Genomic DNA, 56,932 nt, shown 5'->3' on the forward strand with positions numbered 1-56,932 from the left:
GCGCGTCCAGCCGGTTGCCGTCGCCGTCGAGGGCCAGCGCCGGGAAGTCGTGCTCCCGCATCCAGAAGTCCCGCTGGAAGCGGTCCCGCAGATCACCGGCCGCCTGCTCCAGCAGCGCCGCGTACGTCTCGTCGGCCCACACCGTGCGCGCGAGGACCGCCGTGCGGCGCAGGGCGTCGTACGCGTAGCCCTGGGCGCCCGCCGCCATCACCGGGCCGCCGGGCCGGGTGCCGTCGGCGGAACAGATGGCGCCGGGGGAGTCCTTCCAGTTCTGGTTGGCGAGGCCGCCCCGGTCCGCCCGGTACACCAGATAGCCGCGCGAGGTCAGCCCGCCGTGGTCCAGCATCCAGCCGACCGCCGCGCGGGCGTGCGGCTCCAGACGCCGGGCCAGGGCGGTGTCCCCGGTCCGCTCCACATACGCGCCGAGGACGACCAGGAAGAGAGGCGTGGCGTCGACCGAGCCGTAGTAGCGGGCGTACGGGACCTGCCCGAAGTGGGCCAGCTCGCCGTGCCGCACCTCGTGCACGATCTTGCCGGGCTGCGCCACGGACTCGGCGTCGGTCGTCGTCGCCTGGGTCGCGGCCAGGACGGACAGCACGGCGGCCGCCGGACGCGGGTGATACGGCAGCGCGAACAGCGAGGTCAGCAGGGCGTCCCGGCCCAGCAGCGTCAGGAACCAGGGGGCACCGGCCGCCGGCACCCGCAGCTCCTCCCCGTCGAGGCCGGTCGCCGGGACCTGGAGCGCGGCCAGGTCCCCGAGGCCCCGCGCACAGGCGGCGGCCAGCTCGGGCCAGCCGGTCGGGAAGGCCACGCCCTCCACGAACTCGTTCTCCCGCTCCAGGAGTTGACCGGCGAGCGCGGCGGGGGAGCGGGGCACGCGCAGCGTCCGCCGGTCGCCGTGCGGACGGGCGATCACCCGCAGGGTCAGCTCGCTCGTGCCGTGCGGCTCCAGATCCAGCGCCCACACCAGGCGGCGGGCGCCGGTCCCGGTCTCCTCGACGGCGTCCGGGTCCGGGTCGGCCGACACGGTCGTCGACGACTTCCAGGCGCCGCGCCGGTAGCCGAACTCCACACCGTGGTCGAGGACTCGGCGGGACCGGGTGAGGCCGGACTTCACATACGTGCGGTGGTCGGAGCGCAGCTCGAACTGGTCGGCGAAGTCGGCGTCCGCGGTGACCGCCAGATGGATCGTCGTCGGCACGGGACGGTTGCTGGTCACGCGCAGGCACTCCACGAACGAGCCGTCCCCGACGGCCTGTTCACGGAAGACCGTGTACGCGGGCGGCTCGGACCGCCCGCCGCGCGGGACCAGGACACAGCGCGCGGTGTCCCCCTCCGCGACCGGGCTCAGCGCCTCGGGCACGGCCCCGTCCACGGTCAGCTGCCAGCGGCTGAGGTGCCGGGCGTCGCGGACGAACAAGCCGTCCGGGGACCCGGTGCTCCGTACCCCGCTGATGTCCCCGCCGTCGCCCACGGCGGCGAACGTCCCCCCGTACACGAGCAGATGATGCCGGTCCGTCATCCCCGGTCCCCTCCCTTGACTCCCTTGAACTCCTCGATGTCCCCGGCCTCCCCGACGGCGGCGTCCCCGGCGGGCGGCGTGTCGTCGTGCAGCAGGTCGAGGGTGAGCGCGGCCGTCCAGCCGAAGCCGGTGGCCCCGCAGGCCGCGCCGGTGTACGGATCGACGTACTCGGCGAAGTCGGAGGCGACGGCCAGCTCCAGCAGCGCGGCGCGCAGTGCGCCGGCCCGCTGATGCTCGCCGTGCACGCGCAGGCCGCGCTCCAGCAGCCAGCCGGTGTTGAACCAGGCCGGGCCGCGCCAGTAGCGGTGCGGGTCGAAGGCCTCGCCGAGGAGGTCGTAGGACGGGGCGAGGCGGGTGGTGCCGCCGAGACCGAAGTGCGGGCCGTGGGCCGTGCGCACCAGACGGTCGGCGATGTCCCGGGGCAGCGTGGGCAGCAGCAGCGGGATCAGCCCGGACACACAGCGCTCGGGGATCAGACCGCCGCCGCGCACATCACGGCAGAGGAAGATCCCGCGGGCCGGGTCCCAGGTCCGCTCGATCAGGGCCGCCGTCAGCCGCTCGGCGCGCGCATGCCGGGCCGAACCCGTCGCGCCCAGCTCCCGTGCGATCCGGGCGAGGGCCTGCTCCGAGGCGATCAGCAGGGCGTTGAACGCCGGGTCCTCTACGGCGAACTCCCCGCCCCCGTCGGCGTATCCGCCGTCCCGGTAGTCGGCGGCCAGCCGTACGTACCGCCCGTAGTCCAGGTCCGTCGGACGGTCCTCGGGCGAGCCGTGGTCGAGGTCGGCGCGGCGGAACGTACGGGCCGGGGCCAGGGTGACCCGGGCGAGCGGAGCGTCCCAGGCCGGGCTGTTGTCCATGCCCTGCTCCCAGGGGTGCACGACGGACGCCAGGCCGCCGCCGCCCAGGTCGCGGCGGTGCAGCAGATAGCGGTGCCAGGCGGCCAGCCGGGGATACACCCGGGTGAGGAAGCCGCGCGCCCGGGACAGCCCGGGGTCCGCGCGGTGCACCAGCCAGGCGGCCAGGGCGTGCACCGGTGGTTGCACGATGCCGGAGGTCTGTACGGTGCGCGGGGCGCCCGCCGCGCGCCCCGCGGTGGAGGAGCGCCAGAAGTCGGGGCTCGGGAAGTAGGCGTCGAGCGGGACGGAGGGGTTGAACACGATGTGCGGGATCCGCCCGTCGCCCCACTGGGCGCCGAGCAGCGTCTCCAGCTCGGTCTGCGCCCGTAACGGCGAGACGTGCCGCAGCCCGATCGCGATGAACGCCGAGTCCCAGGACCACTGGTGGGGATACAGACTGCGGGCGGGCACCGTGGAGCCGCCGGTCCAGTTGTCCGCGAGCACACGAGCGGCCCTGACGTGCGCGGAGGCCGCGTCGGGGGGTGGATCGTATGCGATGTCAGGTGCCGTGCGCAGCGCGGTGAGTTGGGCGGTGCGATCCACTCGGGACTCCCCGAAAGATGTCCGGCCGACCGGGTTCGGTCAGGGCCACCGTAGAGTTACGTCTATTTAACACGCAAAACTCAATATGTAATGCAAGCTTGAGAAACACAAGGGGGTGTGCATGAGCGCACGGGGTCAGGTGAGCGCCGGGGAGCTGCTCCAGCTGGTGCGGAGCGGACGGGCCGTCACACGCGGTGCGCTCCAGCAGGCCACCGGTCTGTCCCGGGCCACCGTCGGACAGCGCCTCGACCGGCTGTTCCGGGCGGGCTGGCTGCGCGAGGGCGCCGGGGGTCCGGTGGGCTCCCCGCTCGGCGGACGCCCGTCCATCACCCTGGAGTTCGACGACTCCCACGCGGTCGTGCTCGCCGCCGACCTGGAGACCCGGCACGCCCGCGCCGCCGTCCTGTCGCTGACCGGCGAGATCCTCGCCGAGCACAGCGGCACCCTCGTCGTGGAGGACGGGCCGGACGCGGTGCTGGGCGACCTGGGCCACTGGTTCGGCGAACTGCTGGAGAAGGCCGGCCACCGGGCCGAGGAGGTCTGCGGCATCGGGCTCGCGGTCCCCGGTCCCGTCGACACCGCGTCCGGCCGCGTGGTCCAGCCGCCGATCATGCCCGGCTGGGACGGCTACGACATAAGAGGACGGCTCGCCCGGGCGTTCACCGAGGCCACGGGCGCCCCACCGGTCCCGGTCCTGGTCGACAACGACGCCAACCTCATGGCGTACGGCGAACAGCGCACCGGCTTCCCGGACTGCTCGGCGTTCGTGCTGGTCAAGGTCTCCACCGGCATCGGCGCCGGGGTCGTCGTCGACGGCTCGCTCTTCCGGGGCATCGACGGGGGCGCGGGCGACATCGGGCACATCCGGGTGGGCACCGAGGCGCTGTGCCGATGCGGCTCGTACGGCTGTCTGGCCGCCGTCGCGAGCGGTGGCGCCGTGGCCCGGCGGCTGGCGGAGGACGGCGTGCCCGCCGCCTCGGGCTCAGATGTGCGGGACCTGCTGGCGGCCGGGCACCCGGCGGCGTCCGCGTTGGCCCGGGAGGCCGGGCGGCAGGTCGGGGACGTACTGGCGACCGTGGTGACGCTGCTGAACCCCGGGGTGCTGATGATCGCCGGGGACCTCGCCGGCACCGCGTTCCTCACCGGCGTACGGGAGCTGCTGTACCAGCGGGCGCTGCCGCGCTCCACCGCTCATCTGCACGTGGTGACCTCGCGGCTGTGGGAGCGGGCCGGTCTCGTCGGCGCCGGGGCGCTGGTCGTGGAACATCTGTACGCGCCGGAGCGGGTGGAGGAACGGCTGATGGCGCTGGGGGTGTGAGGCCTGGTGGCGCCGGGTGTGAGGCCTGGTGGGGTGGGTGTGACGCCTGGCGCCGGCGGGTGTGTGACACCCGCGTTTCGGTCGCGCGACACGTCCGCATGGTGAAATCCGGGTCCCTGTGGCAGCGTGATTCTCGCCACCCTTGATAAGGGAGACGCTCAGATGAGCGGATCTTGAGCGGCTGCACTTCTCCAAGGGGTGGCACTGGGTGCCACCCCTTGATCGTTCATCGATCGAACTCAGACGTGCGGTAAGTCTGCTCATGTGAGCAGTGAACGCCTCTTCCGTGGGGCGATGCGTTCAAGAAGTGAAAACATAACCCCGTCCTGGCTTGCCAAGCTTTGACTTTCGATCCACTGGCGGACGGGTGGTTACAGGCGCATGACGCGTCGGTGGACGTACCCAGGCGCCTTCGATCTGGGTATGTTCCTGGCCGTCAGGGCAGCCACCACGTCCTCGAGGGAGTCGAGCCGTGTCGGAAAACAAAGATCCTCACGTAACGAAGTTCGTTTACGACTTCACCGAGGGAAACAAAGACCTCAAGGACCTCCTGGGTGGCAAGGGCGCCAACCTCGCCGAGATGACCAACCTGGGACTTCCGGTTCCCCCCGGCTTCACCATCACCACCGAAGCCTGCAAGGTCTACCTCGACAGCGGCGAGGAGCCGGCGGCACTGCGTGACGAGGTGAGTGCGCACCTCGACGCCCTCGAGCAGAAGATGGGCAAGAGGCTCGGCCAGGCCGACGACCCGCTGCTCGTCTCGGTCCGCTCCGGCGCGAAGTTCTCGATGCCCGGCATGATGGACACCGTCCTCAACATCGGTCTCTCCGACAAGTCGGTGCAGGGCCTCGCCAAGCAGGCCGGCGACGACCGCTTCGCGTGGGACTCCTACCGCCGCCTCATCCAGATGTTCGGCAAGACCGTCCTCGGCGTCGACGGCGACCTCTTCGAGGAGGCGCTGGAGAAGGCCAAGGAGGTCAAGAAGGTCACGGTCGACACCGACCTGGAGGCCGCCGACCTCAAGAAGCTGGTCACCGCCTTCAAGAAGATCGTCAAGAAGGAGGCCGGCCGGGACTTCCCGCAGGACCCGCGCGAGCAGATGGACCTCGCCATCAAGGCGGTCTTCGACTCGTGGAACGGCGACCGCGCGAAGCTCTACCGCCGCCAGGAGCGCATCCCGCACGACCTCGGCACGGCGGTCAACGTCTGCTCGATGGTCTTCGGCAACCTCGGCCCCGACTCCGGCACCGGCGTCGCCTTCACCCGCGACCCCGCCTCCGGCCACCAGGGCGTCTACGGCGACTACCTCCAGAACGCGCAGGGCGAGGACGTCGTCGCGGGCATCCGCAACACCGTCCCGCTCGCCGAGCTGGAGACGATCGACAAGAAGTCGTACGACCAGCTGATGCAGATCATGGAGACGCTGGAGAACCACTACAAGGACCTCTGCGACATCGAGTTCACGATCGAGCGCGGTCAGCTGTGGATGCTCCAGACCCGGGTCGGCAAGCGCACCGCGGGCGCCGCGTTCCGGATCGCCACGCAGCTCGTCGACCAGGGCCTGATCGACGAGGCCGAGGCGCTGCAGCGCGTCAACGGCGCCCAGCTCGCCCAGCTGATGTTCCCGCGCTTCGACGAGAGCGCGAAGGTCGAGCAGGTCGGCCGCGGCATCGCGGCGTCGCCGGGCGCGGCGGTCGGCAAGGCGGTCTTCGACTCGTACACGGCCGTGAAGTGGTCGCGTTCGGGCGAGAAGGTCATCCTGGTCCGCCGGGAGACCAACCCCGACGACCTGGACGGCATGATCGCGGCCGAGGGCATCCTCACCTCCCGCGGCGGCAAGACCTCCCACGCGGCCGTCGTCGCGCGCGGCATGGGCAAGACCTGTGTCTGCGGCGCGGAGGAGCTGGAGGTCGACACCAAGCGCCGCCGGATGACGGTGCCGGGCGGTCACGTGGTCGAGGAAGGCGACGTGATCTCCATCGACGGCTCCAGCGGCAAGGTCTACCTGGGCGAGGTCCCGGTGGTCCCGTCCCCGGTCGTGGAGTACTTCGAGGGCCGGATGCACGCCGGCGCCGACGACGCCGACGAGCTCGTCCAGGCCGTGCACCGGATCATGGCGTTCGCCGACCGCAAGCGCAGCCTGCGGGTGCGCGCCAACGCCGACAACGCCGAGGACGCGCTGCGCGCCCGCCGGTTCGGCGCCCAGGGCATCGGCCTGTGCCGCACCGAGCACATGTTCCTCGGTGACCGCCGGGAGCTGGTCGAGCGCCTGATCCTCGCGGACACGCAGGAGGACCGCGAGGCCGCCCTCGCGGAGCTGCTGCCGCTGCAGAAGAAGGACTTCGTCGAGCTGTTCTCGGCGATGGACGGCCTGCCGGTGACGGTCCGTCTCCTCGACCCGCCGCTGCACGAGTTCCTGCCGGACATCACCGAGCTGTCGGTCCGCGTGGCGCTGGCGGAGTCCCGCCAGGAACCGCACGAGAACGAACTGCGCCTCCTCCAGGCGGTCCACCGCCTGCACGAGCAGAACCCGATGCTGGGCCTGCGCGGCGTACGCCTCGGCCTGGTCATCCCCGGCCTGTTCACCATGCAGGTCCGCGCGATCGCGGAGGCGGCCGCCGAGCGCAAGAACGCCAAGGGCGACCCGCGCGCCGAGATCATGATCCCGCTCGTCGGCACGGTCCAGGAGCTGGAGATCGTCCGCGAGGAGGCCGACCAGGTCATCGCGGAGGTCGAGGCGGCGACGGGCACGAAGCTCAAGCTGTCGATCGGAACGATGATCGAGCTCCCGCGAGCCGCGCTGACCGCCGGTCAGATCGCGGAGGCGGCGGAGTTCTTCTCCTTCGGCACGAACGACCTCACCCAGACGGTGTGGGGCTTCAGCCGCGACGACGTGGAGGCCTCGTTCTTCACGGCGTACCTGGAGAAGGGCATCTTCGGCGTCAGCCCGTTCGAGACGATCGACAAGGACGGCGTCGGCTCCCTGGTCGCCGCCGCCGCGAAGGCCGGCCGCGCCACCCGCCCCGACCTCAAGCTCGGCGTCTGCGGCGAACACGGCGGCGACCCGGAGTCGGTCCACTTCTTCCACGAGGTCGGTCTGGACTACGTCTCCTGCTCCCCGTTCCGCATCCCGGTGGCCCGCCTGGAGGCCGGCCGCGCGGCAACCCAGTCGGAGGGCAGCGACCACCGCTGACCCTGACCCAGTCGGAGGGCCAGCGGGGCACCGCTGACCCACCCCAGAACCCGGAGTCGCCGTCCGTCCCCGACCCTCAGTACCGATGGGCGGCGACTCCGGAGCACGAAGAAGGGCGGCACCCGTGCGGGGGTGCCGCCCTTTGTCGTGCGGTGACGGCATGGCGTGGTGTACGCCGTCGCCCATGAGACCCACGATCAGCCGTCGCAGGCCGGCCTTTAGGGTCAGTGGATGACTGGACGAGATGCAGGAGAGATGCGGGCGGCGGCGTTGCCTGCGCACGCGATCGAAGTCGGGTCCGATCCGCTGGACGGGCCGTCGCGGAACTCCGTCGGAGGCTGGCCCTTCCTCGACGACGCACAGGAGTGGCCCTCGTGTTTCTGCGGGGAGCGGATGGCCCTGTTCTTCCAGCTCGACGTGCCCGAGGACCTGGGGCCTTTCGGCGGGGACCATCTACTGGTCTTCCACTGCCGCGCCCACAACGACGCGTCCGAGGCCGAATTCGCCGATGACCGGCTCGTGCCCGAGTATTGGGACGCTCCGCAGCTGCCCTACCCGCGTCCGTTCTGGCGTGTCCTGCTCCAGCGACAGGCGATGCTTCCCACAGTGGAGCCCGAGCCGTCCATACGCGCACTGCCGCTGACGCTTCAGCCCTTCGTGGACACCCCGAACCCACGCGGGCTCGGAGCCCAGACCTTCAAGGTGGGCGGCACACCCTCCTGGGCGCAGGATCCCGAGTACTACACGTGCGCGTGCGGCACTGACCTGGAGTACCTCTGCCAGGTTCCGGAAGGCATGGAGTTCGCGGTCCACCCTGGCCAACCGGAGCAGCCCTACAGCGTCGGGGCCGACACCTACGGGCTGTTCCTCGGCAACGAGGTCTACCTGCTGGCGTGCCCGTCCCACTGCGACCCGGCGGCGGTCTGGCCGGTGAACCAGAACTGAGCCCTCGGCATCATCGGCGTCCCGTCCGCGCGTCCTTCTGGCATGGTGGGCCGACTGTAGGTCCCTCCGTAGGACGGCATCCTGTCCTAGCGTGAACGGTGGCCAGGAGCAGCCGGGGTGCCTGCCGAAGCCTGGCTGGGCGCATCAGGCGGGGTTGTCAGGAGGGATGTCGGCGTTGGAGGGGGCGGGCTTCGGGTTTGCGTCGAAGTCGTATTCCAGGACGTAGGAGGCGGCGTCCAGGGTCATCTCGTTGACCTCGACGGGGCGGCCTTCGCCGGTGAACGCGGTGCGGCAGATGAGGATGACCGGGGTGCCCGGGGCCAGGCTCAGCTGCGTCAGTTCGTCCGGCGACGGCATGCGTGAGCGGATCTCCTCGCGGAAGTGCACCGGCTCGTATCCGAGTTCGGCGAGTCGGGCGTAGGTGCCGCCCGGCCCGGTGTCCTCCTGGGTGATGGCGGACCCGGTAACCAGGGACAGGGGAAGGTAGCTCCTCGCGAGCAGGACCGGCTTGTCGTCCACGACGAAGCGCCGGCGCCTCACGCACATGACGTCGTCGGCAGCCAGGTCCAGCACCGCGCTGATGTGTGCGGGAGCTGTCTCTTCGGACACGGAGACGTGGTCGACCTCCAGCGCCCTGGACTCGATGTCCGCCGACCAGATCGAGCGGCCGTTGCCCCACTGGTCGTGGGCCAGTCGCTGGATGCCGCGTCGGCGGAGCGGGCGGAAGGCCCGGACGAACACGCCGGCCCCCTTCCGGGCCTCGGCGATGCCTTCGTCCCGTAGGACGCCGAGTGCCTGGCGGGCCGTCATGCGGGCCACGCCGTGCGCGGCCATGAGGTCGTTCTCTCCCGGGAGCCGATCACCGGGACCGTACTCGCCCGACCGGATCGCCTCGCGCAAAGAGTCTGCGATCCGCTGGTATTTGGGCCGACGGTCGTCGGTAGCAGCCATTCCGGAACCCTCCTCGCTTCTCTAGACACCTTAGGCCATAGGTCAGGTGCGAGCTCGCTGCGTGTAGCCGTCCCGTCGCTCATTCCGGCACCTCCTGAGCGTCTTGCTTGACATCTCTAGAGAAGCGTCGGGATGGTTTCAGATGTCTAGAGAGGTCGAGCGAGTGGCCTCTGTCTGAGGTCGGGGTGCCTTCATTCGGTTTGCGACGGCTTCCCTGCCCAGTAGCGAGGAGGGAGCGCTGATGGCGTTTGTGATGGACCGTGATCCCTGTGACGCATCGCCGAGACTCGGGTGGATGGCCCTGGACCCGGCTCCGGAGTCCGTCTCTCAGGCTCGACGTTGGTTCCGGAAGCTCATCGCTCCGTACGAGCCAGCCTGTTCGGTCGATGACTGCGTCCTGCTGATCTCGGAGCTGGTGACCAACGCGGTCCTCTACGGACGGTCGGACGACGAGTGGGTCGTTCGGGTCGAGTGGTTACGGAAGGGGTCGTCATTGTGCGTGGAGGTGCACAACCCGGGCTTTCCGGCGAGTGTGCGCCTCAGGAGACCGGACGCCGACGACGCTCACGGTCGAGGACTGTTCCTGGTCGACTCCATCGCCAATTCCTGGCACTCCGGGCCGAGCCGCTTCGGCGGAACGCTCGTCTCCTTCGAGATGGCTGACGCCTGGCCTTGATGCCGCCGCACCCGATGAGGGGAGTCGCATACGCGGCTGCGTTTGCTGATGTCGTAGGGGTGCGTCACAGGAACGGAGACAGCGAGGCTTTCCGCTGCCCGTCACCGGCATCCGCCAGGGGGGCAGGGGTTGTAACAGCCACCGGGTGGGCATCCGCCCTTGTCCCCCGGGTAGGAGTCGCTTCCATCGCTGTCGCTCCCTGCGCTGCTCGAGTCATCGTCGGACGATCCGGAGCCGTAGTCGGAGTCGGAGTCGGGTGCAGGTTCGACGTAGCTGGGGTCATTGGTGGGGTCCTTGTAGAGCCCCCAGGGTCCGCGGGCAGGCATCCCCCTTCTGAACACCATGAAGGGTGATCTCGGGTTCAGAGTCGAGCGTCCGTCCAGTTTTGATGTCCTGGAAGCAGATCTTCCAGTCCGCGTAGTCACCGGACTCGTTGTCCTGGTCGTGAGCGTCCTCATCCTGATAGGCCGCCGAAAGCACCACGCGACCGGCGGCGTTCGCCAGCATCTGCGCCGCCTCGCCGTAGGTGATGCCTTTCACGTCGGGCATCTTCGGCCAAGGAATGCGCTTGCCGTCCTTGCTCGGACATGGCGCCCCGGGCGGCACGGCGGCGAACGCGACCTTGCTCAAGGTCACCTTCTCGAAGCACACCATCCAGTTGCCGCTCGGCTTTGCGTCCTGCTCGCTGGCATCGTGCACGCCGACACTCAAGCCGGTCTGCTTGACCCGCTTGAGGACGTCGTCGACCGTTTCTCCGATCTGACTGCCGATCGGGCTGGGTGTGGCTGTGACAGTAGAGGTGACTGTCGCCCGAGGCGCCGCTGCCTGTTGGTCCTCACAGCCCTCGCCGCACGAACCCAGCAGCAGGAGGAGTAGTAGCACGACAGCCAATACCAAGAGGCCGAAGCACGCCTTCATGCCCTTACTCGTCGCCAACTCGGTGAAACCCTCTCTGGTTCGCCCTCGGCATGCGCGTCCGTGGGCATTGGAGTGGTGTCGTCAGAGGCACACCCAGATCGACACCTTGAGTTCGTCACCGTCGCTAGCCGTGAGCGGATCGGTGATATACGCGCTTTGTGTCTTATCGGAGGGGTGAGAGGGTGGCCATCGATTCGACGATTTTGGAGACAGAGAGCTGCTGCCTGTGCTTCTGGCCTCTTGCGTCCGATTCGATTGGAGAGGCAGGAAGGTGCGGCCCGCCGCCCTTCGTTGTGGGTTGCCTCGGATCGAGGGGACTAGCCGCGTTCGAAGGTGATGAACACCCCGCCGTAGGTCTGAGCGTTCGTTCCGGGGACGCACGAGATCACACGCCAGCCCTCTGCGGCGTACTGGTTCATGACGGCGGTTGCGTTGGTGATCGTCTGCACCTGCCCAGTGCTGTTGCTGATGAAGTCCTGAACGTGAACCACGCGATACTCGGCCATCGACCGAGCGTAGGGTTTCGGGGCCCCTGGGGGCCTGGCCTTCGGGAGATTTCAGGCGCCCTGCACGGTGCGGAAGATGTGTGACTGCGTAGACGCTATGGCCTGCGCGTTACGGGGACGCCGTACAGGTCCTCGATCTGGTGCTCCGCGCGGGGGCATGCGGCCATCATGCCGTTCGGGGTCGCGTAGCTGCTCGTCGGTTGTTCTGAGCAGGACTTCGGGCCGTGCCAGGAACAGCGTGGATGGTCGTCGTGAGTGGGGGTCCGTTGGGTGAGGACTCGTTCTTCCGCGTCGATATGAGTACGGCGGATGCATGCCTGGACGCCTTGCTTGCTCACCTGGAGGGCAAGGGCCTGTCGCCGTGGGCGTAAGCAGGCCGCGCCCCCCAACCGCCGGCGGTGGGCGTCAAGCCGTGGGCTCCGGGCGTAGCAGGAGGTCGATTACGCCGGTCAGGTCTTCATCGCCGCCGGTCGCCTCGGTCAGGCGGCGGTGCATCAGCGTGAAGTACGGCGTGAGCAGTTCCGGGCTGACGCCCTGGTCCCTCGCCGTGGCCAGGAAGGTCGGGGTGCCCGCCACCTGCATGGCCAGGGTGGAGACGACGCCCTTCGTGTAGTCGCCGGTGCGCAGTTGGTCGGCCGTCTGGTGGACCGCCGGGGCCATCGCCGTGAGCCAGTCGGCGAGGAGTGGGGCGAACGTCGTGGGGTCGATGTCCTCCTTGCGGAGCAGGGCGAAGGCGTGGGCCGCTCCCGCGAACATGCCGTACATGGCGCTGAGCAGAGCCACGTCGTGCAGGGCCGCGTGGCCCGGGTCCTCGCCGACGTACCTGGTGCCCGCCGGGACCGCCAGGGTGGCGCGGTGCTGTTCGAACAACGGTCCTGAGCCGCTGTAGAGGACGTAACCGCCCGACTCCGGGGCGCCGATCATCGGGGGGACCGCCATGATCCCGCCGTCCAGGTAGCGCGCGCCGCGCTCGTGCGCCCACTTCGCGCGGGTGCGGGCTTGGGCCGGGGTGGTGGTGGTCAGGTTGACCACGTCCTTGCCGGTCAGAACGGTGTCGGTCAGTACCTCCTCCACCGATGTGTCGTCCAGGAGGCAGGCCACGATCAGGGGGTTCGCTGACACCGCCTCCGCGGGGGTCTTCGCCACCCTCGCGCCCGCCAGTGTGGCGGCGCGTGACGGGGTGCGGTTCCAGACGGTGACGGGGTGGCCGGCGGTCAGCCAGGCGCGGGCCAGTGCGGTGCCCATCGTGCCCAGGCCCAGCAGGGTGACGGGGGTCTTCTCAGGAGTCGTGTCGGTCATGCTGAATAGGCTGGTGGGACGGGCACGGGTGATCAAGTACGCACTTCGGAGTGGGTGGTTACCTCCAAGTGAGTGAGGGGTGGGCATGGCGACGGTGAACCGGCCTGGTGGGGCCGACGGGCACGTCTGTGGCATCGACACCGCCATGGAAGTCATCGGCGGCAAGTGGAAGGTGCTGATCCTCTGGGCGCTCCATCAGCACCCCGGCCGGCGCTTCGGGGAGCTGCGGCGGCTGCTTCCCGGCGTCACCGAGAAGGTGCTCGCCTCCCATCTGCGGGAGATGGAGGCCGACGGCGTCGTCCGCCGCGTCTCCTACGACGAGGTGCCGCCCCGCGTCGAGTACTCGCTCACCGAGGACGGCGTCCGCCTCAACGACGCCCTCCAGCCCCTTGCCGACTGGGGGCGGGAGCGGGCCGCCGCGCCGAGTACGTGAGTACGTGAGCCGTGGGGCCGATCCTCGTCACGCCGGCAGTGCCGGGCGTACCCGGCGGCGGGGGCCCGACGGCGTTCCCGTCTCGGGGCGGTCCGCCGGGGACTGGGCCGACGGGAGGCGGATCACCGCGTCCAGGCCGCCCGTCGCCGACGCGTGCAGGCTCGCCTCACCGCCGCTCGCGTGGGACAGGCGTTGGACCAGGGCCAGGCCGAGGCCGGTGCCGCCCTTGGGGGCGCCCGGGGCGCGCCAGAAGCGGTCGAAGGCTCGGGCACGCTGCTCCGGGGGCATACCGGGGCCCTCGTCCGTGATGTGCAGATCGACCCAGGCGGGGCGGGCGTCGCGCAGGGCGCGGCGGGCCGGGGCGTGCAGCCGGAGTTCGATCGTCACGGTGCTGCCGGGCGGCGAGACGCGCAACGCGTTGGAGAGCAGGTTGTCCGCTATCTGTTCGATTGCGCCCGGCACCGCCAGCACCGGTCCGACGCTTCCCGCGAACAGGACCAGCGCCACGCCCTCGCGCTCGAACAGCGGCAGCCACGTGCGGTGCCGTTCCGCGCAGAGCGCGCCCACGTCCACCGGGCCCGGCGTCGCCGCGTTCTCCTCCAGGCGGGCCATCGCCAGTAGGGCCTCGACCATCCTCGCCAGGCGGTCCGTCTCCGTCACCGCGGCCGTCAGGCTGGAGCGGCCTCGGACCGTTACGTGGGGCTCCAGGTTCTCGAGCCTCAACCGCAGCGCCGCCAGTGGCGTACGGAGTTGGTGCGACGCCTCGCCCGCGAACGCGCCCTGCGCGTCCAGGAGGTGGGCCAGGCGGGCCGCCGTGCGGTTGAACGCGGCCGCCAGTCTGCGCACCTCCGGTGGGCCCTTCGTGATCGTCACCGGGCCGACCCGCCCACCCTCCGCCAACTCGTCCGTGGCGCGCTCCAGTTCGCGGATCGGGCGGCCGGTCCAGCACGCGATGGCGAAGCCCACGACGGCGACCGCCGTGAGCACGCCCAGCCCGCCCAGCGCCAGCAACAGCCAGACGTGGTGCACCCGTTCGTGCACGGTCCTGGTCGGCAGCGTCAGCCACACCGCTCCCCTGGGCCGCGCACCGTGCCCGAGGGGCACCGCCACCGACAGGTACTCGACACCGCCGATCGTGGACGTCCGTACGTCCACCGTCGACGCCCCGCGCAGGGCCGCCGCGATCCCGGGCCGGGACGCCAGCCCGTCCGACAGGGACCTCGGCAGCGGATGCGAGGTGGCGAGCAGGGTGCCCACGGCGTCCACGATCACCACCTTGCCGCCGACCCGTTCCGCGCAGTGCGCCACCCGGTCGGGCAGATCCCGCTCGGCCCGGCCCGCGCTCAGCGACAGCGCGGCGTACGCCGACACCGACTCCGCCTCGTCCTTGGCGGAGTTCACCACCCGTTCCCGCTCGCCGCGCGAGTACAGGAACCCCAGCGGCACCTCCAGGCAGGCCAGGACGAGCACGGCCAGCGAGAGATAGCTGAGCAGCAGCCGGCGGGTCACGGCGAGGGCACCCGCCGGCCACCGGGCCCGGTCCGTACCGCCAGCCGGAACCCGACCCCGCGCAGCGTCTGGATCCACGCCGGGTCGCCCAACTTGCGCCGCAGGGAGGCGACATGGACGTCGAGCGTCTTGGTCGGGCCCTCGTAGTGCGGGTCCCATACGCGGTCCAGGATCTGCTGGCGCGAGTACACCGCCCCCGGGTCCTCGCTGAGCAGCGCCAGCAGCTCGAACTCCTTCGGGGTGAGGGTGACGGGGATGTCACCGACCCACACCTGCCGGGTCCGGCGGTCCACGACCAGGGGGCCGGGCGAGGACGGGGGGCCGGACGCCTGGTCGGCGTTCGCCGAGGTTTCCTCGTAGGACAGCGGGGCGGCCGCCGTCGTCTCCGCGCGCAGGCGGTCCATCAGCGCCTGGACGCGGTCCCGTTCCGTCCCGCCCCGCGGTGGCGCGACCTCCTCCACCGGGGGCGCCGGGGGCGCCGCCTCCGGTACGGCCTCCGCGCGCCGGGTCCGCCGGGTGACCGCCCGCACGCGGGCCACCAGCTCCCGTACGCTGAATGGTTTCGCCAAGTAGTCGTCGGCGCCCAGCTCCAGGCCCAGCACCCGGTCGGCCTCCTCACCCCGCGCACTCAGGATGATCACCGGCACGTCCGACACCTGGCGGATGCCCCGGCACACGTCGATGCCGTCCATGTCCGGCAGGCCGAGGTCGAGCAGGACGACGTCGCCGTACGCACTCCTCAGGCCCTGCGCCCCGGTGGTCACGTGCTCCACCGTCAGCCCGTAGTGGGACAGCCCCTCCATCAGAGGTTCCGCAATCGTCTCGTCGTCCTCGATGAGCAGCACTCGTATGCCCATGCGTCCCGTCTCTCCGTGAATTCCGCATTCTCTGCCCTGGCGTCGACACGCTACAAGAAACATACCGGCACAGGGAGTTGCGGCAAACAATGTCCAAGGACTGGACCGGCATTGGCCTTTTCTTAACCTTCCGCTGGGGTGGCCTCCTCTACGGTGCTGTGAACAGGCAGAACTTCCCCCCTAGGAGGCTGCGTTGAAGGCATTGCTGGATCGTGCACGCTCGTTCAGGCGCTGGGTCGATTTCGAGAGCGGTGAATACCGGAAACTGGCCGAAGGGCAATATCCCGAGGCGCTCTTCATTACCTGCTCGGACTCCCGGGTCATCCCGGCGCTGATTACCGGGGCACGACCCGGAGAGATATTCGAGCTGCGCAACGCGGGAAACATCGTGCCGCCGTACGGCCGACCGGCCCCGTCCGGGGAGGCCGCCACCATCGAGTACGCACTGGAGGTGCTCGGGGTTCAGGACATCGTCGTGTGCGGTCACTCACACTGCGGAGCGATGGGCGCCCTGAAGTCCGGTGACGACCTGTCCCGGCTGCCGGGGGTGGACGCCTGGCTGGAGCTGGCGCGCCCCGAGCTGACGCCGGTCCTCACGGCCGCGTCCGACGACCCGTCGCTGCCCGACGTGTCCCAGGGCAACGTCGTCAACCAGCTCGCCGCCCTGCGGTCGTACCCGGTGGTGCGGCAGCGGCTGGACGACGGGCGGCTGCGGCTGCACGGCTGGTACTACGAGGTCGACACCGGGCAGGTGCACGAGCTGGAGGGGGACGGCCGGTTCCGGGTGCATGCCGCATGAGCGGGGCGCACGCACGCGGCCGTACGCGGAGCCGGCGGGGCCCCGCCCCGACCGCCCCGACGACTCCGCTCGCCCCGGCGACTCCGACCGCCCCGGCGGGCACTCGGCCAGGGCCGGGAACCAAGGCCGGGGGCGGCGCGCGGCCCGACCTCGTGAACGAGATCACCGCGTCCTTCGTCGTCTTCCTCGTCGCGCTCCCGCTGTGCATCGGCGTCGCCGTCGCCTCCGGGGTCCCCGCCGAACTCGGCATCATCTCCGGTGTGATCGGCGGCCTGGTCGTCGGCGCGATCCGGGGCAGCACCCTCCAGGTCAGCGGACCGGCCGCCGGACTCGCCGCGCTGGTCGCGGAGACGGTGGCCGAGCACGGGCTGGCGCAGCTCGGGGTGATCGTGCTGTTCTCCGGCATCCTGCAGATCGTCCTCGGCGTCGTCCGGCTCGGCCGGATGTTCCAGGCGATCTCCCTGGCCGTCGTGCAGGGGATGCTGGCCGGCATCGGGCTGCCGCTGATGTTCAGCCAGCTCTACCCGATGGCCGACACGAAGGCGCCCGGCGCCCCGCTCGACAACATGGCGGGCGTACCGGATCTGATCGGCACCGTGCTGATCGATCCGCAGGCGCTGATCGCCACCCTGCTCGGGCTGGCGACGATCGTGCTGAGCTTCGTGTGGAAGAAGGCCCCCGGGCCGGTCCGGAAGATACCCGCCGCGCTGGTCGCGGTCGCCATCGGCATCGCGGTCGCCGCACTGCCCGGGGTCGAGGTGAAGACCCTTCAGGTGGGCAATCTGCTCGCCTCGGTGCGGCTGCCGGGGGCGGGGGACTTCGCCGGGCTCGCCGACGTGGCGGTCCTCACCTCCGTCGTCACGTTCACGGTCATCGCCTCCGCCGAGAGCCTGTTCACGGCCGCCGCGGTCGACCGGATGCACAGCGGCCCGCGCACCCGCTACAACACCGAGCTCATCGCCCAGGGCGCGGGCAACACGTTCGCCGGTCTGATCGGCGCCCTGCCGATCACGGCGGTCGTCGCCCGCAGCTCCGCGAACGTCCAGGCCGGTGCGAAGACCCGGCTCTCCCGCACCCTGCACGGTCTGTGGCTGCTGGCCTTCGCGCTGCTGCTGCCGCAGGTGCTGGCGCTCATCCCGATCTCGGTGCTCGCGGGCGTCCTCGTGTTCAGCGGCTGGAAGCTGTTCGCGCCGGAGGAGTTCCCGAAGATGTGGCGCCAGGACCGCGGCGAGTTCGTCGTCATGACGGTGACCACCGTGGTCATCGTGGCGACGGCCCTGCTCGAGGGCGTCCTGGTCGGGCTCGCGGCGGGGATCGTACTGGCCGCGCTGCGCATGTCGCGGACGGTGATCCGGCAGCACGTCGAGGAGGACACCACGAAGGTCGTCATGGCTGGCAACGCCACCTTCCTGCGGCTGCCCGAGGTCATCGAGGCCCTGGAGGAGGCGGCCGCCTCCGGCAAGCCCCGTATCCGGCTCGACCTGACCGGCGTGACGCATCTGGACCACGCCTGCCGCAACCAGGTCGAGGAGTTCACCGCGCAGCAGCGGGGGGCCGGCATCCGGGTGGAGCTGCTGATGCCGGGCCCGGCCAGGACCGAGGCGCCCGCTCACGCGCCGGCGGCCCCGGGCCCGGACGCCGAGTGGTTCTACCTCGACACGACGCCGCCGCCCCTGGACGACTTCGCCCATGCGGAGAGCTACCGTCCGGTCACGTCACGTTAGGGTCACGGGTCCCCCATATCGCCCCGCCGCCTCCAGGGCCCCTGGCTAGGTTCATCACCTCTTGAACCACCTCTCGTGAACCACCTCTCGGAACCGTTCGGGCCACATGGGTCACCCATGTCACACGAGCCGCTCGACCGAGCCACGTGCACCCCGAGCCGTCTCCGAGTCACCAGGGAAGGACCCGCCGTGAACCCGCTCCGCACCCCCGGCGCCCTCGTCGCCGCGCTGGCACTGGCCGCGCTGCCCGCCACCGCCGCCGCCCACGACGGGAACCACCCGTTCGAGAACTGCTCGGAGGCGTACGCGAGCGGCTACGCGGACATCCCCGAGGGCGACCGGCACTACGGGTCCCATCTGGACCGGGACGGCGACGGCATCGGCTGCGACAGCCCGCCCGCCGGCTTCGTCCCGGTCGACAATAAGGACGACAAGGAGTCCGACGCCGGTACGGAGGGGGCGGACGACACCGGCCAGAGCGGCACCGACCTCGCCGAGACCGGCGGCTCCGACAGCACGCCGTACATCGCGGCGGGCGGTCTGGTCGCCGTCCTCGCCGGGGGCACGGTGATGCTGGCGGTCCAGCGGCGGCGCGCGAACCGCTGACATGCGGCGAGCCGGTCCGGCCGCTCATAGGCTGGGACCGGCGCCCACGCGGCGACCCGCGCGGAAGGAGCCCCGCATGGCCCGCACGCCCCGCCTGCCCTGCGCATCCCGCCTGCCCGGCAAGCCCCGCCTGCCCGGCCCATCCGGCTGGAGCACCCGCGACATCCCCGCCCTCGACGGCCGGACCGCCGTCGTCACCGGGGCCAACGGCGGGATCGGCCTCGCCACCGCACGGGAGCTGGCGGCGCACGGGGCGCGCGTGGTGCTCGCCTGCCGCAGCGAGGCCCGGGGCGCGGCGGCGAAGGACCGGCTGTCCGGCGAGGTCCCCGGCGCACGGCTCGAGGTGCGGCGGCTGGACCTGGCCGACCTCGGCTCGGTGCGCGAGTTCGCCGCCACGCTGCCGTACGACCGGCTCGACCTACTGGTGAACAACGCCGGGGTGATGGCCCTGCCGTACGGGACGACGGCCGACGGGTTCGAGACGCAGTTCGGCGTCAACCACCTGGGGCACTTCGCGCTCACCGGCCTGCTGCTGCCCGCCCTGCTGGCGGCGCCCGGCGCCCGGGTGGTGGCCGTCTCCAGCCCGGCGCACCTGATGGGCAACGTCGATCTGCGCGACCTGAACAGTGAGCGCCGGTACCGGAAATGGACCGCCTACGCGCGGTCCAAGTCGGCCAACCTGCTCTTCGTCCACGAGCTGGCGCGACGGCTCGCGGCACGGGACGCCGACGTGGTGGCGGCCGCGGCCCATCCCGGGTACGCGGACACCGGGCTCCAGGCCGCCGGGCCGCGGATGGCGGGCAGCCGTACCGGCGAACGGCTCGCGCACCTCGCCAACCGGGTGTTCGCCCAGCCGGCGACGGCGGGCGCGCTGCCGGTCCTGTACGCGGCCACCGCCCCCGGCGTACGGCCCGACTCCTTCACGGGCCCCGCGCTCCTGAACTGGCGCGGCGCGCCCGCCCCGGCCTGGCGGGCCCCCTGGACCCTCGACGACCGGGCGAGCGCCCTCCTCTGGGACGCCTCGGCCCGCCTCACCGGCGTGCACTACGAGGCCACACGGTGACCGGCGTGCACTACGAGGCCCTACGGTGACCGGCGCGAACTACGAGGCCCTACGGCCCTGAGTCCTCACCCCACTGAACGGCGGCCGCTCACCCCGCCCGCACCTCATACGTCCCCACCCGTACCTCCTCGTCGTCCAGGCACTGTCCCGTCTCCAGGTCGAACCGCTGCTTCAGCAGCGGGGAGGCGACGAACGGGCGGCCCCGGTGGGTGCCGGTGAGGCCGCGGGAGAGGACCGCCGCGCCGCCGAACGGATCGCGGTTGTCGATGGCGTACAGCCGGCCGGACCGGTCCCGGAACAGGGCCACCTGGCCGCCGTCCGGGAGCAGGGCCGCCACGCCCCGGCCCGGCAGCAGCCGGGCCAGGTCGCACACCGGGAGCCAGTGGCCGCCCACCCGGACGTGGACCTTCACATCGGTGATCTCGGGAGCCAGGGTCATCGCTGGGCGCTTCCTTCCAGGACGTCTTCGGCGCGGGGACGCAGGCCGATGGACAGCAGGGGCAGGTCGGGCTTGATCTGGTCGCGCTCCGGGACGAAGCCGACGACCGGGTCGGGGGTGTCGGGCGCGTTCACGAAGGAGACGAACCGGGCGAGCTTCTCGGGGTCGTTGATGGTCTCGGCCCACTCGTCGCGGTAGTGCGAGACATGTGCCGCCATCAGGGACTCCAGCTCCTCGCAGATGCCGAGGGAGTCCTCCACGACGACGTCGCGGACGTGGTCCAGGCCGCCCGGGATCCGCTCCAGCCACACGCTGGTGCGCTCCAGACGGTCCGCGGTGCGGATGTAGAACATCAGGAACCGGTCGATGAGCCGGATCAGTTCGGCGTCGGAGAGGTCCTGGGCGAGCACGTCCGCGTGGCGCGGGGTGGCGCCGCCGTTGCCGCCGACGTACAGGTTCCAGCCGTTGGCGGTGGCGATGACGCCGAAGTCCTTCGACTGGGCCTCCGCGCACTCGCGCTGGCAGCCGGAGACCGCCGACTTCAGCTTGTGCGGCGACCGCAGCCCCCGGTAGCGCAGCTCCAGGTCGATGGCCATGCGGACCGAGTCCTGGACGCCGTAGCGGCACCAGGTCTGGCCGACGCAGGACTTCACCGTGCGCAGCGACTTGCCGTAGGCGTGGCCGGACTCGAAGCCGGCGTCGACCAGCCGGGCCCAGATCAGGGGCAGTTGCTCGACGCGGGCGCCGAACATGTCGATCCGCTGACCGCCGGTGATCTTCGTGTAGAGGCCGAAGTCCCGGGCGATCTCGCCGATCACGATCAGGCCCTCGGGGGTGACCTCGCCGCCGGGGATGCGCGGGACGACCGAATAGGAGCCGTTCTTCTGCAGGTTGGCGAGGAAGTGGTCGTTGCTGTCCTGCAGGGCCGCCTGCTCGCCGTCCAGGACGTAGCCGCTCGCGCCGATCGTGGGGGCCAGGGACGCGATGATCGACGCGACCGTCGGCTTGCAGATCTCGCAGCCGTCGCCGCCCCGGGCGCCGTCCCGGCCGTAGCGGTCGAGCAGGTCCTGGTAGGTGGTGATGCGCAGGGCGAGGACGATCTCGTACAGCTCCTCGCGGGTCTGCCCGAAGCAGCCGCACAGGCCCTTGTCGACCTCGACGCCGGACGCCTCCAGTTCGGCGGTGACCAGCTGGCCGAGGACCTTGACGCAACTGCCGCAGCCCGTACCGGCCTTGGTGCACTTCTTCACCTCGGGCACGGTGGTGCAGCTGTGCTCGGTGACCGCGCCGCGGATCGTGCCCTTGGTGACGTTGTGGCAGGAGCAGATCACCGCGTCGTCGGGCAGCGCCGACGGGCCGAGCTGCGCCGGGGCGCCCGCGCCGGCCGGCAGCACCAAAGACTCGGGGGAGACCGGCGGGACCGAGCCGGTGAACGCGCGCAGCGTGCCGTATGCCTCCGCGTCCCCGACCAGGATGCCGCCGAGCAGGGTGCCGTCCCGGCCGACGACGAGCTTCTTGTACAGGCCCGCGCGGGAGTCGGAGTAGACGACGTCCAGGCAGTCCTCGGCGGTGCCGTGCGCGTCGCCGAAGGAGGCCACGTCCACGCCGAGCAGCTTCAGCTTGGTGGAGAGGTCGGCGCCGGTGAAGGACGCCTCGTCCTCGGCGATCGTCGCGGCGGCCGTCTCGGCCTGCTCGTAGCCGGGCGCCACCAGGCCGTACACCCGGCCGTCGGAGGCCAGGGCGCACTCGCCGATCGCGAAGACGTGCGGGTCGGAGACCGTACGGCACTGCTCGTCGACCGCGATGCCGCCGCGCTCGCCGACCGTCAGACCGCAGTCGCGGGCCAGCTGGTCGCGGGGGCGGACACCGGCGGAGAACACCACCATGTCGGTGGCGAGTTCGGAGCCGTCGGACAGCTTCATCCCGGTCACGGCACCGGCGGCGTCGACCACGATCTCCTGGGTGCCGACCCCCGTGTGGACGCTGAGGCCCATGTCCTCGATGGTGCGCAGCAGGGCCGCGCCGCCGCCCTCGTCGACCTGCACCGGCATCAGCCGGGGCGCGAACTCCACGATGTGCGCCTGCACGCCGAGGCCCTTGAGCGCGCCGGCCGCCTCCAGGCCGAGCAGCCCGCCGCCGACCACGGCACCGACCGTGGCCCGGGACTTCGCGTACTCCTCGATCGCGAGCAGGTCCTCGATCGTCCGGTAGACGAAGCAGCCGTCGGCGTCCTTGTTCGGCACGGGCGGCACGAACGGGTACGAGCCGGTGGCGAGGACGAGCGTGTCGTAGCCGAAGACCTCACCGGACCGGGCGGTGACCTTGCGGGCCTCGCGGTCGACGGTGACCGCCGGGTCGCCGACGTACAGCTCGATGCCGTGCGTCTCGATGAACTCCATGTCGGTCATCGACAGGTCCTCGGGGCTCTTGCCCGAGAAGTAGGAGGTGAGCGCCACGCGGTCGTACGCCGGACGCGGCTCCTCGCAGAGCACGACCACGCGGTGCGTGGCGGTCAGGCCGCGCTCGGCGAGCGCCTCGAGGAAGCGCTGGCCGACCATGCCGTGGCCGACGAGCACGATCGTGGGGGTCGCCCCGGGGGTGGCCGTCATCAGGAGCCTCCATCGTTGGTGAGCAGGTGCAGCAGAGGGGCGTCGCCGGGGAGCGGCTCGGCGCCCTCCCAGGCGCGGGCGAGCGCGCCGACGGTGCCGAGTTCGCCGACGAGGACCCCGCCGACCAGGCGGTCGTCGCGGACGACGACCTTGCGGTAGGTGCCGCGCGTGGCGTCGGTCAGCTGGACGACGTCGTCCCCGGGCAGGGGCTCCGTCTCGCCGAACGCGGCGAGGTCGAAGAAGCCCTCGCCGGCCAGCGTCAGCCGGGTCAGCGCGCGGGTGCCCAGGTAGCGGGCGGAGCCGTGTCCGGCCAGCGAGGCGGCGAGCACGTCGGCCTGTTCCAGCGCGGGCGCGGCGAGCCCGTACACCGTCCCGGCGTGCTGGGCGCAGTCGCCGACGGCCCGGATGTGCGGGTCGGAGGTGCGCAGCTCGTCGTCGACGACGACGCCCTTGCGGACCTCCAGGCCGGCGGCCTTGGCGAGCCCCACCCGGGGGTGCACACCGCAGGCCAGGACGACCAGGTCGGCGTCGAGCGCGTAGCCGTCGGCCATCTCCACCGAGCGGACCGCGCCGCCGACGCAGCGCACGTCCCGGACCCGCAGCTCGGTGTGGACCTCGACGCCGAGGCCGGTCAGATGCCGCCGGACCAGCGCGGAGGCGGCCGGGTCGAGCTGGCGCTCCATCAGCCGCTCGGACTGCTGGGCGAGCACGACCTGGGCGCCGCGCAGCGCCAGCGCCCGGGCGGCGGAGACCCCGAGGAGCCCGCCGCCGATCACGACGGCCCGCACGCCCGGCCGGACCGCCTTGGACAGGCCGAGGCAGTCGTCCAGGGTGCGGAAGGCGTGGACGCCCTCCGGCAGCTCGTGGTCGGGGGTGAACAGACCGCGCAGCGGCGGGAGCACCGGGTTGGAGCCGGTGGCCAGCACGAGGGTGCCGTATCCGATCGCCCGCCCGTCCGCGAGGCGCACGGTGCGGGCCGCGCGGTCGACGCCGGTGACCCGGCCGCGGACCAGCCCGGCGGGCTCCGGCAGGGCGATGACGTCCGGGCTGTAGCGTCCGGCCAGCACCTCGGCGAGCAGGACGCGGTTGTACGGGCGGTGCTCCTCGTCGCCGACGAGCGTCACGTCCGTGCCGAGCTCGCCGAGGCGCCGGGCGAGCCGTACGCCCGCGAGGCCGGCGCCGATCACCACCACACGCGTATTCGAGGTCATGCGAACGAGCCTGCGGGCCGGGTGTTTCCCGGCAGCATCCCTTCTGTTTCCCGTGCGGAACGCTGCCCTCAGCGGGGGCGGGGCCCGGATGTGAGGGTTCGACGGGGCAGGTGAGGGGCCGTTGTGAGGGGACGGGGCGGGGCGCCCGAAGCTCAGAAGACCCTCATGTGCGTGGACTGTGCACACATCGGCTGTCTAGGGTCTCGACCATGCCCGACATATCGCTGACCATGGTCGCCGTCCTGTGCCTCGCGGCCCTCGCGGCCGGATGGATCGACGCCGTGGTCGGCGGCGGGGGTCTCCTGCTGCTGCCCGCCCTGCTGCTCGGCCTGCCCGCGAGCACCCCGGCCGCGTACGCGCTCGGCACCAACAAGGCGGTGGCGATCGTCGGCACGACGGGTGCCGCCGTCACCTACGTCCGCAAGGCCCCCGTCGACGTACGGCTCGCCGTGCGCATCGGCCTCGCGGCGCTCGCCGGCTCCAGCGGCGGCGCCTTCTTCGCGGCCGGGATGTCCACCGAGGTCCTCAAGCCGGTGATCATGGTGGTGCTGCTGGCGGTCGGCGCCTTCGTCATCCTGCGCCCGGCGTTCGGCACGGCCCCGGCGCCGGGGCCGGTGTCGCCGCGCCGCGTCCTCGCCGCGATCGGCCTCGCGGGCCTCGGCATCGGCTTCTACGACGGCCTCATCGGCCCCGGCACCGGCACGTTCCTGGTGCTCGCGCTCACCGCCGTGCTGCACCTGGACCTCGTCACGGCGTCCGCCACCGCGAAGATCGTCAACTGCTGCACCAACGCCGGGGCGCTGGCGACCTTCGCCTGGCAGGGCACGGTCCTGTGGCAGCTGGCCGCCGTGATGGCCGTGTTCAACCTGGCGGGCGGCACGCTGGGGGCACGTACGGCCCTGAAGAAGGGCAGCGGCTTCGTCCGGGTCGTGCTGCTGACGGTGGTCTTCGCGCTGGTGGCGAAGCTGGCGTACGAGCAGTGGCTGGCCTGACCCGCCGGAAGGTTCTCAGCGGCTGCCGGTCAGATGGGCGAAGACGACCACGTTGCCCCGGTAGCCGGTCGCCCGGGAGTAGCCGCCGCCGCAGGTGATCACCCGTAGCTCGGGGCGGGCCGCCGGGCCGTACACCTTCTCGTCCGGGAAGTCCTTCGCGTCGTACACCTCGACGGCGTCCACGGTGAACACGGCCGTGCCGCCGTCGCGGCGGTCCACCTCGATGGTGCCGCCCTTGCGCAGGGCGCCGAGCCGGTAGAAGACGGCCGGTCCGTCGGCGTTGTCGACATGGCCCGCGACGATCGCGGTGCCCGTCTCACCGGGCGTCGTCCCCGACTCGTACCAGCCGGCGAGGCCCGGGCGCTCGGGCGGCGGGACGTCGAGGCTGCCCGAGGACGTCAGTCCCAGACCGGTCAGCGGCGCGTCGACACGGATGGCGGGGATGCGGATGCGGTCGGGCGGGGAGGGGGGCAGGGCCCGCGCGGCGGTGCCCGCGGCCCGCGCCCCGGCGCCCGGCCCGTCCGGGAGGGCGGCCTGCGCCGCCGACGGCTGCGGCGGGGCGTCCTCGGCGGAGCCGTCGGCGAGCAGCAGCACGGCACAGCCGAGCGCCAGCACACTGACCGCGGCTATCGCGGCGTCGCCCATCCTGCGGTCACTGCGCACCTGTGCCTCCTGGGACTTCCTCATCCGCCCTCATCCCCCTCCGGGCCGCGAGGGGCGTCGGACCCGGAGGGGGAGAGGACGTGCGGTACCGGCGGACGGACAGCGGAGGGTGTCCGTCAGATCCCGTCGCCTCTCGCCCGGCGATGCAGGAGCCAGGTACCGCCCGCGGCGGCGACGGCGAGAGCCGTCACACCGGCCGCGGTCTGTACGGGGTCGCGGCCGAACGTGCCGCCGACCCCCGTCTTCACACTGCCGCGCGGATGCGTCTGCCCGCGCGGCGCGGTCAGCGTCACCACGAGGTCGCCGGTGACCTTCCGGCCGCCCTCCGCGCAGGTCGCGACGATCTCGTACGTCCCCGGCTGCGCGCTGGGCGGCACCCGGAACCGGCCGGCCGCCTGCTCGTCGTGCGTGCTGGGCGACAGCGTGAACGTTCCGGCGCCCACCGCGCTGGCGTCACCGGCGGCGGCGCCCCGCGGACAGAACTCCGTGTGCACGGTGACCTCCCCGCCCGGCTCGACCGAGGAGGGGAACACCTCCAGGCCGCCGCTGTCACCGCCGTACGCGGGACCGACGACGAGCCCCACGGAACCGGCGGCCAGCGCGGCCCCGGTCAGCAGACGGGCGGTACGTCGCATCGATGCTCCTCCGAGTGGGAGCACGGCCCGCGGCACCCCCATGTGCCGCCGTCTCGGCCGAGCCCCTGCCCTTCCGAGGAAAGTCGCAGCGGCGCGCGGGCGCTTGTCGAGACCGGGCCGGGAGAGGGGTGAACGGGTGCCGCACGACCCGCCCACGAGCCCGGCGCGGACGCCGTTTCAGCAGGTCACCGGGGCAGCGGCGGAATCGGCGGAGGCGATTCGGTTGTCCGGGGGGACACGCGTGTGAACGGGTGACGCGGGCCGGCGTCACCGCTCCGCCAGCACCTCGGCCACCGTCCGCCGGGCCACGGCCGCCAGCACCGGGTTGGTGCCGTTGCCGCAGACCTCGCCGTAGTAGTGCTCCGCCGTCAGCCCGAAGCGCAGGGCCCAGCCCCGGCCCCGTTCCCAGGTGGCGTCGTCCGCGCCGGCCGCCGCGCGGAAGACCTGGCGGCTCCCGGCGTCGAAAACGGCCCAGGCCGGCAGGAGGTCGGCGGCCGGGTCGCCGGTGCCGAAGCAGCCGAAGTCGATCACGGCGGTGAGCCGTCCGCCGGAGGTCAGCAGATTGCCCGGCAGGAGGTCGCCGTGCAGCCAGACGGGGGCGCCGCCCCAGTCGGGGACCCGGAGCACGTCCTCCCAGACCCCGGTCGCCGCCCGCGCGTCCAGCGCGCCCGCCGCGCCCAGGTCGCGGATCGCGGTCCGTACGTCCGCGTCGCCCGCGCGGACCGGGCCGCCCCGGTGCGACGGCGGGCCCCCGGCGGCGTCCACCGAACGCAGCGCGGCGACGAAACGCCCCAGCTCCCGGGCGGCCGCGGTGAGATCGGCGGGCGGGGCGTCGAAGGCGTCTGTGCCGTCCAGCCACGCGTACACCCCCCACGGCAGCCCGTACCCGGCGCCCGGCTCGCCCAGCGCGAGCGGCGCCGGGACCGTGAGCGGGAGGTGCGGGGCCAGCCGTGGCAGCCAGTGGTGCTCGGTGCCGATCTGCCGCGCCCCGCCGGGCAGCCGGGGCAGCCGTACGACGAGGCCGGGCCCGAGGCGGAACATCGCGTTGTCCGTCCCGGCGGACGTCACGCGCCGCACCCCGAGCCCCGCCCAGTGCGGGAACCGCCCGGCGACCAGCCGCTCCACCAGGGCCTCGTCGACGTCCAGTTCGTCGGCGTGCATACGGACCGGTGGCGACTCGGGGCGGGACGGCATACGGCTCCTCGGGGCACACGGACGGGCGGGACGCGCCGCCAAGGTACGGCTGCACACAGCGGCGCGGCCAGCCGTTTTCGCACCGGCCGGCCGCGCTCACCTCCCGTGCCGTCAGGCCACGTTCACGGCCTTCCAGGCGGCGGCCACCGCCGCGTACTCCGCGCCGCCGGTCCCGTACAGGTCCTTCGCCGCGTTCAGCGTCGCCGTGCGGGCGCCCGCGTAGGTCGTGGAGGACGTCATGTAGACCGTCAGCGCCCGGTACCAGATCGTGCCGAGCTTGGCCCGGCCGATTCCGGTGACCGTGGAGCCGTCGCAGGTGGGGGAGTCGTACCGGACGCCGTTGATGGTCTTGGCGCCGCTGCCCTCGGCCAGCAGATACGCGAAGTGGTTGCCGACCCCGGAGGAGTAGTGGACGTCGAGCTGTCCCGTGGAGGAGTCCCAGCAGTCCGCCGACTGCCCGTCCCGCGAGGGCTTGTCCATGTAGCGCAGGGCGTCCCGGCCGAGCCCGGAGCGCACGACCCGCTCGCCGATCAGATAGTCGCCCGGCTCGGCGGTGTTGTCGGCGTGGAATTCGACCAGCGTGCCGAAGATGTCGGAGGTCGCCTCGTTCAGCCCGCCCGACTCGCCCGAGTACGTGAGGGCCGCCGTCTTCGACGTCACGCCGTGCGACATCTCGTGTCCGGCGACGTCCAGCGAGACCAGCGGGCCGAGCTGGGTGCCGTCACCGTCGCCGTAGGTCATGCAGAAGCAACTGTCGTCCCAGAACGCGTTGTTGTACTTGTTGCCGTAGTGCACACGGTTGAACGAGCCCTTGCCGTCGCCCGCGATGCCGTTGCGGCCGTGCACGTCCCGGTAGTAGTCCCAGGTGACGTCCGTGCCGTACTGCGCGTCCACCGCGACCGTCGAGCGGTCGCCCGTGGTGCCGTCGCCCCAGTGGTCGTCGGCGTCGGTGAACACCGTGGCGGGGGCGCGGTTCAGACAGACCGTCAGGATGCACAGGTCCGTCTTGTTCGCCGCGTCGCCCGTGTACGTGTTCCCGCGCGTCGGATCCTTCAGCTGGTACGCCGGCTGGGAGCCCGAGGTGGTGAGCGGGACCGTGCCCGAGTACAGCGACTTCCCGTCGCCGTTCGCGGTCTCGATGCCGTCCCACGCGTCGATCCGGGCGCCGGTGCGGGCGTCGGTGAGCACCGTGCGGGCGACCGGGTTGCCGAGGGAGTCCTGGGCGACGGCGTCGGTCCGCCAGGCCAGCTTCGGTGTCCCGTGCAGGGCGTCGACGACCAGCTCCGGCCGGGCGGTCAGCCGGCGCAGCGTCTGCCCGGCGTTGGCGGCGCGCAGCACACCCGCCGCGAGGTCGGCCGCCTTCGGCGCGGCGATCCGGGGCGTGACGCCGGTCAGGGAGAGGGCCTTGCGGGTGGCGCGGGAGGCGCTCCGGTAGGTGCCGTCCTTCGCCAGGTGGACGACGAAGTCGCCGCCGAGGACCGGCAGTCCGCGGTAGGTGCGGTCGTAGCGGACGTGCTGGGTGCCGTCGGCGTCGACGACCACGTCCCGCACGGTCGTGTCCTGCCGGGGCGTGAGGCCCAGGGTGCCCGGGAGGTCCGCGAGGACGGCCGCCGCGTTCTTCAGCGCGGTGGCCCGGGTGGGCGTCTCCTCCGCGCCGGCGGTGGGGGACAGGGCGGTGGCCATCAGGGCGGCGACGGCGACGGCGACACCCGCCGCGGCCGGACGGGAACCCTTGAAGTACGGCCGTATTCGGCTCATCGCTCTCCTTGATCTCGGCGGTGACCAAGATTCAAGAGGGCGTGCACATGCCATGGCCAGGGTGAGGTCGTGGAGGTGTGTGAGGGGTCAGAATCGGTTCCGTGACCCCTTCTCCCCGACTGCCGTTCTTCGTCTACGGCACCCTGCGCCCCGGCGAGCCCCACCACGACACGCTGCTGCGCGGCCGCACCCTCGCCGAGGAGCCCGGCCGCCTGCGCGGAGCACTGCTGTACGACGGCCCCGGCTACCCGTACGCCGTGGAGGAACCGGGCGCCGGCACCGTCGAGGGCGACGTCGTCACCGTCCGGCCCGAGGACTACCCCGACCTGCTCGCCGCGCTCGACCGGCTGGAGGAGTACCGCCCCGGCGACCCGCGCAACCTCTACGAGCGGGTCGCCCGCGAGGTGCTGCGCACCGGCGACGGCGCGTTTGTCCGGGCCTGGGTGTACGTCGCCGCGCCCGCCGTCGCCGCCCGGCTGCGCGCCCACGGCACACCGCTGGCGAGCGGCGACTGGAAGGCACGCCGAGCCTCTAGCGCTCGACCGTCTCCAGGCGCACCGCGCACGTCTTGAACTCCGGCATCCGGGACGTCGGGTCGAGCGCCGGGTTGGTCAGGGTGTTGGCGCGGCCCTCGCCCGGCCAGTGGAACGGCATGAACACCGTGTCGGGGCGGATGGTGGTCGTGACCCGGGCCGGTGCCACCGCCCGGCCCCGCCGCGAGACCACGGCCACCGGTTCGCCCTCGGCCACCCCGAGCCGTGCCGCCAGCCGCGGGTGCAGCTCCACGAACGGCCCCGGCGCCGCGCTGTTCAGCTCCTCGACCCGCCGGGTCTGCGCACCCGACTGGTACTGGGCCACGACCCGGCCCGTCGTCAGCAGCACCGGGTACTCCTCGTCGGGCTCCTCGGCCGCCGCCCGGTGCGCCACCGGCACGAACCGGGCCCGCCCGTCGGGCGTCGCGAACCGGTCCAGGAACAGCCGGGGCGTGCCCGGGTGCGGGACGGCCCCCGACTCGTCGCCGGCGGCGTCGTCCTCCCGGGCCGGGTCGTCCACGTGCTCGGTCACACCGTCGCCGTCCGGCGGCGCGGGGCACGGCCAGAAGACGCCGTTCTCCTCCGCGAGCCGCTCGTAGGTGATCCCCGAGTAGTCCGCGGGACCGCCCGCGCTCGCCCGGCGCAGCTCCGCGAAGACCTCCTCCGCGTCCACCGGGAAGCCCTTCTCCAGGCCCTCGTCCGCGCCGAGCCGCGCCGCCAGCTCGTGCAGCACCTCCAGGTCGCTGCGCACCCCCGGCGGCGGGTCGATCGCCCGGCGGCGCAGCAGGACCCGGCCCTCCAGGTTCGTCGTCGTCCCCGTCTCCTCCGCCCACTGCGTCACCGGCAGCACCACGTCCGCGAGTTCGGCCGTCTCCGACAGCACGACGTCGCACACGGCGAGGAAGTCCAGCGACCTGATCCGCTCCTCGACATGGGCGGCGCGCGGCGCCGACACCACCGGGTTGGACCCCATGAGCAGCAGCGACTTGATGTCGCCGCCCAGCGCGTCCAGCAGCTCGTACGCGCTGCGGCCGGGCCCCGGGAGCCGGTCCGGGTCCACGCCCCACACCCCGGCGACGTACTCGCGGGCCGCCGGGTCGTCCAGCTTGCGGTACCCGGGCAACTGGTCGGCCTTCTGGCCGTGTTCGCGCCCCCCCTGCCCGTTGCCCTGCCCGGTCAGACAGCCGTAGCCGGACAGCGGCCGGCCCGCCCGGCCCGTCGCCAGGCACAGGTTGATCCACGCGCCCACCGTGTCGGTGCCCTTGGACTGCTGCTCGGGTCCGCGCGCGGTCAGCACCATGGCGTGCTCCGGCTCGCAGAACATCCGGACCGCCTCGCGCAGTTCGGGAACGGACACCCCCGTGATCCGCTCCACGTACTCCGGCCAGTGCGCCATCGCCGCGGCCCGCGCCTCCTCCCAGCCGGCCGTGCGCTCGCTCACGTACTCCTCGTCGACCCGCCCCTCGGCGACGACCAGGTGCAGCAGCCCGAGGGCCAGCGCGAGATCGGTGCCGGGGCGCGGCGCGAGATGCAGGTCGGCCTGTTCGGCGGTCCGGGTGCGGCGCGGGTCGACGACGATCAGGGTGCCGCCGTTGTCGCGCAGCTCCTGGAAGAACCGCAGCGACGGCGGCATGGTCTCCGCCAGGTTGGAGCCGACGAGGATCACACAGCCGGTCCGCGGGATGTCCTCCAGCGGGAACGGCAGCCCCCGGTCCAGGCCGAACGCCCTGATCCCGGCGGCGGCCGCCGACGACATGCAGAACCGGCCGTTGTAGTCGATCTGCGAGGTGCCGAGCACGATCCGCGCGAACTTGCCGAGGCCGTACGCCTTCTCGTTGGTCAGCCCGCCGCCGCCGAAGACCGCGCACGCGTCCGGGCCGTGCTCGGCGCGGGTGCGGGCGAGCCCCTCGGCGATCCGGTCCAGCGCCTCCGGCCAGCTCGCCTCCACCAGCGCGCCGCCCGACCGCACCAGCGGTGTGGTCAGCCGGACCCCGGAGGCCAGCACCGCGGGCGCCGTACGGCCCTTGCCGCACAGCGCGCCCCGGTTGACCGGGAAGTCCGGGCGCTCGACCACCGCGACGCCCCCGTCCTGCGTGGGCGTGAGGTTCATACCGCACTGCAGGGCGCAGTACGGGCAGTGCGTGGGCGTCGCGATGTTCGGCATGCCGTTCAGCGTGCGTCGCACGTGTTACATACGCGCAGGCTCCCCGGTTACACGAGCGGCACGGCGACCTCCCCGCGCGCCGGGTGCCACCGTGAGGCCCCGGTCACCTGGCCCGCGCCAGCGCGTCCGCGACCCCGGTCTCGCGGCGCCCGAGGAAGCGCGGGTCGGGTTCGACGACGGCGTCCAGTGCCGCCTTGCCGGCCGCGAACAGCTCCCGCACCCCGCCGTAGTACCAGGTGACGTCGTGCCGGGCGGCCACGCCGACGCCGTACGAGGTCACCCCGGCCTCCTGGCAGAGCGCCACCGCCCGCCGGATGTGGAAGTCCTGGCTGATCAGCACCGCCTCGTCGACGCCGAAGATCCGCTTGGCCCGGACACAGGAGTCCCAGGTGTCGAAGCCCGCGTAGTCGCTGACGATCCGGGCGTCGGGCACGCCGTGCCGGACCAGGTAGGCGCGCATCGCGTCCGGCTCGTCGTAGTCCTTGCGGCTGTTGTCCCCGGTGACCAGGACGACCTCGATCCGTCCCGCCCGGTACAGCCTGGCCGCCGTGTCCAGCCGGTGCGCGAGATAGGGGGACGGCTCGCCGTCCCACAGCCCCGCCCCGAAGACGACGGCGACATCGGTGCGCGGCACGTCCGCCGCGGTGCGCAGCCGGCCGTCCGTGGCCAGCCGCGTCCAGGTCGCCGGCAGCAGCGCCAGGACGCTCACCGCCATCACGGCCTGCACCAGCCGCCGGCGCCCGGCACGGGTGCGCGGCAGGCGCGGCCTCCGCAGACGCATCCGCCGGCCCCCTCCCCGGGCGGCTCCCCGTGAGCCCCCGCCTCAAGGGACGCCCCCGCACCGGGCGCGGTTCACCCGCCCCGGCGTGACCGGCCTCACGCCGGTCGATGGAACCGCAGGTCAAGCCGCCTCACACCGGCCCGGGACCCGACCGTGAACCGGCCGTAAGAACCCGTCATAGCCGTGAAACGGGACAGCAACCTCGCCCCGCCACCATCGGTCCATGACGGCGTCGAACCCCGTGCACGACCAGTCCCCGACGGCCCCCCTCGACAGTACGGCGCACCTCATGAACCGGATCAGCAGCCAGCTCGCCCGCCAGCTCAGCCTCGTCGGCCCCGACGGCAGGCGCCGCCCCGAGCCCCCCGCGCTCGTCGTCGTCGCCCACGGCAGCCGCGACCCGCGCGCCCTGGAGACGGTGACCGCGCTGCTCGACGAGGTCCGGGCGCTGCGCCCCGGGCTGCCGGTCCACCTCGGGCACATCGAGCTGAACGAGCCCCCGCTCGCCGACACCCTCGCCGCCCTCGGCGACCGCGAGGCGGTCCTGGTGCCGCTGCTCCTCGGCCGCGGCTACCACATCAAGCGGGACATCCCCGAGACGGCGGCCGCGTCCCGGGTCCGCGCCCGGTTCGCCGGCGCGCTCGGCCCGCACCCGCTGCTCGCCGAGGCCCTGCACGCCCGCCTGACCGAGGCCGGCTGGCAGACCCCCGAGGACGAGGCCACCCGCCGCGGGACCGCCGTCGTCCTCGCCGCGGCCGGCTCCCGCGACCCCGAGTCGAAGCTGGACACCTCCCGCACGGCCCGCCTCCTCGCGGCCCGCCTCGGCGTCCCCGTCGTCCCGGCCTACGCCACCACCGCGTCCCCGTCCGTCCCCGACGCCCTCGCGGCGCTCGCCGCGCGCGGCCGAACCCGGGTCGCGGTGGCGTCGTACTTCACCGCCCCCGGCCGCTTCGCGACCCAGTGCGCCGGGGACGCCCCCTGGATCGCCTCGGCCCCCCTGGGCACCCACCCGGCCATGGCCCGCCTCCTCCTCCACCGCTACGACCACGCGACCCCCTCGACGGCAGCGACACGGGAACTGGCCACCGCCTGACCCGCCGACGGCCCCCACCCCGCCCTCTGGTCGTACTGTCGACGCATGTACTACGACGAGTCGGCAGTCGAACGGTGGGCCCCGGAACCCGACAAGCGCCCCGGGCGCACGGCCTTTCAACGGGACCGCGCCCGTGTGCTGCACTCGGCCGCGCTGCGCAGGCTCGCCGGCAAGACACAGGTGGTCACCCCCGGCACCCACGCCAACGCCTGGGACCCCAGCCCCCGTACCCGCCTCACCCACTCCCTGGAGTGCGCCCAGGTCGGCCGGGAACTCGGCGAGGCCCTCGGCTGCGACCCCGATCTGGTGGAGGCCGCCTGCCTCTCCCACGACCTCGGCCATCCCCCCTTCGGGCACAACGGCGAGGTCGCCCTCAACGAGTTCGCCGAGGACTGCGGCGGTTTCGAGGGCAACGCCCAGTCCCTGCGGCTGCTCACCCGGATCGAGCCCAAGCGGTTCACCCCGGAGGGCTCGGTCGGCCTCAACCTCACCCGGGCCACCCTCGACGCCGCCACCAAGTACCCGTGGCCCCGCGGCGGCCACCCCACCAACCCGCGCTCGCGGAAGTTCGGCGTCTACGAGGACGACCGGCCCGTCTTCGACTGGATCCGCAAGGACGCCCCCGGCACCCGCACCACCTTCGAGGCCCAGGTCATGGACTGGGCCGACGACGTGGCGTACTCCGTGCACGACGTCGAGGACGGACTGCACGCCGGTCACATCGACCCCAACTATCTGCACGCCGAGCCGGAGCGGCAGGCCGTCTTCGCCGTCGCCGTCGGCCGCTACGTCCCCGCGGACACCGACCCGGAGGAGCTGGCCGCCGCCCTCGACCGGCTCCAGGACGAACCCTGGTGGCCGCACGGCTACGACGGCTCCGCCGTCGCGCAGGCCCGCCTCAAGGACGCCACCAGCCAGCTCATCGGCCGGTTCTGCCTGGCCGCCGAGGGCGCGACGCGTGCCGCCTACGGCGGCGGACGGCTCACCCGGTACGCCGCCGAACTCGTCGTGCCCCGGGCGGCCCGGATGGAGTGCGCGGTCCTCAAGGCCGTCGCCGACCGGTACGTCATGCAGCGCGCCGAGCAGGAGCGGCTGCGCGCCGACCAGCGGGTCGTCGTCGCCGAACTGGCCGAGGCGCTCACCGCCCGCGCCCCCGAGGGACTGGACCCGCAGTTCCGCGCGCTGTTCGACGCGGCCGGCGACGACCGGGCCCGCAAGCGCGTCGTCGTCGACCAGATCGCCAACCTGACGGACGCCTCGGCGCGCGCCCTGCACGCCCGGCTCGCCGGGCGGACCTGACCCCCCGCCCGGGCACCCGAAAGTGACCCTGCGTGGCCTGATCGGGTCACCCCCCCTTCCCGCATCACGCTGCGTGCGGGACGCTCGTGGGGCGGCACCTTACGAGGAGGCATGAAGTGGTCGACGCGGATCAGACATTCGTCATCGTCGGAGGCGGACTGGCCGGCGCCAAGGCGGCCGAGACACTCCGCGCGGAGGGCTTCACCGGGCGGGTGATACTGATCTGCGACGAGCGCGACCACCCCTACGAGCGGCCCCCGCTGTCCAAGGGGTACGTCCTCGGCAAGGAGGAGCGCGACACCGTCTTCGTGCACGAACCCGCCTGGTACGCGCGCAACGACATCGAGCTGCACCTCGGCCAGACCGTCGACGCCATCGACCGCACCGCGAAGACGGTCCGGTTCGGCGAGGACGGCACCGTCGTCCACTACGACAAGCTGCTCCTCGCGACCGGCGCCGAGCCGCGCCGCCTGGACATCCCCGGCACCGACCTGGCCGGTGTGCACCATCTGCGCCGGCTCGCGCACGCCGAGCGTCTCAAAGGCGTCCTGACCTCCCTCGGCCGGGACAACGGCCACCTGGTGATCGCCGGCGCCGGCTGGATCGGCCTGGAGATCGCGGCGGCGGCCCGCGAGTACGGCGCCGAGGTCACCGTGATCGAGCATGGGCCGACCCCGCTGCACGGCGTGCTCGGCCCCGAGCTCGGCGCGCTCTTCGCCGAGCTGCACCGTGAGCACGGGGTGCGGTTCCACTTCGGGCGGCGGCTCACCGAGATCGTCGGGCAGGACGGCATGGTGCTGGCCGCCCGTACCGACGACGGCGAGGAGCACCCGGCGCACGACGTCCTCGCGGCCATCGGCGCCGCCCCGCGCACCGCCCTCGCGGAGGCCGCCGGCCTGGAGATCGCCGACGCCGCGTACGGCCGGGGCGTCGTGGTGGACGAGCGGCTGCGCACCTCCGACCCCGACGTCTACGCCGCCGGGGACGTGGCCTCCTTCCCGCACGCCCTGTACGGCACCCGGCTGCGGGTGGAGCACTGGGCGAACGCGCTCAACGGGGGCCCGGCCGCGGCCCGCGCCATGCTCGGCCGGGACGTCGTCTACGACCGCGTGCCCTACTTCTTCTCCGACCAGTACGACCTGGGGATGGAGTACAGCGGATGGGCGCCCGCCGGGTCGTACGACCAGGTCGTGATCCGCGGGGACGCCGGGAAGCGCGAGTTCATCGCCTTCTGGGTGAAGGAGGGCCGGGTGCTCGCCGGGATGAACGTCAACGTGTGGGACGTGACCGAACCGATCCAGAAACTGATCCGCTCCAGGGCCCGGGTGGACACCGAGAACCTGGCGAACCCCCACATTCCCCTCGAAGACCTCATCCCTTGAGTGTCCGACCGGCCCCGTAGAATTCACGCGTGGCAGGACGGATCAACGACGACGACGTGAAGGCGGTACGGGACGCGGTCCCGATCGACGCCGTCGTCTCCGAGTACCTCCAGCTGCGCAACGCCGGCGGCGGGAACCTGAAGGGGCTGTGCCCCTTCCACGACGAGAAGTCGCCGTCCTTCCAGGTCAGCCCCAGCAAGGGTCTCTTCCACTGCTTCGGCTGCCAGGAGGGCGGCGACACCATCACCTTCGTGATGAAGGTGGACCACCTCTCCTTCTCCGAGGCCGTCGAGCGCCTCGCCGCCCAGGCCGGCATCACCCTGCGCTACGAGGAGGGCGGCTACAACCCCTCCCACCAGCGCGGCGAGCGCATCCGTCTGGTCGAGGCCCACAAGATCGCCGCCGACTGGTACATGGAGCAGCTGGCGACCAGCCCGGAGGCCGACACCGGCCGCCAGTTCCTCGCCGAGCGCGGCTTCGACCAGGCCGCCGCCCAGCGCTTCTCCGTCGGCTACAGCCCGCAGGGCTGGGACCACCTCACCCGCTTCCTGCGCGGCAAGGGCTTCACCGACAAGGAGATCATCCTCTCCGGCCTGGCCCAGGAGGGCCGCCGCGGCCCCATCGACCGCTTCCGGGGCCGCCTGATGTGGCCGATCCGCGACATCGGCGGCGACGTCGTCGGCTTCGGCGCCCGCAAGCTGTACGAGGCGGACAACGGCCCGAAGTACCTCAACACCCCCGACACGGCGATCTACCGCAAGTCCCAGGTCCTGTACGGCATCGACCTCGCCAAGAAGGACATCGCCAAGGCGTCCCGCGCGGTCGTCGTCGAGGGCTACACCGACGTCATGGCCTGCCATCTCGCCGGGGTCACCACGGCCATCGCGACCTGCGGCACCGCGTTCGGCGGCGACCACATCAAGATCCTGCGCCGGCTCCTGATGGACAACGGCTCGGCCCGTGTGATCTTCACCTTCGACGGTGACGCGGCCGGCCAGAAGGCGGCCCTGCGCGCCTTCGAGGACGACCAGAAGTTCGCCGCCGAGACGTACATCGCGATCGCCCCCGACGGCATGGACCCCTGCGAGCTGCGCCTCGCCAAGGGCGACGACGCCGTCGCCGACCTGGTCGAACCGCGCACGCCGCTCTTCGAGTTCGCGCTCCGCCAGATCGTCGTCCGCTACGACCTCGACACCCCGGCGGGCCGCGCCGCCGCCCTGGACGAGGCCGCCCCGATCGTCGCCCGCATCAAGAACAGCGGCGCGCAGCACGAGGTCGCCGTCCAGCTCGCCGGCATGCTCGGCATCCTCGACACCCAGTTCGTGGTCAAGCGGGTCGCCCAGCTCGCCCGCTGGGCCCGCGACCGCGGCGGCCGCGGCCCTGCCCCCTCCTCCCGCCAGCAGCAGCCGTACGACGCAGCGCCCCGGCCCCGCGCCACCGGCCCGGCCCTCACCCTGCGCAACCCCGTCTACGCCACCGAGCGCGAGCTGCTCAAGCTCGCCCTCCAGCGCCCCGAGCTGGTCTCCCCGGCGTTCGACGCGTACGGCGTCGACGAGTTCACCGCCGCCCCCTACGCCGCCGTCCGCCAGGCGATCATGGATGCGGGCGGCGCGGAGTACGGCATCCAGGACCCGCAGGAGTATCTGGTCCGCGTCCGGGACGCCGCCCCCGACGACCAGGTCCGGGCGATGGTCACCGAGCTCGCCGTCGAGGCGATCATGCGCAGGACCGTCGACGAGAACTACGCGGGTGAACAGCTCGTCACCGTCCGCCGCCGCGCCGTCGAGCGCCGCGTCCGCGACATCCAGAGCCAGCTGACCCGCCTCGGCGCGGGCGGCGACCCGGCCCAGCTCGCCGCCGTGCAGAACGAGCTGTGGGTCCTCCAGCAGTACGACCAGGCCCTACGCACCCACGGCGCCACCGCCCTCTGACCGCCCGGCGAAAGTGGGCGCCACCGCCCGCTTCAGCCGCTCCACGAACGCCCGCTCGTCGTCCGCGTACTGCGGATACTCGGTCACGAAGTGCCGCCACTCGACGAACCTCAGCGCCTCCACCACGTTGTCGAAACTGACGTACTCCTGGTACGGGTAGGGCCACTCGCCCGAGAGCCGGAACACCTCGTGCAGCAGCTCGTACGGCAGCGGGTACCGCTCGGCGAGCAGCACCGCGTCGTACAGATCCTTGCCCTGCGCGTACATGTCGTCGATCAGCCACATCAGCTTCCAGGCCAGCGACAGCGCAGGGGTGGCCGCCTGGACGACCGCGCCGCCGGGCAGCTCCACGGGCCGGTGCGGCTCGGCCAGCCGCTCGTTGAAGACGAAGTCGAGCTGGACGTGCCCCCCGGGCAGGCCCGGCGCGCTCCACGGCAGCACCATCCGGCGGCCCGGCACCCGCTCATAGGTCCAGATGTCCTCCACGGCGGCACCCTCGGCCGACACCCGCACACCGTCCCCGGACGCCTCCTGCGCCGCCCGCGCGATCCCGTCGAGCATCCGCGCGGTGCGCTCCTCCTCCATCCGCCAGGTCTCCGGCACGACGACGAAATCCAGATCGCCGGGCTCCCGGGCGGCCTCGCCGAACCAGACGGACATCAGCACGCTGCCGCGCAGCACCAGCGCGTCGGCCCACTGCGACCCCGCGATCGCGGTGAGGACCAGGTCCAGCGCCCGGCGCCGGGCCGCCCGCCAGGCGTCCGTGCGCTCGGGGTCGGCGAACGCCGGGTCCGTGGCGCGATAGGCGTTCTGATGGTGCTTCATGGCCGGGTCGAACACCAGACGCTGCGCGACGTCCTCACCGGGCACCGTCCGCAGGGTCAGCGGCAGATCCTTGTCCCGCCGCGTGTCGTCGTCCAGCTCCTCGCGGGGCATCTCGCTCCACAGCCCCCACGTCCGCCAGGTCCCGCTCATCGCCGTGCCTCCCCCGTCATGAGGTCCCCGGCCCGTCCGGGACGCTCCTCGATCCAGCCGTCGTCCACGGACAGATCGCTGTCGTACAGTACGAACTCCCGCTCCACGTCCACCACGTCGAGCCCCGCCAGTTCGCCCAGAAGCCGCTCCAGCTCCTCTCCGGCGCCGGTGGCGTCCACCCCGCGGCACCGCTGCGTCACGAACCGCTCGTGCCGGGCGCCGACGGTCCGCCGCGCGTTCCACGACAGATGCGCGCCGTACGGCACCACCCGGGCGGCCAGCGCCCCGAGGTCCGTGTCCGCGGGCAGCCGCAGCTTCACATGGTGCTCGAAGTACTGCCCGCCGCCGCACGGTCCGGCCGGCACCTCCGGCGCCCAGGGCGCCGACTCGACCTTGACGCGCACCGGGACGAACCCGCCCGCCCGCAGCCGCGCCGCGACCTCCTCCGCGCTCGCCCGCGCCGTGGCCCGCGAGGGCGCGCCGGTCAGTGTGAGCATCGGCTGCGACGGCGTACGGCCGCGCGCCAGTTCGATGACGGTGAGCTTCAGACCCTCCGCGGCGGCCCAGCGGCGCAGCCGCCCGGTCTCCGCCGCGTCGGCGCAGCGCACCGTCACATGGGTTTCGTACAAAGATCCGGACACCGTCGCATGGTGTCAGAGCCCGCTCAGTACGGGCATCAGGGTTTCGCGCGGTCATAACCACGTGGTCACGAGCCGAACGCAAAAAGTCACCGCACGCCCCTCGTGGCGGTGATGTGTCGTACCCCACACTGGGGGGCGGTGCCTGAGTCCTCGGAGCGCGGCCGGTCCGTCCCCCACGGATCCCACACCCCCGCGGTTCCGCTCATCGCGTACGGGACGGACAGCGGCGAGGCCGCCGACTCCGCCCTCGAAGCAGCGCTGCCGTACGCCTCGGCAGCGATCACCCTGGAGGTCGCCCCCGTGCAGACCCAGACCCTCGTCGAGAACGACACCCGTACGGACGGCGCGGCGCCGGACGCGGACGACGGCGTGCTCGCCGCGGTCCCCCCGCAGAGCCGCGTCGCGCACCACCCGGAGAGCGAGCCGCAGGGCCCGCCCGACCCGCCCGCGGAGGCGCTCGACGACGCCACCGAGCCGGTCGAGGCACCGCTCCCGGCCCGGGTCCGCCCCGACACCAGCGGACCCACCTCCGACCTGTTCCGCCAGTACCTGCGGGAGATCGGCCGTATCCCGCTGCTCACCGCGGCCGAGGAGGTCGAGCTCGCCCGGCGCGTCGAGGCCGGCCTGTTCGCCGAGGAGAAGCTCGCCCGCACACCCGACCTGGAGAGCCGGCTCGCCCAGGACCTGGACCGGCTGGTCGTCATGGGCCGGATGGCCAAACGGCGGCTCATCGAGGCCAATCTGCGGCTCGTCGTGTCCGTCGCCAAACGGTACGTCGGACGCGGCCTGACCATGCTCGACCTCGTGCAGGAGGGCAACCTCGGACTCATCCGCGCCGTCGAGAAGTTCGACTACGCCCGCGGCTACAAGTTCTCCACGTACGCCACCTGGTGGATACGGCAGGCCATGTCCCGGGCCCTCGCCGACCAGGCCCGCACCATCCGGGTGCCCGTGCACGTGGTCGAGCTGATCAACCGGGTCGTCCGCGTCCAGCGGCGCATGCTCCAGGAACGCGGCTACGAACCCACCCCGGAGGAGGTCGCCGCCCATCTCGACCTGCCGCCCGAGCGGGTCAGCGAGGTGCTGCGGCTCGCCCAGGAACCCGTCTCGCTGCACGCCCCGGTCGGCGAGGAGGAGGACGTCGCCCTCGGCGACCTCATCGAGGACGGCGACGCCACGTCGCCGGTGGAGTCGGCGGCGTTCCTGCTGCTGCGCGAGCACCTGGAGGCGGTGCTGTCGACGCTGGGCGAGCGCGAACGCAAGGTCGTCCAGCTGCGGTACGGGCTCGCCGACGGGCGCCCGCGCACCCTGGAGGAGATAGGCCGTATCTTCGGCGTGACCCGGGAACGCATCCGCCAGATCGAGTCCAAGACCCTCAACAAGCTGCGCGACCACGCGTTCGCGGACCAGCTCAGGGGCTACCTGGACTGAGAGGGGGCCGTCCCGCGACGGCCCCTCCCCGACCGCCTCCTAGTCCACTTCCGCGACCGCCTGCGCGAACTGCGCCTTGTACAGGCGCGCGTAGGCCCCGTTAGCCGTCAACAGCTCGGCGTGCGCGCCCTGTTCGACGATCGCGCCGTTCTCCATGACGAGGATGGTGTCCGCGTCCCGGATCGTCGACAGCCGGTGCGCGATGACGAACGACGTCCGCCCGTGCGCCAGTTTGGCCATCGCCTTCTGGATCAGCACCTCGGTCCGGGTGTCGACGGACGACGTCGCCTCGTCCAGCACCAGGATGACCGGGTCCGACAGGAACGCCCGCGCGATCGTGATCAGCTGCTTCTCGCCCGCGCTGACTCCCGACCCCTCGTCGTCGATCACCGTGTCGTACCCGTCGGGCAGCGTACGGATGAACCGGTCGGCGTGCGCGGCCCGCGCCGCCTCCTCGATCTCGCCCCGGGTGACGTCCCGGGCCGCCCCGTACGCGATGTTCTCCGCGATGGTGCCGCCGAACAGCCACGTGTCCTGGAGCACCATGCCGATCCCGGACCGCAGTTCGTCCCGGGACATCCGCGCGATGTCGACGCCGTCCAGCGTGATCCGGCCCGACGACACGTCGTAGAACCGCATCAGCAGATTGACCAGCGTCGTCTTGCCGGCGCCGGTCGGGCCGACGATCGCGACCGTGTGCCCGGGCTCCACCGTCAGCGACAGATCCTCGATCAGCGGCTTGTCCGGCTCGTACCGGAAGGACACGTGCTCCAGCGCCACCCGGCCGCGCAGCTCCTCCGGCCGCACCCCCGGTACCGGGTCCGCCGACTGCTCCTCGGCGTCCAGCACCTCGAAGATCCGCTCGGCGGACGCCACCCCGGACTGCACGAGGTTCGCCATGGACGCGACCTGCGTCAGCGGCATCGAGAACTGCCGCGAGTACTGGATGAACGCCTGCACATCGCCGATGGACAGCGCGCCCGACGCGACCCGCAGCCCGCCGACCACCGCGACCAGCACATAGTTGAGGTTCGACACGAACAGCATCAGCGGCTGCATGATCCCGCTGTTGAACTGGGCCTTGAACCCGGCCTCGTACAGCGCCTCGTTCTGCTCGGCGAACTGCCGCGCCGACTCCTCCTGCCGGCCGAACACCTTCACCAGCGTGTGCCCGGTGTACATCTCCTCGACATGCGCGTTGAGCTTGCCGGTCGTGCGCCACTGCTGCACGAAGTGCGGCTGCGACCGCTTGCCCACCCGGGTGGCGACGACGAACGACAGCGGCACGGTCACCAGCGCGACCAGCGCCAGCAGCCACGACACCCAGAACATCACCGCCAGCACACCGATGATGGTCAGCACCGAGTTGATCAGCTGGCCCATCGACTGCTGCAGCGTCTGCCCGATGTTGTCGATGTCGTTGGTCGCCCGGGACAGCACCTCACCGCGCTGCCGCTTGTCGAAGTACGACAGCGGCAGCCGCGACAGCTTCGTCTGCACGTCCTCGCGCATCCGGTACATCGTGCGGTTCACGGCCCGGTTCACCAGCCGCGTCGCCACCGCCATCAGCAGACCCGCGGCGGCGAACACCGCGAGCGCGACCAGCAGGACGTTCCCCACGGCCGTGAAGTCGATGCCCTGGCCGGGGGTGAAGTCGGTGCTGCGCAGCATGTCCGCGATCCGGCCGTCACCGCGCTCCCGCATCGCCGCGAGGACCTGCTCCTTGGACATCCCGGGCTCGAACTGCCGCCCGACGATGCCCGCGAACACCAGGTCGGTGGCCTTGCCGAGGATCTTCGGCCCGGCGACCGACAGACCCACGCTCACCACCACGCACAGCAGCAGCACATAGATGGTCAGCCGCTCCGGCGCGAACCGCGCCACGAGCCGGCGGCCCGACCCCTTGAAGTCCAGCGAACGCTGGTCGGGACCGCCGCCGGCCATCATCCGTCCCATGGGCCCGGCCATCAGGCGGCCTCCGCTTCCGTCAGCTGGGAGAGCACGATCTCCCGGTAGGTCTCGTTGTCCGCCATCAGCTCGTGGTGCCGGCCGGTGCCGACCACCTGCCCCTCGTCCAGCACGACGATCCGGTCCGCGTCCCGGATCGTCGCCACCCGCTGGGCGACGATGACGACGGTCGCCTCGGCGGTCTCCCGCGACAGCGCCGAGCGCAGCGCGGCGTCCGTGGCGTAGTCGAGGGCGGAGAAGGAGTCGTCGAACAGATAGATCTCGGGGCGCTGCACCAGCGTCCGCGCGATCGCGAGACGCTGCCGCTGCCCGCCGGAGACGTTCGTGCCGCCCTGCGCGATCGGCGCGTCCAGCCCGCCCTCCAGCCGCTCCACGAACTCCCTGGCCTGCGCCACCTCCAGCGCGTGCCACAGCTCGTCGTCCGTGGCGTCCGGATTGCCGTACCGCAGGTTCGTGGCCACCGTGCCCGCGAAGAGGTACGGCTTCTGCGGCACCAGGCCGACGGTGCGGGCGAGCAGCCGCGGGTCGAGCCCGCTGACGTCCTCGCCGTTCACGAGGACCCGGCCCTCCGTCGCGTCGAACAGGCGGGGCACCAGCCCCAGCAGGGTCGACTTGCCGCTGCCGGTCGAGCCGATGACGGCGGTCACCTCACCGGGCCGGGCCTCCAGGTCGATCGACGTCAGCACCGGCTCCTCGGCGCCCGGATAGCGGAAGCCCGCGCCCCGGATCTCCAGATGCCCGTGCCGGCGCAGCTCGGTCACCGGAGCCTTCGGCGGGACCACGCTGGAGGAGGTGTCCAGGACCTCCTGGATGCGCTCGGCGCACACCTCGGCGCGCGGCACCATCATGAACATGAAGGTGGCCATCATCACGGACATCACGATCTGCATCAGATAGGCGAGGAACGCCGTCAGATCGCCGATCTGCATCCCGCCGCTGTCGATCCGGTGCGCGCCGAACCACACCACCGCGATGGACGACAGGTTCACCACCGTCATGACGATCGGGAACATCAGCGCGAGCAGCCGGCCGGTGCCCAGCGCCATGTCGGTGAGCTCGGTGTTGGCCTTCCGGAACCGCTGCTGCTCGTACTCGTCACGGACGAACGCGCGGATCACCCGGTTGCCGCTGATCTGCTCGCGCAGCACGCGGTTCACCGTGTCCAGCCGCACCTGCATGGCCCGGAACAGCGGCCGCAGCCGGCGCACGATCAGCGTCACACAGATGCCGAGCACCGGGACCACCGCGACCAGCACCGCCGACAGCGGCACGTCGAGACCGAGCGCCAGCACGATCCCGCCGACGCACATGATGGGCGCCGACACCATGAGCGTGAACGTCATCAGCGCCAGCATCTGCACCTGCTGGACGTCGTTCGTGGTCCGCGTGATCAGCGAGGGCGCCCCGAACTGGCCCACCTCGCGCGCCGAGAACGACTGCACCCGGTCGAAGACGGCGGCCCGTACGTCCCGCCCCAGCGCCGAGGCGGTCCGGGCGCCGTAGTACACGGCACCGACGTTGCACACCACCTGCACCAGCGAGATGCCGATCATCAGCGCCCCGAAGGACATGATGTAGCCGGTGTCGCCGTTGACGACGCCCTTGTCGATGATGTCGGCGTTCAGGGTGGGCAGATAGAGGGTGGCGCAGGTCTGCAGGAACTGCAGCAGCACCAGCCAGCCGATGGAACGGCGGTAGGGCCTGAGGTAGGTCCGCAGGAGTCGTATGAGCACGCTGCTTCTCTCGCAGTGGTCGGGTCGGCGACGGGGCGCGGGCTTGGTTGCCCCTGGCCCCTATCGTCCGACACTCCCGCCGCGTTACCTCAACCGATTAAGCCGTCGGCGCCGCTCCGTACGGCCTTATGGGTACGGCTTCCTACCGGTCTCTTACCTTCCGCCCCCCGCCCGGCCCGCTACCGGAACGCCCCGGGATGCGTCTGCTCGCGCACCGACACGTACTGCTGGCGCACCGCCTGGCCGACCGCCAGCTCGTCGCCGGGGTCCAGCACCTGCGCCGCCGGGCCCTGCCAGAGCGGCGGGGTCCGCGGGTCGAGGGTGCCCTGGGTGGCGCCCAGCGCCCACGCCGCCTGCCGCGCGGCACCGATCGCCGCGTAGTCCGCGGGCTGCGGGACGACGACCTGCGCGCCGAACAGCGACGGCGCCGCCGCCTGCACGGCCGGCAGCTCGGCGGCCGCCCCGAGGAGGAAGACCCGGCGCACCTCGACACCCCGGCCGCGCAGCACGTCCAGCGCGTCCGCGAGCCCGCACAGCATGCCCTCGAACGCGGCCCGCGCCAGATGCTCCGGCTTCATCGACTCCCGGCGCAGCCCCGACAGGGTGCCCGCGGTGTGCGGCAGGTTCGGGGTCCGCTCACCCTCCAGATAGGGGAGCAGCACCAGACCGTGGGCTCCCGGCGTCGACTTCATCGCCAGGTCGGACAGGCTCTCCAGGTCGGGCAGCGAGAGGAGTTCGGCGGTGCCGCGCAGGGTGCGCACCGCGTTGAGCGTGGTGACGACCGGCAGATGCATACCGGTCGCGTCGGCCAGCGAGGTGATCATCCCGGAGCCGTCCATGAGCGCCTCGGGGTGGACGGCCATCACGGACCCGGACGCGCCGAGCGAGACGACCGCGTCGCCCAGTCCGATGCCGAGCCCGAACGCGGCGGCCATGGTCTCGCCGGTCCCGGCGGAGATCAGCAGCCCCTCCGGGGTCGTACCGGCCGCCTGGGAGGGGCCGATCACCTCCGGGAGCATCGCCGGGTGGCCGAGCGCCAGCTCCACCAGATCGGAGCGGTAGACGCCGCCCGCCGCCGACCAGTAGCCGGTGGAGGAGGCCCCGCCCCGGTCGGTCGTACGGCGCACCGGCCGGCCCAGCAGCTGCCACACCAGCCAGTCGTGGGCCTGCAGCAGGACGGCGGTGCGCGCCGCGTGCTCCGGCTCGGTCTTGGCGAGCCAGCGCAGCTTGGTGACCGGCTGCGCCGCCTGCGGCACGCACCCCACCGCCTGCGCCCACGCCTCGCGCCCGCCGAGCGCGTCGATCAGGTCGGCCGCCGCGACCTGGGCCCGCTTGTCGCCGCCGACCATCGCGGGACGCACGGTGTTGCCCTGCGCGTCGACCGGCACCAACGCGTTCTGCTGCGCGGACACGCCGATGGCCTGGACGCCCTCGAGGAGGCCGCCGCCGGCGGCCTCGCCGAGGGAGAGCAGCCACGCCTGCGGGTCGACGTCGGAGGGGCGCGCACCGTCCGGCGACTCCACCGGGTGCGGGGCATAACCCTGCCTGAGCACGGCGCCCGAGTCCGTGTCACAGACGACGATGCGAGTGAAATCGGGCGAACTGTCCAACCCGGCGACTATCCCCATAGGCCAAATTGTGCCGCAGGGCGGCGCCTGCTCGGGCCGCGGGCCGCTCAGGTGTTGCTGGTGCCCCAGTCGTCCTCGGCGCCTCCGTTGTGGGCGCTGCGTTCGCGGAGGTTGCGGACGCGATCGGCGACGGACGCGGGAACGCGGTCCCCGACCTTGTCGCTGACCGTGTGATACGCCTTGCCCGCGAAGACCCGGCCCTGCTGGGCCGCCGTCTCGGCGGTGTTGCGCACCGCCGGGTTGTGCGAGATCTCCCGGGCCGTCTTCTTGAGCTGCTCGTAGCGCTCGCGTCCGGCGCGAGTGCCGAGCACGTAACCGACGGCGAGTCCGACGACGAACGTGAGCCGGTAGCGCATGGCGGCCACCCTTCCCTTTGCCTAGGTCCCTGATGCGGCGTCGGCGCCCCGGGGGGAACCGATTGGCGGAGCACCCCCCTGCTTGCGCTAATGTATGTGTCGCAGCGAGCGCACGCCCCCTGGCGAATACCCAGGTAGGTACGTTCGATGCAAACGAGGCATTCCTCCGTAGCTCAATTGGCAGAGCAGCCGGCTGTTAACCGGCAGGTTACTGGTTCGAGTCCAGTCGGGGGAGCTCGGTCCTCCGTAGCTCAATTGGCAGAGCAGCCGGCTGTTAACCGGCAGGTTACTGGTTCGAGTCCAGTCGGGGGAGCATGCTGAACGAGGACCCCCGTCGGGGTCCTTTTTCATGCCTTCCCACCTGCGGCGGGAACCGTGCAGGTCGCAGCGGTGTCCTTCAGGGCATGCGAAGTCGACCATACGAAGCAGGAGATCGTATGAGCGGCTATGCTGCGGCAGACGGCGCGCACACATGTACGCGACACGCCGCTATGGGGCGGTAGCTCAGCCGGTTAGAGCAGCGGACTCATAATCCGTCGGCCGTGGGTTCGAGTCCCACCCGCCCCACCAGGCGCCACCCGTGCAGAAACGATGCGGCCAGGCCGTTGCCGGGGGAATCACTCGCAGACGATCTCGTCCCGCGGGTCGTAGTGCGTGCGGAACGGCTCCCGCTTCACCACGCGGCCGTCCTGGACGAAGACCCGCTGCACGGTCACGTCGAATCCCTCCAGCGGGGTCTGGGGGACGCACCGGTCGCCGCTCAGGACCTTGCGCTCGGGCTGCTTGACGTTGGTGCGCGGGCCCTTCACGGAGCCGATCTCGTCGTACTTGCGGGTGCCGAGGAACGAGATCGTCACCGAGTGGTCGGTGGACTCGGCCTGGATGTAGAGGGCGTGTCCCGAGTCGTTCGTGAAGCGCAGGTCCAGGCTGCCCCAGGCGACCGTGGCCTCCCGGCCCTCCGGGTAGCGCTCGATGTAGAAGGAGTGGGCGCCGTGCTCGACGGGCTTGACGCCCGCGAACCACAGCGCGTTGAAGACGGTCGTGGCGACCGCCGAGACACCGCCGCCGGGCGCCTTACGGAACTCGTCGTCGTAGATCATGATGCCGTCGACGAAGCCGTTCTCCGGGGTGCGTTCGCCGACCCTGCGGTTGAAGCTCCAGGTCTCGCCCGGCATCACGACGGAGCCGTTGATCAGCTCCACCGCGCGGCCGATGTTCCGGGTGCGGTACGGGGCCGGGTCGAAGTTCACGGTGAACGACGACATCTTCTCGCGCAGGCCCAGCCGGTCCACGTTGGCCCGGGTGACCTGAGGTTCGCTCACCCGGGTGGCGATCTCGCCGCTGCGGGCGGCGCCCCGCCTGGTCAGCAGCGGCAGTACGGCCTTGCCCAGCGCCTTGTCGGTGACCACATGGCCCGCGTGGCCGTCCTCGGCGACGCCGACCCGGTCGCCGACGAGGCGCAGCTCGGCGTTGGCGGCCCGGGTGGGCAGCGCGGACAGCGGTCTGGCCACCGCCGGGTCGGCGCGCAGCCCGGCCGCGTCCAACTTGGGTACGAGCTTGCCCGTGTCGTCCGGGCGCATCGTCAGATACCGGCCCAGGACGGGCTGCTCGACGGTGAAGCGGTGGTCGGCGGCGGTCAGGGTGACCGGGGCCGACATGGCCGGCTCGGCGAACTCGCGCACCGCACGGTCGACCTCGCGGTCCGTCACCTTCGGCGCGGTCGCGCGGGCCGGCAGCTTCGTGACGGCCCGGGCGTCGCCGCGTGCGAAGGCGTCCCGCAGCGGGTCGACGGCCGCGTCCGTGTCCAGGACGTGACCCTGGTGCGGGGCGACCCGGTGGACCTCGCCGTCCTCGAAGGTCACGCCGCCCTCGCGGACCTTCTGGTCGGCGTCCCGCGCGACCTTCTTCAGTTCCGCGTGCGCCTTGTCCTCGTCGACGCGCACCGAGGGCTCGACCGGGCCGCCCGAGCGGAACAGGCCGCCGATCACGGTGAACGGGTCGAGGGCGCCGCTGCGGCTCGCCCGGTCGACGGTGGCCTCGTGGTCGAAGGTGATGCCGAGCCGGCGCGGGTCGACGGTGCCCTCGCGGTCGCCGACCGTCACCCGCAGGCTGCGGGCGGCGGCCGGGGCGAGGCGGTCGTCCAGGCGGTGCACGGCCTCGGCGCGGCTCAGCCCGCCGATGTCGACACCCCGCACCGTCGTCCCGTCCTCTATGTCCCCGCCCGCGGCGAGGAGCCCCGCGAGATACAGGCCGCCGAAGCCGACGGCGAGGGTGCCGCCGGCCAGGGCGTACGGACGGACGGAGGCCACGCGGGACGACGGGCCCTTTCGCGGCGAGGAGGGGGCGCGCAGACGCATGGAACTCCCGGGCGGACGGATCGGCTGGACGGAGCGTCGCTCGATGCGGCGCTGTGCGCGAAGGCAAACACATCCAGCTAGCCATAAGCGGATGAAAACGCCTATGTCGAACACCACGTATGGTCCGGATCACGCCGGCGCCGTAGCCGCCCGGCCCCGTGAACACGCCCTCACGCCGTGCGTGGCGTGAGCCGTCTCACAGACCCTAGGTCCCCTCGGCCGCCGCGAGGGCCCTGTTGCGGCGGACGGACGCGAGGAAGGAGGAGGCGATCAGGACGACGCCGACCAGGCCGGTGACGACCTCGTTGAGCTCGTACCGGATGGTGACCAGCAGGATCACCGAGAGCGCGCCGATGGCGTAGTGGGCGCCGTGCTCCAGGTACACGTAGTCGTCGAGGGTGCCCTGGCGGACCAGGTAGACCGTGAGGGAGCGGACGTAGAGGGCGCCGATGCCGAGGCCCAGCGCCATCCAGAAGATGTGGTTCGTGATCGCGAAGGCGCCGATCACCCCGTCGAAGGAGAACGACGCGTCCAGGACCTCGAGGTAGAGGAAGAGGAAGAACGCCGCCTTGCCGGCGAGGGCGGCCACCGGGCGTCCGCCCCCGGTGCCGGCCCGCCGCTCCTCCTCGTGCTCGCGTTCCTCCTCCGCCTCGATGCGGTGCTCGAAGTGCGAGGACAGACCGCCGACCGCGAGATAGGTGACCAGGCCGGCGACGCCCGCCAGCAGGACGGTGGCCGCCTTGTCCGCGTGGCCCGTGCTGACGTGCGCCTGTCCGGCGACAGTCGTGGCCGCCACCAGCAGCACGATCAGTGCCGCACAGGGCGCCAGCAGATCGATCCGCCCGAGCCGGGCGAGCGGGCGCTCCACCCAGGTCAGCCAGGTGATCTCGCGCTCCGCCAGGATGAACTCCAGGAAGATCATCAGCAGGAACATGCCGCCGAAGGCGGCGATCGCCGGATGCGCGTCGGTGACGAGGGCCTCGTAGCGGTCCGGGTCGTCGACGGCCAGCCGTACGGCCTCCACGGGCCCGACCCTGGCGCTGATCGCGACGATCACGACCGGGAACACCAGCCGCATCCCGAACACGGCGATGAGCACGCCGACGGTCAGGAAGATCCGCTGCCAGAAGGGGTTCATCCGCTTCAGGATCCCGGCGTTGACGACCGCGTTGTCGAAGGACAGCGAGATCTCCAGCACGGACAGGATCAGCACGACCCCGAACGCCTCCCAGCCCCACACCCAGGCCGCGAAGACGAGGCCGAGCACCGTGACGCCCATCGACCAGCCGAAGGTCCTCAGCAGCATCGCTCTCCAGGGGGTCGGGCGGCGCCGGGGGCGCGCGGCGGACGGACGACGGTCCCACCAGTACCAGGGGGATCACCGGGTAAACCGGCCGCCGTCGCTCAGGGGCGTTCCCAGGCTCCGCCCGCCGTCCGCTCGGCGGGACCGGCCAGGGCGACGATGTCGTCGTCCGCGACCTCGTGCAGCCGCAGCGCCAGATCCTCCAGGGCCCGGCAGGCGGCCAGCTCGTCACCGATCTCGGGGACGGGGCGGTCGACGGGATTGCGGTGGGCCGCGCCCCGGCCGGTCACCGTCGACGTGTCCGGGGTGGTCAGCACGGCCTCGGCGACGGTGTCGTCACCGTCCTCGGTGATGTGGATGTGGACGGTCCAGTTCTTGTCATCCATGGAGATCACTTCCGCGGGAAGAGTGCCCTATGGACGAGCGTGCGCCTGTTCCCCCGGCGGGGTCCACTCCGCCCGCGGGAAGCCGGCGTCTCCGCTCGTGGGAAGGGGCGTCTCCGCCCGGGGGAGGACGCCCGCTTCCAACCGCTCCCCCTGCGGAGGCATGACAAGTGCCTGCGTGGGCACGATGTGCCGAAAGGTTGCGGAGAGAAGGCTGGTCGCAACGGACCCGGAGACGAGGAGGCCGCCATGAAGGGCCAGACGTACGTTCGCGTTCGGGTCACCCGCCGGCCGTCCGCCCCCCGGGACACCAGGGGCGAGATCGACCGGCGCACTCCCTCGGGCCGGATCCTTCCGTACTGACACCTATGAAGACCGGGCCGCTCAGGTCGCCGGGTCCAGCTCCAGAGGCTCGATCCGGCCCTCCAGCATGGTGCCGAGGCCCTGTACGGCGCAGACGTCGGGCCGCTCCGCGATGTGCACCGGCATGCTGGTGGCCTGCCGCAGCATCTCGTCGAAGCCGGGGAGCAGGGCGCTGCCGCCGACCATCATGATCCCCCGGTCGGCGAGGTCGGCGACCAGGTCGGGCGGGCAGTCCCGGAGCACCTTGCCGATGCTGTCGAGGACGGCGGTGAGCGGGGTCTGGATGGCGTCCCGCACGGCGGCGGTGTCGACCCGCACGGAGCGGGCGAGCCCGGTGCAGACGTCCCGGCCGTGGATCTCCGTTGAGGCGGGGCCCTGCGCGGTCAGGCCGTTGCCGGACAGCGCCAGCTGGAGCGGGCGGACGTTCTGGCTGGGCAGCATCAGTTCGTGCTGGTGGCGCAGGTGCTGCACGATCGCGTGGTCCACGGCCTCGCCGCCGACCCGGACCCGCTCGGCGGCCACGATGCTGCCCAGCGACAGCACGGCCACCTCGGTCGCGGCCGCCCCGCACACCATGATCATGCTGGCCTCGGGCTGCTCGACGGGCAGTCCGCAGCCGACGGCGGCGGCGATCAGCGTGTCCACCAGCTCCACCCGGCGGGCGCCGAGGCCGACCAGCGTCTCGATGGCGGCGCGCTGGGCGAGCGGGTCGGCGTCGTGCGGGGTGCACACCGCGGCCCGCAGAAAGGGCCGGCGGCGCAGACTGCGGCGCATCTTGTCGCCCAGGAGGTGACGCAGCATCCGCTGCGCCATCTCGATGTCGACGACGGTGCCCCCGGAGACGGGCCGTACGACGCGGATGTAGTCCGGGGTGCGGCCGGTCATCCGCTCCGCGAACTCGCCGACCGCGATGAGCGCGCCGGTACGGGTGTTGACGGCGGCGGCCGAGGGTTGGTCGACGACGAGACCGGCCCCCTTCACAAAGACGCGGGTCCTGGCCGCCCCCAGATCGACGGCGAAGTGGCAGCGTCGCAGCTGTTCCAGCGTGGCGGTCATGGCGGTCCTCCCGAGAGCGCGAACCAAGGGTCCGCCGGGTGGGTGGCGGGCCTCGCGTGGGGTGCGTGGTCGTGTGGTCGCAAGGCCGTTGGTGTGCCGGCCTCCCTCGCATCGTGCGGGCCGCCGGGTGGGCGGCGCCTTCTGGAGGGGGCCGGGCGGGGTGCCGCTGAATGGGGGTTTCTGTGCCTGAGGGGGCGTCAGGCGGCGTGTCGCAGCACGGGGAGCGGGACCGACTCGGGTACGGCCGCGGCGGGCCTCCCGGGTCTGTTCCGGAGGGCCCGCCGCGACCGTACCCGTGCGCCGCTAGCTTCCGACGACGCCCCGGATCACGCCCGCCTCCACGAGGTCCTGCGGGCGCAGGCGGAGCTGGTCCGCCGTCGCGTCGGCCTCGTCGGGGCCGCGCTTGAGGATCGCCGCCGCGAGCTCCGGCGCGATGACGGAGAAGTAGCTGTCCGGTGTGGCCCAGGTGTTGCCCGGCGCCGCGAGGGCGAGCGCGCCGCCCGAGCCGCCCTCGCCGATCAGCAGGGTCGTCACCGGGGTGCGGACCGACGCCAGCACCGTGAAGAGGTCCGCGATGGCCGCGCCGACGCCCTGGCGCTCCGCCTCCGCGTCGTTCGCCGCCCCCGGCGTGTCCACCAGCGTCAGCACCGGGATGCCGAGCCGGTCGGCGAGCCGGATCAGCCGTGCCGCGGTGCGGTATCCGGCGGGGCGGGTGGCCGTCCCGGTCTGCGCGGCGTACGCGACCGTCCTGCCCTCATGCTCGCCGAAGCCGCACAGCACGCCCTCGGGGTCCGCGCCGCCGCACCGGTCGCCGGTGACGGTGACCCGGTGCGTGAAGTAGGCGTCCAGATAGCGCGCGGCGCGTGGCCGCTCGGGGGAGCGGGCCCGGCGTACGGCGTCCCGGCCCGAGTCCGGCGCCGTGGTGCCGCCGAGCGCGCGCGGCGGGGGTGCCGCCTCCTGGGAGGGCGCCGTCAGCAGCCGTAGCCAGCGACCCAGTTCACGGCGCAGCAGGCCCGGCCGGACCAGCGCGTCGATCGCGCCGGACGCCAGCTGGGCCTCGGCCGTGTAGGCGGCCGGGTCGGCGTCCGGCGGGCGGACCCGGGAGCCCGCGAAGCCGACCTGGGCGCCGGGCAGCGCGAGCGTGACGTCGGCGCCCGCGCCGAGCGTGGCCCAGCCGCCGCCGGTCGTCGGGTCGCGCAGCACCGCGATCTGCGGCAGCCCGGCGGCCCGGGTGAGCGCGGACTCGCGGGCCACGCGCTGCAGCTGGGTGAGCGCGTGCATGCCCTCCTGCATCCGGCTGCCGCCCGTCGCCACCAACGGCACCACAGGCAGGCGGTGTTCACGGGCGTGCCGGTACGCCGCCTCCAGCCGGTCGCCGGTGCGCACGCCGAGCGAGCCGCCCAGATAGCCGAACTCGAAGGCGATCAGCACCGCGCGGGTGCCCTCGACGCTGCCGGTGCCGCACACCACGGACTCCCGCTCGCCGGTGCGGGCGGCGGCCAGGGCACGGGCGTCGCCGTACCCCTCCCAGTCCAGCGGGCCGTCGGGCCGGTCCCCGGACGCGGGGGTGCCGTCGCCGGGGCGCAGCTCGGTGAAGTCCTCGGCGACCAGGGCGATGACCTGGCGGGCCGTCAGGCGCTCCGTCATGCGCCCAGCGCCCGCTTCATGATCTTCCCCATGTCGTTGCGGGGCAGCACGTCCAGGTAGTGGACGCGGCGCGGGCGCTTGTGCGGGGCGAGCCGCCCGGCGACATGATCGGCCAGCTCGTCGGCCGACGGGGGCGTCTGCGGGTCCGCCGGGACGACCCAGGCCACGATCCGCTCACCGAGGTCCGCGTCCGGTTCCCCGGTGACGGCCGCCTCCCGCACCCCGGGGTGCTCCAGCAGCGCGTTCTCGATCTCCCCGGCGCCGATCTTGTACCCGCCGCTCTTGATCAGGTCGGTGGCCTTGCGGCCGACGATCCGGACGTAGCCGTCGGGGTCGCGCACCGCCATGTCGCCGGTGCGGAACCAGCCGTCCGCCGTGAAGGCGTCCCGCGTGGCGTCCGGCCGGTTGAGGTACTCGGTGAACAGGTTCGGGCCGCGCACCTGGATCTCGCCGACGCTCTCCCCGTCGTACGACGTCAGCGGGGTGCCGTCCTCCTCGACCAGCCGCAGCTCCACCCCGGGCAGCGGGACGCCGACCGTGCCGGCCCTGCGCTCGCCGTCGGCGCGGACGCTGGTGTTCATCAGCGTCTCCGTCATGCCGTACCGCTCGACGACCCGCTGCCCGGTCGCGGCCGTGATCCGCTCGTGGTCGTGGACGGGGAGCGCCGCCGAACCCGACACGAGCAGCCGGGCCTTGCCGAGCGCCTGCGCCAGTCCCGGCTCCTCGGGCAGCGCCTGCGCGATGCGGTGGTACATCGTCGGCACGCCGAACAGCATGGTCGCGCCCTCGTCCAGCTCCCGGGCCACGCCCTCGGTGCCGAACCGGCCGAGATGGCGCAGCGATCCGCCGCGGCGCAGCGGGCCGAGCACGCCGAGGACGAGACCGTGCACATGGAACAAGGGGAGCCCGTGCACGAGGACGTCCTCGGCGGTCCACTGCCAGGCGTCCGCGAGCGCGTCCAGGGTGTGCGCGACGGCCCGGCGGGGGATGACGGCGCCCTTGGGCGGACCGGTGGTGCCGGAGGTGTAGACGACCAGCGCGGCCTGCTCGTCGGGGACCTCGGTGCCGGGCAGCTCACCGGCGGCGTGCACATCGACGTCGACGCGCTCCAAGCCGGCCAGCGGGGCGGGCAGTTCGTCCCCGGGGGCGGCGAGCACCACCGACGGGGCGCTGTCGGACAGGATGTGCCCCAGCTCCCGGTCGCCCGACTTCGGGTTGAGCGGTACGGCGGCGGCACGGGCCTCCAGCGCCGCCACCACCGCCACGGCGGTCTCCAGCGCGGGTGTCGCCCACACCGCGACGCGGCTCGCGCCGCCGATCCGTGCGGCGAGGGCACCGGCGGCGGCGCCCAGCTCGCCGTACGTCAGGGTGCGGTCGCCGAACCGCAGGGCGGCGCGCCCCGCCGGGGCGTCCACGAGGGCCGGGAAGAGAGAGGACACGCGTCGTACTCCTTGACTGCTCGACGGGGACGGCCGGGCGGCCGTCCGACGGACACCGTGCACCGGGTGCCGGTTCACCCCCAGCCCGGCACGACCATGGCCAGCCACACCACCGCGGGCACCACGGCCACCACGATCCCTCCGTACACCATCAGCCGGCGGAAGAAACGCTCCCGGTCCACATCGGGCGCGGCGGCCAGCACCAGGGCGCCGTTCGTCGAGAAGGGGCTGACGTCCACGACCGTCGCCGACACCGCGAGCGCCGCCACCATCCCGATCGCGCCGATCTCGCCCTGGGCGAGGAACGGCACGGCGAGCGGGATGAGCGCGCCCATGATGCCGACCGAGGAGGCGAACGCCGAGACGATCGCGCCGATGTAGCAGAGCAGGACGGCCGCCAGCAGCGGGACGCCGATGCCGCCGACGCCCTCGCCGGCCCAGGTGATGGTGCCCATCTCGTCCAGCACGCCGACGTACGTCAGCACACCGCAGATCAGCAGCACCGTCGGCCAGGCGATCTCGCCGACGGCCCGCTTGCTGTCGTCCGGCCAGACGGCGCTGAGGACGACGGCGAGGGTGATCGCGGTGAGGCCGGCGTCCAGGTCGAACACGAGGACGGCGACGACCAGGGCGACGAGGGAGCCGAGCGTGGCGGTACGGGCGGGGGTGAGGCGGGTGGCGGCGAGGCCGGTGGGGGTGGGGGGGTGGCGGGTGGGGGTGGGGGGGGGACGGGTGAGGGTCGTGCCGGAATCCGGCGCCGTGCCCGCGCCGCCGGGTGCCGGCTGGTCGCCGGGACCCGTTTCCTTCCCCGTGCCGCCGGGTTCCGGCCGGTCGCCCGGTTCGAGGGCCTCCACCGAGCCCTGCCGCCACAGCTTCGGGCCCCCGCACACGGTGAACACGATCGCCGCGATGACGAGGTTGACGACCAGGGAGGCCAGGAACAGCGTGATCTCGCTGCCCGGCAGCTTCTCCCGCTCCACGATGCCGTTGACGATCGAGCCGTAGATGCTGATGGGGGAGAAGCCGCCGGCCTGGGCGCCGTGCACCACCATCACGCCCATCAGCAGCGGGCTGATGGAGTAGCGGGCGGCGAAGCTGAGCGCGACGGGTGCGACGATCGCGACGGCCGCCGGGCTCACCGCGCCGATCGCGGTGAGCGCGCCGGTCAGCGCGAACATCACCCAGGGAATCAGGGCGACCCGGCCCCGCA

The 56,932-nt window shown here is 72.5% G+C and carries 46 protein-coding genes and 3 tRNA genes (2 of these 49 running past the window's edge); 19 read left to right on the forward strand and 30 right to left on the reverse strand.

The window, feature by feature from the left end:
- Window positions 1-1,522, reverse strand: the 5' portion of a protein-coding gene (locus tag KBY32_RS17195; protein ID WP_210980656.1) for a glycogen debranching N-terminal domain-containing protein. It extends 419 nt beyond the left edge of the window; only the first 1,522 of its 1,941 coding nucleotides appear in the window; the start codon lies at window positions 1,520-1,522; its stop codon lies off the left edge, out of view.
- Window positions 1,519-2,961: a hypothetical protein gene (locus KBY32_RS17200; protein WP_210980657.1), complete on the reverse strand. Its 1,443-nt coding sequence runs from the start codon at window positions 2,959-2,961 to the stop codon at window positions 1,519-1,521. Before KBY32_RS17200 ends, KBY32_RS17195 begins: the two co-directional genes overlap by 4 nt.
- 121 nt (window positions 2,962-3,082) lie before the next feature.
- On the opposite strand from KBY32_RS17200, the gene KBY32_RS17205 reads away from it, so the two are divergent.
- The 3 genes from KBY32_RS17205 to KBY32_RS17215 all read left to right on the forward strand — a co-directional run bounded on the left by KBY32_RS17205 (window position 3,083) and on the right by KBY32_RS17215 (window position 8,417).
- Window positions 3,083-4,279: an ROK family transcriptional regulator gene (locus KBY32_RS17205; RefSeq protein WP_210980658.1), complete on the forward strand. Its 1,197-nt coding sequence runs from the start codon at window positions 3,083-3,085 to the stop codon at window positions 4,277-4,279.
- A 472-nt stretch (window positions 4,280-4,751) separates the two neighbouring features.
- Window positions 4,752-7,472 carry a pyruvate, phosphate dikinase gene (gene ppdK, locus KBY32_RS17210; protein WP_055620836.1) on the forward strand — a complete coding sequence of 907 codons (2,721 nt, stop codon included), beginning with the start codon at window positions 4,752-4,754 and terminating at the stop codon, window positions 7,470-7,472.
- Window positions 7,473-7,703: 231 nt separating this feature from the next.
- A complete protein-coding gene (locus KBY32_RS17215) occupies window positions 7,704-8,417 on the forward strand; it encodes a hypothetical protein (protein ID WP_247689580.1) in 714 nt (237 codons plus the stop codon).
- Window positions 8,418-8,561: 144 nt separating this feature from the next.
- Here KBY32_RS17215 and KBY32_RS17220 read toward each other — a convergent pair whose 3' ends face one another.
- On the reverse strand, window positions 8,562-9,368 hold the full coding sequence (locus tag KBY32_RS17220) for a GntR family transcriptional regulator (RefSeq protein ID WP_210980659.1): 807 nt from the start codon (window positions 9,366-9,368) through the stop codon (window positions 8,562-8,564).
- A gap of 241 nt (window positions 9,369-9,609) precedes the next feature.
- On the opposite strand from KBY32_RS17220, the gene KBY32_RS17225 reads away from it, so the two are divergent.
- Window positions 9,610-10,044, forward strand: coding sequence for an ATP-binding protein (locus KBY32_RS17225; RefSeq protein ID WP_210980660.1), 435 nt, complete (start codon window positions 9,610-9,612; stop codon window positions 10,042-10,044).
- A 279-nt stretch (window positions 10,045-10,323) separates the two neighbouring features.
- On the opposite strand, the gene KBY32_RS17230 is transcribed toward KBY32_RS17225, so the two are convergent.
- The 3 genes from KBY32_RS17230 to KBY32_RS17240 all read right to left on the reverse strand — a co-directional run bounded on the left by KBY32_RS17230 (window position 10,324) and on the right by KBY32_RS17240 (window position 12,767).
- On the reverse strand, window positions 10,324-10,980 hold the full coding sequence (locus tag KBY32_RS17230; RefSeq protein ID WP_210980661.1) for a PASTA domain-containing protein: 657 nt from the start codon (window positions 10,978-10,980) through the stop codon (window positions 10,324-10,326).
- A 299-nt stretch (window positions 10,981-11,279) separates the two neighbouring features.
- Window positions 11,280-11,468 (reverse strand): DUF4177 domain-containing protein, encoded by a 189-nt coding sequence (locus KBY32_RS17235; protein WP_115508732.1) that lies wholly within the window; start codon window positions 11,466-11,468, stop codon window positions 11,280-11,282.
- Window positions 11,469-11,873: 405 nt separating this feature from the next.
- Window positions 11,874-12,767, reverse strand: coding sequence for an NAD(P)-dependent oxidoreductase (locus KBY32_RS17240; RefSeq protein WP_210980662.1), 894 nt, complete (start codon window positions 12,765-12,767; stop codon window positions 11,874-11,876).
- Between the two features lie 85 nt (window positions 12,768-12,852).
- On the opposite strand from KBY32_RS17240, the gene KBY32_RS17245 reads away from it, so the two are divergent.
- Complete coding sequence (locus KBY32_RS17245; RefSeq protein WP_210980663.1) at window positions 12,853-13,200, forward strand: helix-turn-helix domain-containing protein; 348 nt, start codon at window positions 12,853-12,855, stop codon at window positions 13,198-13,200.
- Between the two features lie 27 nt (window positions 13,201-13,227).
- On the opposite strand, the gene KBY32_RS17250 is transcribed toward KBY32_RS17245, so the two are convergent.
- Both KBY32_RS17250 and KBY32_RS17255 read right to left on the reverse strand, forming a co-directional pair.
- A complete protein-coding gene (locus KBY32_RS17250; RefSeq protein WP_210980664.1) occupies window positions 13,228-14,709 on the reverse strand; it encodes a HAMP domain-containing sensor histidine kinase in 1,482 nt (493 codons plus the stop codon).
- The gene (locus KBY32_RS17255; RefSeq protein ID WP_210980665.1) at window positions 14,706-15,566 is read right to left on the reverse strand and encodes a response regulator transcription factor; all 861 of its coding nucleotides are present in this window, start codon (window positions 15,564-15,566) and stop codon (window positions 14,706-14,708) included. Before KBY32_RS17255 ends, KBY32_RS17250 begins: the two co-directional genes overlap by 4 nt.
- A gap of 193 nt (window positions 15,567-15,759) precedes the next feature.
- Between KBY32_RS17255 and KBY32_RS17260 the strand changes: the two genes are divergently transcribed.
- The 4 genes from KBY32_RS17260 to KBY32_RS17275 all read left to right on the forward strand — a co-directional run bounded on the left by KBY32_RS17260 (window position 15,760) and on the right by KBY32_RS17275 (window position 19,758).
- Window positions 15,760-16,365, forward strand: a complete 606-nt coding sequence (locus KBY32_RS17260; RefSeq protein WP_115508725.1) for a carbonic anhydrase — start codon at window positions 15,760-15,762, stop codon at window positions 16,363-16,365.
- Window positions 16,362-18,089: a SulP family inorganic anion transporter gene (locus tag KBY32_RS17265; RefSeq protein ID WP_210980666.1), complete on the forward strand. Its 1,728-nt coding sequence runs from the start codon at window positions 16,362-16,364 to the stop codon at window positions 18,087-18,089. The genes KBY32_RS17260 and KBY32_RS17265 overlap by 4 nt, the downstream gene beginning before the upstream one ends.
- Window positions 18,090-18,278: 189 nt before the next feature.
- Window positions 18,279-18,695 carry an excalibur calcium-binding domain-containing protein gene (locus tag KBY32_RS17270; protein ID WP_210980667.1) on the forward strand — a complete coding sequence of 139 codons (417 nt, stop codon included), beginning with the start codon at window positions 18,279-18,281 and terminating at the stop codon, window positions 18,693-18,695.
- A 76-nt stretch (window positions 18,696-18,771) separates the two neighbouring features.
- A complete protein-coding gene (locus KBY32_RS17275; protein ID WP_210980668.1) occupies window positions 18,772-19,758 on the forward strand; it encodes an oxidoreductase in 987 nt (328 codons plus the stop codon).
- An 88-nt stretch (window positions 19,759-19,846) separates the two neighbouring features.
- Here KBY32_RS17275 and nirD read toward each other — a convergent pair whose 3' ends face one another.
- The 3 genes from nirD to KBY32_RS17290 are packed head-to-tail and all read right to left on the reverse strand — an operon-like array spanning window position 19,847 to window position 24,017.
- Window positions 19,847-20,197 (reverse strand): nitrite reductase small subunit NirD, encoded by a 351-nt coding sequence (nirD, locus tag KBY32_RS17280; RefSeq protein WP_055620831.1) that lies wholly within the window; start codon window positions 20,195-20,197, stop codon window positions 19,847-19,849.
- Window positions 20,194-22,806, reverse strand: coding sequence for a nitrite reductase large subunit NirB (nirB, locus tag KBY32_RS17285; RefSeq protein WP_210980669.1), 2,613 nt, complete (start codon window positions 22,804-22,806; stop codon window positions 20,194-20,196). Before nirB ends, nirD begins: the two co-directional genes overlap by 4 nt.
- Window positions 22,806-24,017, reverse strand: a complete 1,212-nt coding sequence (locus tag KBY32_RS17290) for an NAD(P)/FAD-dependent oxidoreductase (RefSeq protein WP_210980670.1) — start codon at window positions 24,015-24,017, stop codon at window positions 22,806-22,808. Before KBY32_RS17290 ends, nirB begins: the two co-directional genes overlap by 1 nt.
- A gap of 209 nt (window positions 24,018-24,226) precedes the next feature.
- Between KBY32_RS17290 and KBY32_RS17295 the strand changes: the two genes are divergently transcribed.
- Entirely contained in the window at window positions 24,227-25,009 is a 783-nt protein-coding gene (locus KBY32_RS17295; RefSeq protein ID WP_055620828.1) for a TSUP family transporter, read from the forward strand.
- 15 nt (window positions 25,010-25,024) lie between these two features.
- On the opposite strand, the gene KBY32_RS17300 is transcribed toward KBY32_RS17295, so the two are convergent.
- The 4 genes from KBY32_RS17300 to KBY32_RS17315 all read right to left on the reverse strand — a co-directional run bounded on the left by KBY32_RS17300 (window position 25,025) and on the right by KBY32_RS17315 (window position 29,259).
- A complete protein-coding gene (locus KBY32_RS17300) occupies window positions 25,025-25,696 on the reverse strand; it encodes a class F sortase (protein WP_210980671.1) in 672 nt (223 codons plus the stop codon).
- 92 nt (window positions 25,697-25,788) lie between these two features.
- Complete coding sequence (locus KBY32_RS17305) at window positions 25,789-26,307, reverse strand: hypothetical protein (RefSeq protein WP_210980672.1); 519 nt, start codon at window positions 26,305-26,307, stop codon at window positions 25,789-25,791.
- A 267-nt stretch (window positions 26,308-26,574) separates the two neighbouring features.
- A complete protein-coding gene (locus KBY32_RS17310; RefSeq protein ID WP_210980673.1) occupies window positions 26,575-27,501 on the reverse strand; it encodes an aminoglycoside phosphotransferase family protein in 927 nt (308 codons plus the stop codon).
- Between the two features lie 111 nt (window positions 27,502-27,612).
- A complete protein-coding gene (locus tag KBY32_RS17315) occupies window positions 27,613-29,259 on the reverse strand; it encodes a M4 family metallopeptidase (protein WP_210980674.1) in 1,647 nt (548 codons plus the stop codon).
- Window positions 29,260-29,360: 101 nt separating this feature from the next.
- Here KBY32_RS17315 and KBY32_RS17320 point away from each other — a divergent pair, with 101 nt between their 5' ends.
- The gene (locus KBY32_RS17320; protein WP_210980675.1) at window positions 29,361-29,831 is read left to right on the forward strand and encodes a gamma-glutamylcyclotransferase family protein; all 471 of its coding nucleotides are present in this window, start codon (window positions 29,361-29,363) and stop codon (window positions 29,829-29,831) included.
- On the opposite strand, the gene KBY32_RS17325 is transcribed toward KBY32_RS17320, so the two are convergent.
- Both KBY32_RS17325 and KBY32_RS17330 read right to left on the reverse strand, forming a co-directional pair.
- Window positions 29,791-31,956, reverse strand: a complete 2,166-nt coding sequence (locus KBY32_RS17325) for a molybdopterin oxidoreductase family protein (RefSeq protein ID WP_210980676.1) — start codon at window positions 31,954-31,956, stop codon at window positions 29,791-29,793. The genes KBY32_RS17320 and KBY32_RS17325 overlap by 41 nt on opposite strands.
- A 103-nt stretch (window positions 31,957-32,059) precedes the next feature.
- Complete coding sequence (locus KBY32_RS17330) at window positions 32,060-32,737, reverse strand: vancomycin high temperature exclusion protein (RefSeq protein WP_210980677.1); 678 nt, start codon at window positions 32,735-32,737, stop codon at window positions 32,060-32,062.
- Window positions 32,738-32,960: 223 nt separating this feature from the next.
- On the opposite strand from KBY32_RS17330, the gene KBY32_RS17335 reads away from it, so the two are divergent.
- The 4 genes from KBY32_RS17335 to dnaG all read left to right on the forward strand — a co-directional run bounded on the left by KBY32_RS17335 (window position 32,961) and on the right by dnaG (window position 38,442).
- Complete coding sequence (locus KBY32_RS17335) at window positions 32,961-33,830, forward strand: sirohydrochlorin chelatase (protein WP_210980678.1); 870 nt, start codon at window positions 32,961-32,963, stop codon at window positions 33,828-33,830.
- A 45-nt stretch (window positions 33,831-33,875) separates the two neighbouring features.
- On the forward strand, window positions 33,876-35,129 hold the full coding sequence (locus tag KBY32_RS17340; protein ID WP_210980679.1) for a deoxyguanosinetriphosphate triphosphohydrolase: 1,254 nt from the start codon (window positions 33,876-33,878) through the stop codon (window positions 35,127-35,129).
- 116 nt (window positions 35,130-35,245) lie between these two features.
- Window positions 35,246-36,511: an FAD-dependent oxidoreductase gene (locus tag KBY32_RS17345; protein WP_210980680.1), complete on the forward strand. Its 1,266-nt coding sequence runs from the start codon at window positions 35,246-35,248 to the stop codon at window positions 36,509-36,511.
- Between the two features lie 29 nt (window positions 36,512-36,540).
- Window positions 36,541-38,442: a DNA primase gene (gene dnaG, locus KBY32_RS17350; RefSeq protein ID WP_210980681.1), complete on the forward strand. Its 1,902-nt coding sequence runs from the start codon at window positions 36,541-36,543 to the stop codon at window positions 38,440-38,442.
- On the opposite strand, the gene KBY32_RS17355 is transcribed toward dnaG, so the two are convergent.
- Both KBY32_RS17355 and KBY32_RS17360 read right to left on the reverse strand, forming a co-directional pair.
- Entirely contained in the window at window positions 38,413-39,417 is a 1,005-nt protein-coding gene (locus KBY32_RS17355; RefSeq protein WP_210980682.1) for a nucleotidyl transferase AbiEii/AbiGii toxin family protein, read from the reverse strand. The genes dnaG and KBY32_RS17355 overlap by 30 nt on opposite strands.
- The gene (locus tag KBY32_RS17360) at window positions 39,414-40,058 is read right to left on the reverse strand and encodes a hypothetical protein (protein WP_210980683.1); all 645 of its coding nucleotides are present in this window, start codon (window positions 40,056-40,058) and stop codon (window positions 39,414-39,416) included. The genes KBY32_RS17355 and KBY32_RS17360 overlap by 4 nt, the downstream gene beginning before the upstream one ends.
- A 138-nt stretch (window positions 40,059-40,196) precedes the next feature.
- On the opposite strand from KBY32_RS17360, the gene KBY32_RS17365 reads away from it, so the two are divergent.
- Window positions 40,197-41,489 carry an RNA polymerase sigma factor gene (locus tag KBY32_RS17365; protein ID WP_108706744.1) on the forward strand — a complete coding sequence of 431 codons (1,293 nt, stop codon included), beginning with the start codon at window positions 40,197-40,199 and terminating at the stop codon, window positions 41,487-41,489.
- 39 nt (window positions 41,490-41,528) lie between these two features.
- On the opposite strand, the gene KBY32_RS17370 is transcribed toward KBY32_RS17365, so the two are convergent.
- From KBY32_RS17370 to KBY32_RS17385, 4 genes are all read right to left on the reverse strand, one after another.
- A complete protein-coding gene (locus tag KBY32_RS17370; protein ID WP_055620815.1) occupies window positions 41,529-43,457 on the reverse strand; it encodes an ABC transporter ATP-binding protein in 1,929 nt (642 codons plus the stop codon).
- Window positions 43,457-45,190 (reverse strand): ABC transporter ATP-binding protein, encoded by a 1,734-nt coding sequence (locus tag KBY32_RS17375; RefSeq protein WP_055620814.1) that lies wholly within the window; start codon window positions 45,188-45,190, stop codon window positions 43,457-43,459. Before KBY32_RS17375 ends, KBY32_RS17370 begins: the two co-directional genes overlap by 1 nt.
- Window positions 45,191-45,369: 179 nt before the next feature.
- Window positions 45,370-46,818, reverse strand: a complete 1,449-nt coding sequence (locus tag KBY32_RS17380) for an FGGY-family carbohydrate kinase (RefSeq protein ID WP_115508707.1) — start codon at window positions 46,816-46,818, stop codon at window positions 45,370-45,372.
- Between the two features lie 47 nt (window positions 46,819-46,865).
- Entirely contained in the window at window positions 46,866-47,174 is a 309-nt protein-coding gene (locus KBY32_RS17385; RefSeq protein WP_055620812.1) for a hypothetical protein, read from the reverse strand.
- Between the two features lie 162 nt (window positions 47,175-47,336).
- Between KBY32_RS17385 and KBY32_RS17390 the strand changes: the two genes are divergently transcribed.
- The 3 genes from KBY32_RS17390 (at window position 47,337) to KBY32_RS17400 (ending at window position 47,744) form a co-directional block, all read left to right on the forward strand.
- Window positions 47,337-47,409: transfer RNA gene (locus tag KBY32_RS17390), tRNA-Asn, on the forward strand.
- Window positions 47,410-47,414: 5 nt separating this feature from the next.
- Window positions 47,415-47,487, forward strand: a tRNA-Asn gene (locus KBY32_RS17395).
- 180 nt (window positions 47,488-47,667) lie between these two features.
- Window positions 47,668-47,744 (forward strand) — tRNA-Ile (locus KBY32_RS17400).
- Between the two features lie 47 nt (window positions 47,745-47,791).
- Here the strand turns inward: KBY32_RS17400 and KBY32_RS17405 are convergent.
- The 7 genes from KBY32_RS17405 to KBY32_RS17435 all read right to left on the reverse strand — a co-directional run.
- Window positions 47,792-49,531 carry a VanW family protein gene (locus KBY32_RS17405; protein WP_210980684.1) on the reverse strand — a complete coding sequence of 580 codons (1,740 nt, stop codon included), beginning with the start codon at window positions 49,529-49,531 and terminating at the stop codon, window positions 47,792-47,794.
- Between the two features lie 205 nt (window positions 49,532-49,736).
- On the reverse strand, window positions 49,737-50,837 hold the full coding sequence (locus KBY32_RS17410) for a DUF475 domain-containing protein (RefSeq protein WP_210980685.1): 1,101 nt from the start codon (window positions 50,835-50,837) through the stop codon (window positions 49,737-49,739).
- A 98-nt stretch (window positions 50,838-50,935) separates the two neighbouring features.
- Window positions 50,936-51,220, reverse strand: coding sequence for a DUF1876 domain-containing protein (locus KBY32_RS17415; RefSeq protein ID WP_055620809.1), 285 nt, complete (start codon window positions 51,218-51,220; stop codon window positions 50,936-50,938).
- A 381-nt stretch (window positions 51,221-51,601) separates the two neighbouring features.
- Window positions 51,602-52,636 (reverse strand): rod shape-determining protein, encoded by a 1,035-nt coding sequence (locus KBY32_RS17420; protein ID WP_055620808.1) that lies wholly within the window; start codon window positions 52,634-52,636, stop codon window positions 51,602-51,604.
- 303 nt (window positions 52,637-52,939) lie between these two features.
- Complete coding sequence (locus tag KBY32_RS17425) at window positions 52,940-54,283, reverse strand: carboxyl transferase domain-containing protein (protein WP_055620807.1); 1,344 nt, start codon at window positions 54,281-54,283, stop codon at window positions 52,940-52,942.
- Window positions 54,280-55,722 (reverse strand): acyl-CoA synthetase, encoded by a 1,443-nt coding sequence (locus KBY32_RS17430; protein WP_210980686.1) that lies wholly within the window; start codon window positions 55,720-55,722, stop codon window positions 54,280-54,282. The genes KBY32_RS17425 and KBY32_RS17430 overlap by 4 nt, the downstream gene beginning before the upstream one ends.
- Before the next feature lie 74 nt (window positions 55,723-55,796).
- Window positions 55,797-56,932 carry the 3' portion of an SLC13 family permease gene (locus KBY32_RS17435; RefSeq protein ID WP_210980687.1) on the reverse strand. 259 nt of this gene lie beyond the right edge of the window, so the window shows 1,136 of its 1,395 coding nt (coding positions 260-1,395); its start codon lies off the right edge, out of view; the stop codon is at window positions 55,797-55,799.

It is taken from the genome of Streptomyces sp. RK62 (assembly GCF_018070255.1).
GTDB lineage: Bacteria > Actinomycetota > Actinomycetes > Streptomycetales > Streptomycetaceae > Streptomyces > Streptomyces nigra.

Excerpts from the sequence above, each read along its gene's own strand:
- KBY32_RS17265 (WP_210980666.1), top strand. The coding sequence starts at position 16,362 with ATGAGCGGGGCGCACGCACGCGGCCGTACGCGGAGCCGGCGGGGCCCC.
- KBY32_RS17420 (WP_055620808.1), bottom strand. The coding sequence starts at position 52,636 with ATGACCGCCACGCTGGAACAGCTGCGACGCTGCCACTTCGCCGTCGAT.
- KBY32_RS17335 (WP_210980678.1), top strand. The coding sequence starts at position 32,961 with ATGACGGCGTCGAACCCCGTGCACGACCAGTCCCCGACGGCCCCCCTC.
- KBY32_RS17205 (WP_210980658.1), top strand. The coding sequence starts at position 3,083 with ATGAGCGCACGGGGTCAGGTGAGCGCCGGGGAGCTGCTCCAGCTGGTG.
- KBY32_RS17370 (WP_055620815.1), bottom strand. The coding sequence starts at position 43,457 with ATGGCCGGGCCCATGGGACGGATGATGGCCGGCGGCGGTCCCGACCAG.
- KBY32_RS17295 (WP_055620828.1), top strand. The coding sequence starts at position 24,227 with ATGCCCGACATATCGCTGACCATGGTCGCCGTCCTGTGCCTCGCGGCC.
- KBY32_RS17240 (WP_210980662.1), bottom strand. The coding sequence starts at position 12,767 with ATGACCGACACGACTCCTGAGAAGACCCCCGTCACCCTGCTGGGCCTG.
- KBY32_RS17235 (WP_115508732.1), bottom strand. The coding sequence starts at position 11,468 with ATGGCCGAGTATCGCGTGGTTCACGTTCAGGACTTCATCAGCAACAGC.
- KBY32_RS17275 (WP_210980668.1), top strand. The coding sequence starts at position 18,772 with ATGGCCCGCACGCCCCGCCTGCCCTGCGCATCCCGCCTGCCCGGCAAG.
- KBY32_RS17410 (WP_210980685.1), bottom strand. The coding sequence starts at position 50,837 with ATGCTGCTGAGGACCTTCGGCTGGTCGATGGGCGTCACGGTGCTCGGC.
- nirB (WP_210980669.1), bottom strand. The coding sequence starts at position 22,806 with ATGACGGCCACCCCCGGGGCGACCCCCACGATCGTGCTCGTCGGCCAC.
- KBY32_RS17330 (WP_210980677.1), bottom strand. The coding sequence starts at position 32,737 with ATGCGTCTGCGGAGGCCGCGCCTGCCGCGCACCCGTGCCGGGCGCCGG.
- KBY32_RS17325 (WP_210980676.1), bottom strand. The coding sequence starts at position 31,956 with ATGCCGAACATCGCGACGCCCACGCACTGCCCGTACTGCGCCCTGCAG.
- KBY32_RS17255 (WP_210980665.1), bottom strand. The coding sequence starts at position 15,566 with ATGGGCATACGAGTGCTGCTCATCGAGGACGACGAGACGATTGCGGAA.
- KBY32_RS17405 (WP_210980684.1), bottom strand. The coding sequence starts at position 49,531 with ATGCGTCTGCGCGCCCCCTCCTCGCCGCGAAAGGGCCCGTCGTCCCGC.
- KBY32_RS17225 (WP_210980660.1), top strand. The coding sequence starts at position 9,610 with ATGGCGTTTGTGATGGACCGTGATCCCTGTGACGCATCGCCGAGACTC.
- nirD (WP_055620831.1), bottom strand. The coding sequence starts at position 20,197 with ATGACCCTGGCTCCCGAGATCACCGATGTGAAGGTCCACGTCCGGGTG.
- KBY32_RS17215 (WP_247689580.1), top strand. The coding sequence starts at position 7,704 with ATGACTGGACGAGATGCAGGAGAGATGCGGGCGGCGGCGTTGCCTGCG.
- KBY32_RS17315 (WP_210980674.1), bottom strand. The coding sequence starts at position 29,259 with ATGAGCCGAATACGGCCGTACTTCAAGGGTTCCCGTCCGGCCGCGGCG.
- KBY32_RS17340 (WP_210980679.1), top strand. The coding sequence starts at position 33,876 with ATGTACTACGACGAGTCGGCAGTCGAACGGTGGGCCCCGGAACCCGAC.
- KBY32_RS17310 (WP_210980673.1), bottom strand. The coding sequence starts at position 27,501 with ATGCCGTCCCGCCCCGAGTCGCCACCGGTCCGTATGCACGCCGACGAA.
- KBY32_RS17355 (WP_210980682.1), bottom strand. The coding sequence starts at position 39,417 with ATGAGCGGGACCTGGCGGACGTGGGGGCTGTGGAGCGAGATGCCCCGC.
- KBY32_RS17425 (WP_055620807.1), bottom strand. The coding sequence starts at position 54,283 with ATGACGGAGCGCCTGACGGCCCGCCAGGTCATCGCCCTGGTCGCCGAG.
- KBY32_RS17380 (WP_115508707.1), bottom strand. The coding sequence starts at position 46,818 with ATGGGGATAGTCGCCGGGTTGGACAGTTCGCCCGATTTCACTCGCATC.
- KBY32_RS17245 (WP_210980663.1), top strand. The coding sequence starts at position 12,853 with ATGGCGACGGTGAACCGGCCTGGTGGGGCCGACGGGCACGTCTGTGGC.
- KBY32_RS17300 (WP_210980671.1), bottom strand. The coding sequence starts at position 25,696 with ATGAGGAAGTCCCAGGAGGCACAGGTGCGCAGTGACCGCAGGATGGGC.
- KBY32_RS17385 (WP_055620812.1), bottom strand. The coding sequence starts at position 47,174 with ATGCGCTACCGGCTCACGTTCGTCGTCGGACTCGCCGTCGGTTACGTG.
- KBY32_RS17220 (WP_210980659.1), bottom strand. The coding sequence starts at position 9,368 with ATGGCTGCTACCGACGACCGTCGGCCCAAATACCAGCGGATCGCAGAC.
- KBY32_RS17415 (WP_055620809.1), bottom strand. The coding sequence starts at position 51,220 with ATGGATGACAAGAACTGGACCGTCCACATCCACATCACCGAGGACGGT.
- KBY32_RS17305 (WP_210980672.1), bottom strand. The coding sequence starts at position 26,307 with ATGCGACGTACCGCCCGTCTGCTGACCGGGGCCGCGCTGGCCGCCGGT.
- KBY32_RS17290 (WP_210980670.1), bottom strand. The coding sequence starts at position 24,017 with ATGACCTCGAATACGCGTGTGGTGGTGATCGGCGCCGGCCTCGCGGGC.